Raw genomic sequence first — 56,241 nt, 5'->3', positions numbered from 1 at the left:
GACGCCGTGCGTGGCGACGTCGTGCTTTTGCGACGTGCACGCGGGACGACTGCTGGCGCGCCGCCGCCGTCGGGTGCTTGGCGTGTCCGGGATGAGCGCCCGTCCGAGCGATCCCGGTTGGCGGGGGACTCCAGCTTCTCCGGGCTACGTGAGCCCGGAATGGGCAGCTCGAGCGGGAGCTGTGGATCCGCCGGGGTAGACGCGGGGCGACGTCGCGCCGCAGGGCTTGAGTTGGTGCTGGTCTTGGACCGCGGCCGACCCTTGCCCGCAGCCTCCGGGAGGACAGCGGCGAGGGAGGCATCCGAGACCAGCTCAGGTGCCAGGTCCGCACCATCGGGACGGGCAGCGGTGGATCGTGCGCGGACCGGACGCGCGACCTTGGATCGCCCCACCGACCGCGCAGCCGCCGACCCGTGAGCCGCCGACTCCGTGGGACCTGATCCTGTGGATGCTGATGCGGACGTTGATCCAGCCACCACCGAGTTCGAGGCCGCTGATCCAGTCCTAGCCGATCTCCCAGCCACAGACCGCTGACGAGCGGATGTCGATGGGCCAGACGCCGAAGGATCTGGCTCCGCGCGGTCTGCGTGCTGCCTCGGCGGCTTCGACGACGAGCGAGGTGCCGACGTAGTCCGCTTCCGCACAGCTGGCGATACCGCCTTGTCGGGCGCCTTCGGGTCAGTGCGATCGCCGGCGTCGAGCGACGGCTTTCGCGTGGCGCGCCCACTACCACCGGCTTCCGACGGTGCGGTGTCCGGCTTCCGGCGACCACGCGCGCTACCGGACTCCGGCGAAGTCGCAGGGTTCAGCGAGCGAGCTGCCGGCTTAGGCCGACGGCTCGCGGCCTCAACGCCGGCCGAGGTCAAAACGTCAGGTGCGTTGCCCGAACGTGAGGCCTGCGGTGGCATGGCTTCAGTCCCACGCGAAGGCCGCGATCGAGGGGCGCCGTCAGCGGCAGACGCCGGCGCGTTCTGCGCCTTGGCGACACGCGATCGAGTCGAACGGCCCGCGGACGAGGACGGGCCCGCCTCGCCCCCACCGCTGGCCGACGTTCGTGAACCAGAAACGGCACCCCGTGCTCGAGGGGCGGCCGACGAGCGCCGCGCCGACGCAGGGGGTGGGTCGTCCGTAGACGGCGGGGAAGAGGTCTCGAACCCAGGTGCTGGTCCCCGCCGGCCCATCTAACCCCTCCGCGTTCTCCCGCGCCTCCCGCCGTCCTGAGCGGACCGGCGGCGACCCCGGTCCGCCGACCGGGGGTGTGCCGGCTCGACTACGCGCTCGCGGACGATTTCCACCACCGTCGTCGGCGGGTCGACCAGGCCGACCCCGCAGTGCCGGACGACCGGCGTGGAACCACCCAGTCGACCGATCGCGTCCTGGTGTTCCGCGATCTCGTCGGAGGCCGACGCGCCCTTGAGGGCGAGCAGCCGTCCGCCGGGTGCGGTGAGGGGGAGACACCAGCCGGCGAGCCGGTCGAGCGGCGCGACCGCCCGAGCGGTGACCACGTCGGCGGGGACAAGCGCGTCCCGCACCTCCTCGGCTCGGCCGCGGACGACTGTCACGGTCTCGTCCAGGCCGAGCGAAGCCACCACCTCCGCCAGGAAAGCGGTCCGTCGTGCCAGTGGCTCGACCAGGACCATGGACAGGTCCGGCCGCGCCACCGCAAGCACGATACCGGGCAAACCCGCCCCAGACCCCACGTCAACCACCGAAGCGCCGGACGGGATCAATTCGGTCATAGTGGCACAGTTGAGCAGGTGGCGGTCCCAGATGCGGGGGGCCTCGCGTGGGCCGATCAAGCCGCGCACCACGCCGTCCGTCGCCAGGAGTTCCGCGTAGCGCGCGGCCAGTGGGAGGCGCGCACCGAAGAGCGTCCGGGCCTGCTCATGAAACGGCCCGGGTGGCATACCACCCGGGCCGAAAGACTCATCCACCATCAGGGAGCCGGGCGTACGACGATCCGGCGGTGCGGCTCGACGCCCTCGGACTCGCTCTCCACACCGGCGAGAGCGTTGACGACATCGTGTACGCACTTGCGCTCGAACGCCGACATCGGCTCGAGGCGCACGGACTCGCCGTACTCCTTGACCTTCTCGACCGCGTTCTTGGCCACCGCGGCGAGCTCCTTGCGGCGGTTGGCGCGGTAGCCACCCACGTCGAGCAGCAGTCGGCTCGGCGAGCCCGTCTCGCGGAAGACCGCCAGGCGGGTCAGCTCCTGCAGCGCCTCCAGCGTGGCGCCGCGCTGGCCGACCAGCGGCTGGAGACGGCCGCCGACGACCTCGACCATCGGGCGGCCGCCGGACACGAGCTCGTCGATGTCGCCGTCGTAGTCGAGGATGTCGAGCAGGCCCTCGACGTAGTCCGCGGCGATCTCGCTCTGCCGGAACAGGTCGCTGTCGCTGGTCTCCTTGGTCTCGGCGACAACGGCGCCGGCCTCGTCGGCCTCATCGGCCTCGTCCGCGTCGTCCGCCTCCGCGGGCGGGTCGGTGAGCTCCGCCTCGTCGGTCACGTCAGCCTCTTCCACCCGCGCCGCGGCCTCGTCGTTCTCCTCGTCGAACGGCTTGTCGGTGCGGGGGATGCTGGTCTCGGTCACGGTGTCATCTCCGTATGTCTGTCGCCGGACCGTTGGGTCCGCTGGTCAGCCCGGGCGGGTGAGCGAGTCACCCACGGCCGGGCACGTCTGTGTTCGCGAGGCGCGGCCGGCGGAGGAGTCACCGGCCGCAGCGCTCACTTGCGTTTCGCCGGCCGGCGGCCGCCGGCCTTCTTCGGGTTGACCGGTTTAGCGCCCGGCTTGGGCGCCAGCGCCTTTCCGTCAGCCGCGGGCTTCGCATCGGAGGACGCCTGCGCCCCGTTGGACTTTGCGTTCTGCCGCGACGCCGGCTTCCCGTTGGCGGCGCCCTTGCCGACCGCCTTCGGCGCCGCGCCGGGCTGCGGGGCAGCGGCCGACTTGGCCGCGTCGGTGATGCGGCTGAGCAGGCCACCGGACTTCGGCTGCGCCTGGGCCTCGCGGGCCGCGGCGGCGGCGCGGGCCTTCTCGCCGGCTTCCGAGTAGCGGTTGACCGTGCTGGCCTTGCTGACCGGCGGCGGCGGGAACTTGCGCAGGACCCACTGCTGCTGAGCGAGCGTGAAGAGGTTGTTCGTGACCCAGTAGATGATCACGCCGATCGGGAAGATCGCACCGGAGATCAGCAGCGACGCCGGGATGCCGTACAGCATGATCCGCTGGAGCATCCGCTGCTGCGGGTCCTCGGCCCAGCCGGTCTTGAGGATCATCTGGCGGCTGGTCAGATAGGTCGTCGTGATCATGATCGCGACCAGGATGGCCGCGATGACCTTCACGGTGACGACGCTCGCGTCCAGGGCGGCGAGCTCCGTCGCGCTCGAGCCGAACCGGCCGGAGATGGGTGCGGTGAACAGGGTCGCGTGCGAGGCGCTGTCGAACTGCGCGGCCGTCCAGCCGTACAGCTCCTTGGCCTGGTTGTTCGGGTTGACCCGTTTCAGGACGTGGAAGAGGCCCAGGAAGACCGGGATCTGCAGGAACATCGGAAGGCAGCCCATGAGCGGGTTCGCCTTCTCGCTCCGGTACAGCTCCATGATCTCTTTCTGGAGCGTTTCCCGGTCACCCTTGTGTTTCTCCTGCAGCTCCTTGACCTTGGGCTGCAGGGCCTGCATAGCGCGTTGCGACTTGATCTGTTTGACGAAGATCGGGAAGAGGATCACGCGGACCGTGACGACCAGGAAGAAGATCGCCAGGATCCACGACCAGGTGGTGCCGAGCACCGCCTTGTCGGGCACGCCGATGGCATCCCACACCCCGTGCCAGCGCAGCAGGATCCACGAAATCGCGTAGTAGATCCAGTCAAGACTGATGTGCACCAAGGGCTCCCGTCACTCGGCCAGGGGGTCCGCCGCGTTGGCGGGGCGACGACGACGCGGTTCCGGCACCGGGTCGTAGCCACCGGGGTGGAAGGGGTGGCAGCGCAGCAGCCGCCAGATCGCCAGGCCGGTTCCACGAATGGCGCCGTGCCGCGACACCGCCTCGAGGGCGTAGGCGCTGCACGACGGGTAGAACCGACAGCGAGCCGGCAGTGCCGGGCTTATCCAACGACGGTACGCGATGATGCAAAAAGCCAGTACGCGGGCGGGGATGCTGTTGCGTTCGGGTGTCGAGTTGCTGATGGTTTCCTGAGAACTCACGACCGCTCCCGTCCGTTTCGGCGCGGTCGGCGCCCGTCGCCCTGTTCCGGATCGCGCGCCTGGGCGATCGCCCGGTCCAGATCGACACCCAGCCGCTGGTACGAGCGGTCGGCCGCCCGTGGCAACGCCCGGACCACCAGGGTCGTGCCTGCCGGCAGGGTGTCGAGGCGCTCCCGGGCGAGGTGCCGCAACCGGCGCTTGACCTGGTTGCGGACGACGGCGCCGCCAACTGCCTTGGACACGACAAAGCCGACGCGCGCCGGCGGTGTGGCGGTGGCCGCACCGGAGGCGGACGTCGGCTGGTCGAGATCGTGCTGGTGGGACTGCGGGTCCGGCTGGGACGGCAGCGTCAGGTGGACGACCACCGCTCCGCGACCGGCGCTGCGGCCGGTGCGGACTGCGGCGGAGAACTCGGCGCGGCGCCTGAGTCGCTGCGCGGCGGCCAGCATCGCTGCCCTACTTCCATCCCGGTGCCGGACTGAGGTCAGGCCGACAGCTCCTTGCGGCCCTTCGACCGGCGGGCGGAGAGGATCGCGCGGCCGGCACGGGTGCGCATGCGCAGCCGAAAGCCGTGGGTCTTGGCACGCCGGCGGTTGTTCGGCTGGAAGGTGCGCTTGCTCACGTCAGGCTCTCCGTCGTCGGGCGGCCCATGAGGAGGCGGGCCGGGTCGTGTGGTGGTCGATGCGCGTGGTCGACGCGTCGGCCGACTTGCTCGAGCTGCGCGAGGCGTCTAGCGCATCTACCGCAGCAAGCATCCGCCACCCTACCAGAGGGCGACGGAGCGGCCGCTCAAGCCTACGCACGGACGCAATGACCGTCAAACACCGGCAAACAGCGCGTCGTCGCAGGCCGCGGCGGGTACGACGCAGCGCGGACCTGCCCTCTTTTGTGCGCACCGGGGAGGCAGTTCTGTGGACAACGGTTGTAGGGGTGTGGACAACGCTGTTAGCGTGCCGGGTTGCTGGTCGGCGATCTGGGGGGCTCACGACTGCCATACGGGGCAAAACCGGGCGAGGTGGTCAATCGTTCGGCACGGTGTAGCCACACCGATGCCGGATCGGCTGAGTCCGAGTCGTCGGTTCGTATGACTAACGGCACCACGATCGGCCAGCACACAGGCTGTGGACAACTTGTGGACAGCGGTCAGGCCAGCCGCCCGTACGCGGGGGTTGTGCCAGGTCAGGGCAGGTCTGAGACGAAGGCTCGCCGTGGCCGAGCACATGGAGCGAGGGGGGTGGCAACGGGGTGTCCGAGACGATCGATCTCGCCGGCGTCTGGATGGCGGCGACGGACGAGCTCGCGGATGAGATCGTCTCCGCCCAGCAGCGTGCCTACCTCCGCCTGACCCGGCTCCGCGCCATCGTCGAGGACACCGCACTGCTCTCCGTGCCGGACGCGTTCACCCGCGACGTCATCGAGTCCCGCCTGCGCCCGGCGATCACCGAGGCGCTGTCGCGCCGGATGGGCCGCGCGATCCAGGTCGCGGTCACCGTGCGCCCGCCGGAGGACGGCCAGGGCCGCCCCGCCGGCACCGTCTATACGGGCGCACCGGAAACCCCCGGCGGATACGCCGCGCCGTCCTTCCCTCCGCAACAGCGCAGCACGGCTCCGGACGACACCTCGACCGACCGGCCCCACCTGGCGCCGGCCCCGCTGCCGAGCCAGCTCGACCTGCCGCAGCCGCAGAGCCCGGCCGCCCCGCCGGCACCCCGCCCGGCGCTCGCCGCCCAGCCGGCCTCACCGCCACCCACCACTGCGCAGCCGCCGGCGCAACGACCGAGCCCGACGCCGCGCGCCGGCGACTCGGACGCCCGGTCGACCAGCAACGCCAAGGACGAGCAGGTCACCGCGCTCAACGCGCCGACCGCCCTGCACAGCGTCATCCAGCCCAAGCCCAACCCGCCGCTGGACCCGGTCGACCCGGCGCCGACGAGCCCCGCCGCTCCGGCAACGGCCCCGAGCCGCCCGACCGGCACCGGCGCGGTCGGCACGGCCCGCCCGCCGGTCCCGTCGGCCAACCCGCAGCCGCGGGACGTCGACCGCGACCGGCAGGACGTGCTCTTCGCCACCCCGTACCCGCCGGTCCCGCCCTCGGCCACCCCCGGTTATCAGTCGGGCGGCACCACCTACGGCACGCCGTCGCCGTACTCGCCGCGCCAGCAGACGCCCCCCGCGGACAACCGCGACCGCCGGCCGGGCGGTGACAACCGCGGTGTCCTGCCCTTCGACGAGCCGCCGACCCAGCCGATGCGCCGGGAGAGCGGCTCCGACAGCGGCCCCGGCCGCCGCGACGACCGCCGGACCGGTGCCGACGGCGGTGGCAACAGGCTCAACCCGAAGTACATGTTCGAGACGTTCGTCATCGGCTCGTCCAACCGGTTCGCGCACGCCGCGTCGGTGGCGGTCGCCGAGTCGCCGGCGAAGGCCTACAACCCGCTGTTCATCTACGGCAGCTCGGGACTGGGCAAGACGCACCTGCTGCACGCGATCGGCCATTACGCCACGACGCTCGGCAACGCCCGCTCGGTGCGCTACGTCTCCACCGAAGAGTTCACCAACGACTTCATCAACTCGCTGCGGGACGACAAGACCAGTGCGTTCCAGCGCCGCTACCGCGACGTCGACATCCTGCTGATCGACGACATCCAGTTCCTGGAGAACCGCGAGCGTACGCAGGAAGAGTTCTTCCACACCTTCAATACCCTGCACAACGCGAACAAGCAGATCGTCATCACGTCCGACCGCTCACCGAAGCAGCTGGCCACATTGGAGGATCGGCTGCGGACCCGGTTCGAGTGGGGGCTGCTCGCCGACATCCAGCCGCCGGACCTGGAGACGCGGATCGCGATCCTCCAGAAGAAGGCCGCGCAGGAACGGTTGTACGCGCCGCCGGATGTGCTCGAGTTCATCGCGTCCCGGATCGCCAACTCGATCCGCGAGCTCGAGGGCGCGCTGATCCGGGTGACCGCGTTCGCGTCGCTGACTCGCTCCCCTGTGGAGCTCGCGATCGCCGAAGAGGTGCTCCGCGACTTCATCCCGGACGGCTCCGGCCCGGAGATCACCGCCGACCAGATCATGGTGTCGACGGCTGACTACTTCGGAGTCTCCCTCGAAGACCTCCGCGGCCACTCCCGCTCGCGCGTGCTCGTCAACGCCCGCCAGGTGGCCATGTACCTCTGTCGTGAGCTGACCGACCTGTCGTTGCCCCGGATCGGGCAGGCGTTCGGCGGCCGCGACCACACCACGGTGATGCACGCGGACCGGAAGATTCGCCAGCAGATGGCCGAACGGCGCTCGCTCTACAACCAGATCGCCGAGCTGACGAACCGGATCAAGCAGAGCTCCTGATAGCACCCGGGTATTCGCAACCCGGTCGCGCTCGATCCACGAACTAGCGCCTTATCCACAGGCCGTCGTCTATCCACAGACCGGCGCTGTTTTCCCCAGCTTGCCCACAGGCGTACCCCCAGCGGTGTCCACACGACGAAAAACCGTCGCTGCCCGCGTTTCCAGTATTGTCCGGATTAGGTTGTTTACTAGGATTAGTCTGGATCACTCTGCGTCCCCAGGTTTCTGCACATGTAAGGAGCGGTTATCCCCCGAACACACAGGTGACTCACGTCTATCCACAGTTCCCACACTGAATCCACAGCCGCTGTCCACCGTGGTGGACGGCGTCGTGGTCGTGCCCGTCGATATCCACACAGCCTGTGGATGAGGGCTGGGGACAGAGCTGTGGACGTGGGGCCGCGCATCCACAGCGACGGCAAGGATGTGCGGATCGTGTTGAAGGTTCTGGGGAAAGCCAGAAGATGATCTCCAAGGCCTGGGGAGAAACCCTTGGGAAACCCGGTGGACAACCGGTGGACAACTTCGCGTCGCTGTGTGCGAAGGAGAGCCTGTGGATCGGCGGCCGAGTTACACGCAGGTTCTTCCACATGTTCGACACCGGTGGATAACGTGTCCGAGCTGCGGAAACTCGGGTTCTCCACAGAACGCACAGGGCCGATGAAGACGACTACTTATCTCTTTAGAGAGAAGAAAACCAATCATCACGTCTGGGGATTTGTGCATGGCCGTAGAACCGGGCCACAAATCACCGGGGTCGGGCGCACGTCAGGCCGAGCCTCGCCTTAAGGTGCGGTGGGGCATCTTGTATCTGACCCGGCCCCGTCCTAGCCGACCCGGAGGCAACGCATGAAGTTCCGTGTGGAGCGCGACGCGCTCGCCGACGCTGTGGCGTGGACGGCGAAGAGCTTGCCCAGTCGCCCGTCCGTGCCCGTCCTCGCCGGTGTGATGCTGCGAGTGTCCGACGGCAGCCTCGAGGTCTCCGGCTTCGACTACGAGGTCTCCAGTCAGGTGACCGTCGACATCCAGGGTGACGCCGACGGCGCCGCGCTGGTCTCCGGCCGTCTGCTCGCTGAGATCACCAAGGCACTGCCCGGCAAGCCCGTCGACATCGCCGCCGTCGGCTCGCACCTCGAGCTCGTCTGCGGCAGTGCCCGGTTCACCCTGCCGACCATGCCTGTCGAGGACTACCCGAGCCTCCCGGCGATGCCGGCCAGCGCCGGCACGATCGACGCGGCCGCCTTCGCGGCGGCGGTGTCACAGGTGGCGATCGCCGCGGGCCGGGACGAGACGCTGCCGATGATGACCGGTGTGCGCCTCGAGCTCTCCGGCAACAACATCGCCCTGCTCGCCACCGACCGCTACCGGCTCGCAATGCGCGAGCTGGAGTGGCGCCCGGAGGACCCGGAGATCAGCCTCAACGCGCTCGTACCGGCCCGCACGCTCAACGACACCGCGAAGACCCTCGGACCGCTCGGTGGCGAGGTCACGATGTCGCTGGCACACGGCGGCGCCGGCGAAGGCATGATCGGGTTCTCCGCCGGCACGCGGCGCACCACCAGCCGCCTGCTCGACGGTGCCAACTACCCGCCGGTGCGCTCGCTCTTCCCGGCGAGCCACAACGCCGAGGCCCGCGTCTCCGTGCCGGCCCTCGTCGAGGTCGTCCGCCGTGTCGCCCTGGTCGCCGAGCGCACCACCCCGGTGCTGCTCAGCTTCGGCCCCGACGGCCTGGTCGTCGAGGCCGGCGGCAGCGAAGAGGCGCGGGCGAGCGAGGCGATGGAGGCCACCTTCAGCGGCGAGCCGCTGACCATCGGCTTCAACCCGCAGTACCTGATCGACGGGCTGCAGAACCTCTCGGCGCCGACGGCAGTCCTCTCCTTCGTCGACGCGTACAAGCCTGCCGTGATCTCGCCCGCCGGCGACGACGGCGAGATCGTCTCGGGATATCGGTACCTGATCATGCCGATCCGGGTAACCCGCTGATCCTGCGGGTACGGCACGAGCAAGGGCACGTCAACGGGAGGGGAACCCGCTATGCAGCTGGGGCTCATCGGCCTGGGCCGGATGGGCGGCAACATGCGCGAACGTCTGCGCGCCGCCGGTCACGAGGTCGTCGGATTCGACCATAAGCCTGAGATCTCCGATGCCACGTCCACAGCCGACCTGGCCGCGAAGCTGTCCGCTCCGCGGGCCGTCTGGGTGATGGTCCCGGCCGGCGTCACCGATGCCACCATCGACGAGCTGGCCACCCACCTCAGCCCCGGCGACATCATCATCGACGGCGGCAACTCCCGCTTCAGCAGCGACGGGCCGCGGGCGGAGCGGCTCGACGCCAAGGGCATCGGCTACGTCGACGTCGGTGTCTCGGGCGGCGTCTGGGGCAACCAGCTCGGCTACGCGCTGATGGCCGGCGGCTCCGAGGAGCACATCAGCCGGCTCATGCCGATCTTCGAGGCGCTCAAGCCCGCCGGTGACTTCGGTTTCGTGCACGCCGGCCCGGTCGGCGCGGGGCACTACGCGAAGATGGTCCACAACGGCATCGAGTACGGCATCATGCACGCGTACGCCGAGGGCTACGAGCTGCTGGGCGCGTCTGAGCACGTGACCAACGTGCCCGGCGTGATCAAGTCCTGGCGCGAGGGCACCGTCATCAAGTCGTGGCTGCTCGACCTGCTCGACCGCGCGCTCGACGAGGACCCGGGTCTCGACGCGATCAAGGGCTACGCCGACGACACAGGCGAGGGCCGCTGGACAGTCGAAGAGGCGATCCGGCTGGCCGTGCCGTTGCACGTCATCGCCGCATCGCTGTTCGCCCGCTTCGAGTCCCGCGAAGACGACTCGCCCGCGATGAAGGCGGTGGCCGCACTGCGCAACCAGTTCGGTGGGCACCCCGTTCACAAGAGCTGACGGTGTACGTCCAGCGGCTCGAGCTGGTCGACTTCCGCTCCTACGAGTCGGTCGCGATCGACCTGTCCGCTGGGACGAGTGTGCTGGTCGGCCCCAACGGGGTCGGCAAGACCAACCTGCTGGAAGCGCTCGGTTACGTGGCGACCCTGGACAGTCACCGGGTCGCCACGGACGCCCCACTGGTGCGCGCCGGCGCCGCCGCCGCGGTGATCCGGTGCCTGATAGTCCACGATGGACGCGAGCTGTTGGTCGAGCTGGAGATCGTTCCCGGCAAGGCCAACCGGGCGCGGCTGGGCCGGTCTCCGGTCCGTCGCGCCCGTGACGTGCTCGGCGCGTTGCGGATGGTGCTGTTCGCGCCGGAAGACCTGGAGCTGGTCCGCGGCGACCCGGCTTTCCGCCGGGGTTACCTCGACGATCTGTTGGTCGCCCGCCAGCCGCGGTACGCCGGGGTGCGCGCCGACTACGACCGCGTGGTCAAGCAACGCAACGCGTTGTTGCGCACCGCCTACCTGGCGCGCAAGACCGGCGGCACCCGCGGCGGCGACCTGTCCACACTGGATGTGTGGGATGCCCACCTGGCCCGGCACGGCGCGGAGTTGCTCGCGGGCCGGTTGGAGCTGGTCAACGCGCTGGGTCCGTTCGTGGCCAAGGCCTATGACGCCGTGGCGGCCGGCAAGGGCGCGGCGGGCATCGCCTACCGGTCCGGGGTCGAGGTCGGCGCCGGTGACCGGGCCACGCTGGAGCAGGCGTTGCTGGAGGCGCTGGCCACCGGCCGTTCGTCCGAAGTGGATCGCGGTGTGACGCTTACCGGCCCGCACCGCGACGACCTCACGCTGACGCTGGGCACGCTGCCGGCCAAGGGCTACGCCAGCCACGGCGAGTCCTGGTCCTACGCGCTGGCGTTGCGCCTGGCCGCCTACGACCTGCTGCGCGCCGACGGCATCGAGCCGGTGCTGGCCCTCGACGACGTGTTCGCCGAACTCGACGCGGGCCGCCGCGAACGCCTCGCGGAGCTGGTCGGCGGCGCCAGCCAGCTCCTGGTGACGTGCGCGGTGCCCGACGACGTCCCGGCGTCCCTGCACGGCGCCCGCTTCGAGGTATCCGAGGGGACGATCCGCCGTGCCGACTGACCAACCCGCCGGCGACCGCCCTCGCCGCACGAACCCGAACAGGGCGGCCCCGAAAGCCACCCCCGGCGCCGACCAAACGCCCACGGCAGGCCAGCAGCCACCGCCGGCCGGCGGTGCCGCGACGGCTGGACCGACCACGCGCAGCGGTGCGGCGAGGGGCGGTGCGACCGCGCCCGACGGCTCGGCGGCGCGCCGCGGTGCTGCGGCGGGCGGTGCGACGACCGGCACCGGGACGGCGGCCGGTGGTGCGGCGGCCGGCGATGCCGGCGCTGGCGGATCGGCCGACGGACGGTCCGGGCCGGAGCTTGCCCGGGCGGCTCTGGACGCCGCCCTGGCCAAGCGGGCCGCGGCCGCGCCTCGGCGCAAGTCCGCGATCAGCGGCGACGGTGGCGGTCGGGGTAAGCGACTACGCGGTTACTCCGGTCCTGGCCCGGACCCGCGCGACCCGCAACTCTTCGGCGTCGTCCTCGAACGCCTGGTCAAGGCCCGCGGTTGGCAGAAGCCGGCAGCGGAGGCCACGGTCTTCGGCGCCTGGGAGAAGGTCGTCGGTCCAGACATCGCCGCGCACTGTCGCCCGATCAAGCTCGCCGACGGCGAGCTCACGGTCGAGGCGGAATCTACGGCCTGGGCCACCCAGCTGCGCCTGCTCGCCGCGAACCTCCTCAAGCGGATCGCCGGCGAGGTCGGACACAACGTCGTCAAGAAGCTGCACATCCACGGCCCGGCCGCACCGTCCTGGAACCGCGGCCCGCGCCGCGTGCAGGGCCGCGGCCCCCGTGACACCTACGGCTGACCGATCCGCCACCCGTTCGGGTCGTGTGCCGCGGACCCGGCAGGGCAGGGCCCACGAAGTGGTGCCCTGCCCGTTGCGCGCGGGAGCGAACGGTCCGCACCACCACGGACGCGCGTAGATGGGTCAGCGTTTGAAGATCGTGAATTTGCGGCTGAGGTCGGCTCAGTAGTCGGCGTAGACGGCGAAGCCGCGGTCCGCGCAGCGGCGGTAGAACCGCGACAGGACCGCCAGCTCGCTGCGGGCGAAGCTCCACTGCGGCGCGTCGCCCGACTCGTCCAGCAGTGCGTCCATCCGCCCGTCGAGCCAGCGCAGCTGCTGATCGGCCAGGCGCCCGCCCGACAGCGCGGTGTGCAGCACGGCGCCGACCGTTTCGAACGTGACCGACTCGCCGTGCGGGCGATGGCCCTCGACGAAGCGCTCCAGGCCGCCGGCGATCCAGGCGCAGCCGTCCGGGTCGATCACCGGGTCCTCGTCTTCCGCCGCCGCCTCTGTGGCGTAGAGCACACCTTCGAGACCGAGGAGGAGATCGACGAGCTCCGTGTACGCCGTCGCGCGGACCGTGCCAGTCTTGGCGATGTGGCCGGCGAGGGCCGCGGTGGGCGCGGCGACGTCTGGGTCGTCCGCCAGGTCGGCGAAGTCGACGAACTCGGCCGGGGCGACCGGGTCGTAGAAGCGGCCGGTGCGCGGCCACTGCACGGCGACGTTGTCCAGACCCATCGGGTCACCCTTCTCCGTTCCGCAAGATCTCGAAACCGGCGCGCGGCGGGGGACTTGCCCCGATCGGATCGCGCCGCAGAAACTACGGCACGGCCGCCGGTTCGCGCGACCCCCGAAGGGTCACCTTTGGAGTGCGGATCATGGCCCGGATTTCCGATTTGCCCGGACCATTGCTCCCGGAGGCCACACCGGCCACCGAGCCGGCTCATGATCGAGAGTGAAAAGGGGCCGACGGCGGGCTGGCACTCGCGCAAGGGGCTTTCGTGTGGGGGGAGTCGCGGATACCGGGGTTCGCGCCGCTGTGGCGCTTCTAGCGCCGTTTTTGAGGTGCGCCGGATGGGTGTTCGCGCTTCCGGCCCGGTAACATTGGTGGCAGACGAAGGACGACGCGCGGACGACCGTATCGGGTCCTCCCCGGCCCGGGGCCGCCCGCGTGTCATGTCCAGCCGATCGTGACCGCGGGAAGGCGCGGCGAGCGGTGCGCCCAGACCCCGGTCGCGCCGGTCGTCGGTGGCCGTCCCGCCATACCCGCGCACCAGCGTCGGTCGACGACGCTGGGGCGGCGCGAGAAAGTGGCCAGAGTGGCAACGCAGAAAAAGCAGGAGTACGGCGCCGAATCGATCCAGGTGCTCGAGGGGCTCGAGGCCGTCCGCAAGCGCCCCGGCATGTACATCGGGTCGACCGGTGAACGCGGCCTGCATCACCTGGTCTGGGAGGTCGTCGACAACGCGGTCGACGAGGCCCTGGCCGGCTACTGCGACACGATCGACGTCGTGCTGCTGGCCGACGGCGGCGTGCGCGTCGTCGACAACGGCCGTGGTTTCCCCGTCGACCTCCACCCGAAGCTCAAGAAGCCGGGTGTCGAGGTCGCGCTGACCGTCCTGCACGCCGGCGGCAAGTTCGACGGCAAGGCGTACGCGGTCTCCGGCGGCCTGCACGGCGTCGGCGTGTCCGTGGTCAACGCGCTGTCCACCCGCATGGAGGTGGTCATCCACAAGTCCGGCAACGTGTACCGGCAGTCCTACGTCAACTCCAAGCCGTCGCCGCTGGAGAAGGGCGAGACCACCAACACCACGGGTTCCTCCGTGTCGTTCTGGCCCGACCCGAAGATCTTCGAGACGACCGAGTTCGCCTTCGAGACGATCTACCGGCGCCTCCAGGAGTACGCGTTCCTGAACCGCGGCCTGACCATCCACTTCCGTGACGAGCGCCCGCAGAGCGAGGAGGACGGCAAGGCCCGCGAGGTCACCTTCCTCTACAAGGGCGGCATCGCCGACTTCGTCCGGCACCTCAACAACACCAAGTCGCCGATCCACAAGTCGGTGATCGAGTTCGGTGGCGAGGAGGAGGGCATGGCGGTCGAGATCGCCATGCAGTGGAACGAGTCGTACGGCGAGTCGGTCTACACGTTCGCCAACACGATCAACACCCACGAGGGCGGCACCCACGAGGAAGGCTTCCGCTCGGCGCTGACCGGTGTGGTCAACAAGTACGGCGCCGAGAAGAAGATCCTCAAGGGCGACGAGAAGCTCACCGGTGAGGACATCCGGGAAGGCCTCGCGGCGATCGTGTCGGTCAAGCTGGCCAACCCGCAGTTCGAGGGTCAGACCAAGACCAAGCTGGGCAACACCCCGGTCAAGAGCTTCGTGCAGCGCGTCTGCAACGAGTGGCTCAACGACTGGCTCGAGCGCAACCCGAGCGAGGCCAAGACGATCATCACGAAGGCGACCCAGGCGTCCCGCGCCCGGATCGCCGCGCAGCAGGCCCGCAAGCTGGCCCGCCGCAAGTCGCTGCTGGAGTCCGGCTCGATGCCGGGCAAGCTGGCCGACTGCCAGTCGACGGACCCGCGCGAGTCCGAGGTGTTCATCGTCGAGGGCGACTCGGCCGGTGGCTCGGCCAAGCAGGGCCGCGACCCGCGCGTGCAGGCGATCCTGCCGATCCGCGGCAAGATCCTCAACGTCGAGAAGGCCCGGATCGACCGGGTGCTGAAGAACAACGAGGTCCAGGCGCTGATCACGGCGCTCGGCACCGGCATCCACGACGACTTCGACATCGAGAAGCTGCGCTACCACAAGATCGTGCTGATGGCCGACGCCGACGTCGACGGCCAGCACATCCAGACGCTGCTGCTCACCCTGCTGTTCCGCTTCATGCGGCCGCTGGTCGAGCTCGGCCACGTCTACCTGGCGTCGCCGCCGCTCTACAAGATCAAGTGGAACAAGAAGGGCGACGACGCGCAGTACGCGTACTCGGACCGCGAGCGCGACGGGCTGATCCGCCTCCGTCAGGAGACCAAGCCCAACGCCAAGCCCGACGACATCCAGCGGTTCAAGGGTCTGGGCGAGATGAACTACCCCGAGCTGTGGGAGACCACGATGAACCCGGCGACCCGCACCCTGCGCCAGGTGACGCTCGACGACGCGGCGACGGCCGACGAGCTCTTCAGCGTGCTGATGGGCGAGGACGTCGAAGCCCGGCGCTCGTTCATCCAGCGCAACGCGAAGGATGTGCGGTTCCTCGACATCTGACGCAACCGTCCGGGGGTCGGCTCGCGTGTATGAGTCGGCCCCGGGACCGCGAGCGCTGAAGTTATCCACAGACAGGTCGGTTTCCACAGCCGTTATCCACAGGACAAAAACGGCATTTAGGGCGAAAAAGGATTAATTGTGACGGATATCCCCGAGGCCAACGAGCCGGATCTTGAGGCGGCGGCGGCCGCGGTAGGCAGTCGCGACCGCGTCGAGCCGGTCGGGCTCGAGGTCGAGATGCAGCGTTCGTACCTCGACTACGCGATGAGCGTCATCGTCGGGCGTGCGCTGCCGGACGTCCGCGACGGTCTCAAGCCGGTTCACCGCAAGATCCTTTACGCGATGTACGACTCGGGCTACCGGCCCGACCGCGGCTACGTGAAGTGCTCCCGCGTCGTCGGTGACGTGATGGGTCAGTTCCACCCGCACGGCGACTCCGCGATCTACGACGCGCTGGTCCGGATGGCCCAGACCTGGTCGCTGCGCTACCCGCTGGTCGACGGCAACGGCAACTTCGGCTCGCCGGGCAACGACCCGGCCGCGGCCATGCGGTACACCGAGTGCAAGCTCGACCCGCTGGCGATGGAGATGCTCCGGGACATCGATGAGGACACCGTCGACTTCCAGGACAACTACGACGGCCGGGCCAAGGAGCCGGTGATCCTGCCGTCGCGGATCCCCAACCTGCTGGTCAACGGCGCTGAGGGCATCGCGGTCGGCATGGCCACCAAGATCCCGCCGCACAACCTGCGCGAGATCGCCGACGCGGTCAAGTGGTGCCTGGACAACCCGGAGGCCGACGAGCCGACCACGCTCGAGGCGCTGCTGGAGATCGTCAAGGGCCCGGACTTCCCGACCCACGGCCTGATCGTCGGCACCCAGGCGATCCAGGACGCGTACCGCACCGGCCGCGGCTCCATCCGCATGCGCGCGGTGGTCGAGGTCGAGGAGGACAAGAAGGGCCGCGCCTGCCTGGTCGTCAGCGAGCTTCCGTACCAGGTGAACCCTGACAACCTGGCCGAGCGGATCGCGGAGCTGATCCGCGAGGGCAAGATCGCCGGCATCGCGGACATCCGCGACGAGTCTTCGGGCCGCACCGGCATGCGCATCGTGATCGTGCTGCGGCGCGACGCGGTCGCCAAGGTCGTCCTCAACAACCTGTACAAGCACACGCAGCTCCAGGAGACCTTCGGCGCCAACATGCTGGCGCTGGTCGACGGCGTGCCGCGCACGCTCAACCTGGCGCAGTTCATCCGCTACTACGTCGAGCACCAGATCGACGTCATCCAGCGGCGCACCGCTTACCGCCTGCGCAAGGCCGAGGAGCGCGCGCACATCCTGCGCGGTCTGGTCAAGGCGCTGGACGCCCTCGACGAGGTGATCGCCCTGATCCGGCGCTCGCCCACCGTCGAAGACGCCCGTGGCGGCCTGCGGACCCTCCTGGACATCGACGACATCCAGGCGACCGCGATCCTCGACATGCAGCTCCGTCGCCTCGCGGCCCTGGAGCGGCAGAAGATCATCGACGAGTTGGCGAAGATCGAGATCGACATCGCCGACCTGAAGGACATCCTCGCCAAGCCGGAGCGGCAGCGGAAGATCATCGCCGACGAGCTCAGCGAGATCGTGGCCAAGTGGGGCGACGAGCGTCGCACCAAGATCGTCCCGTTCGACGGCGAGGTCTCCATGGAGGACCTCATCGCCCGCGAGGACGTGGTCGTCACGATCACCCGCACCGGGTACGCGAAGCGCACCAAGGTCGACCTCTACCGCTCGCAGCGGCGGGGCGGCAAGGGCGTCAGCGGCGCGGGGCTGCGGCAGGACGACATCGTCAGCCACTTCTTCGTCTGCTCCACGCACGACTGGATCCTGTTCTTCACGAACAAGGGCCGGGTCTACCGCGCCAAGGCGTACGAGCTGCCGGAGGCGAGCCGCACGGCCCGCGGCCAGCACGTCGCCAACCTGCTGGCCTTCCAGCCGGACGAGCACATCGCACAGGTGATCGAGATCGCCGACTACGGTGTGGCGCCCTACCTGGTGCTGGCGACCCGCAACGGCCTGGTCAAGAAGACCAAGCTCGAGGAGTTCGACTCCAACCGCTCGGGCGGCATCATCGCGATCAACCTGCGCGACGAGGACGAGCTCGTCGGCGCCGCGCTCGCCGGTGTCGGCGACGACCTGCTGCTGGTCTCGAAGATGGCGCAGGCGATCCGGTTCAACGCCACCGACGAGGCGCTGCGCCCGATGGGCCGGGCCACGTCCGGCGTCATCGGCATGCGGTTCACCGGCGACGACGAACTGCTGGCCATGGAGGTCGTCCGCGACGGCATGGAGCACCTGGACGTGCTCGTGGCCACCAACGGCGGCTACGCGAAGCGCACACCGATCTCGGAGTACCCGGTCCAGGGGCGCGGCGGGAAGGGCGTACTGACCGCTAAGCTCACCGAGCGTCGGGGCGGGCTCGTAGGGGCGGTGGTGATCAGTCCCGACGATGAGCTGTTTGCTATAACGAGCAATGGTGGTGTTATCCGGACTCCGGTGAAGCCTGTACGCCGAACGCGCGATCGGAACACAATGGGGGTCAAGCTCATGGACCTTCCGGACGGCGTAACCATCGTGGCCATCGCTCGCAATGCCGACGAGCCCGACGAACAGGACTAGTTGATGACGGAGACAACGGCGAAGTCGGGGACTGCGGGGGCCTCGACCACCCCGGCCGAGGACGAGACCGCTGACAGCGGTGCGTCCGCGACCGGCCGCGCGGCAGTAGGCCGGGCGGTAGTCCCCGCCGACGCACCGTCGCCCAAGTTCACCCGTGCGCCGGGCATGGCGCCGCCGCCGGACAAGCCCGGTGAGGGTGGCAACACGCCCGACGGGGGTTCCGATTCGTCGAGTGCCTCGGGTTCCGCCGGCGCGTCTGGCGTGGGTGGCGCGGGTAGCTCCGGTCCGAAGTCGCCGGTCTCCGTCGGCACGTCGGTCGGCGGTGGTCTGTCGGGCGGCGGGTCCGTGCCTCCGACCATCACGCGTCCGGGTGCGTCGCGTCCGGGTGAGCGCTCCGGTGACGGCGGCTCGGGTCTCGGCCTTGGCCTTGGCTCCGGCGCGGGTCAGACCGCTACGGCGACCGCGACCCGGCCCGGTGCGGCTGGCGCGGCGGGTGCCGCTGGTCCCGCGTCCGCGGTGGGCGCGGCGCGGGTGACCGAGGCGGTCCGCACGGCACGCTCGACGGTGGCCGGCGGGGCGGCACGTGGCCCGCGGCGGGCGCGGCTCAACGTCAAGCGGATCGACCCGTGGTCGGTGTTCAAGTTCTCGTTCGCCGTGTCCCTGGTGCTCTTCATCGTGGTCATCGTGGCGACCTCGGTGCTCTACCTGGCGCTGGACGCGATGGGCGTCTTCGAGAAGGTCAACACCAGCCTGGGTGACCTGATCAGCGCCAGCGGCGGCAGCGACGGCAGCACGTTCAAGATCACGGCCAAGGGCGTCATCGGCACGTCGGCCTTGATCGGCGTGGTCAACGTGGTGCTCTTCACCGCGCTGGCCACCTTGGGCGCCTTCATCTACAACGTCTGCGCCGACCTGGTCGGCGGCGTCGAGCTCACGCTGGCGGAGCGCGACTAAGCAGCGGTTTCTCTTCGAGGGGGCGTGACGCTTCGGCGTCGCGCCCCCTCGTCGGTCACCCCCCAGCGCCGCGCCGGGTATCCAAGTTGGGGGAAGGCAGGGCGGTACGGTAACCTTGCCCGGTCGCACGGGGCTATAGCTCAGTCGGTTAGAGCGCAGAGCTGATAACTCTGAGGTCGCTGGTTCGATTCCAGCTAGCCCCACTTCAGACGGTTGCGAGCGTGAGGGGATTCCCCCAATGTTGAAGAAGCTCCTGATCATCGTCGGAGTCGTGGGCGTCGCTGCCCTGGTAGCCAAGAAGGTCAAGGCGTCCAGCGACGAGCGCGCCCTGTGGCACGAGGCGACCACCGCACCCGACCTCCGATAGATTTCCGAACTGGCGGCTCCACCCGCCGTCGGGGCCGTAGCTCAACTGGCAGAGCACTGCCTTTGCAAGGCAGGGGTTAGGGGTTCAAGTCCCCTCGGCTCCACCGAATGCCTGCCTAGAGCATGTCCGCTAACGCGGCCACGATCTAGGCAGGCATTCGCCATCCTGGCTCCGGGAGCGACCCCCGGAAACCCCACGGTCTGGCGGGCGCGGTCCGCGATACGCGCGAGGCCAGCCTGAACCTCACTCGGCCGGCGCTGTGAAGATGGCGACGGCGCTGGTCCCGATCGCAGGAAGCCCGCGAGCGGCCGAGAGGTGGTCCGTTCTTGATCTTTAATGAACGCGCTTCGCCGTAGTGGGTCCCTGATTTGCCCGCGGACTGTCGTGGCTAGGCGAGTGGTTCGTCTCGCACGCCCTTCGGGCGGGCTGGTCGGGTTCGCTTTCATCCTGGATCACCGACGCGCGCTGCGCGGTTGCTATGCGGCGAGCCTATGGACTTACGGCAAGCGACGCCGCCGTGATGGCCAGGCGTGTGGTCCCTCTGGGACGCGCTTGAGCCCAGGTGGTCAGGTGCGGCCCTTGCCCTCGATCGCCAACGGGCGGCGCGGCCGTTGCTGTGCGGCCGGGTCCATGGGCCATTGGCGAGTGGCGTCGCCGTGTGCCTAGGCTGCGGCGGGTCCATGGGCACGATGAGCCAAGGCAGTGTCATAGGCAGGCGGCTGGTCACCCTGGCCGCCGCAAGGCGGGCCGGTCAGGTCTGGACGTGCCGCGAAGAGACGACCGCGGATCCGTCTAACGGCCAGCAACCCCACCTGTTCACGCTCGTCCATGCGTCGGCCGTCGCCGGTACGCTGCGCGCGTGAGCTATGACCTTCTGTTCCTGCGCCGGCAGCCGGAGCAGAGCTGGGACGAGGCGCTCGAAGCCGCTGAGGACTACCAGGATTTCGGTGCGGGGCCGGATGACCAGGTCTGGCACCGGGTGCTCACGCGGGCGAGGCTGTTGCTGGGCGAGGTCGAGGCCGGACTGACCGACGACGGCGGCGAGATCAGCCACGAGCGCACCGGCATTCAGCTCTTCCTTTACGCCGACTCCGCCGAGATGAGCGTCCCGTACGGCGACACCGGCGAAGGCGCCACCGCCGTGCTGCGGACGATGTTCCTGCTCGGCCAGGTGGTCGAGGAGGAGACGGGCCTGGAGGGCTACGACCCGCAGCTCGAACAGCCGATCCGCGCGGCCGCCGCGAACCTGGATCTCGGCGCCGCCTCGTTCGAGATGGTTGCCCGGATGCTCAGCAAGCCGGCCAGCTAGACCCCGATGTTCCAGCGCTTCAGGAGCTGACGGCGCCCTTCGTCGGTGATCCTCAGCGCGCGGTGGCCCGGCGCGCGGCGCACGAACCAGCCTTCCGCGAGCGTGTGGGCGCACAGTGCCGCACCCAGGGCGCCGGCCAGATGTGGGCGGCGCTCGGTGAAGTCGAGGCACGAGCGGGCGAACGCCCGCCGGCTGCTTCGCGCGCCCGCGATGTCCACGCCCGCATCGGTCAGCGCCTCGGCGCCCGCCGGCGTCAGGGTGAAGCCGTCACCGCCGGCCGCGAGTAGCTTGCCGGCTACGAACGCGTCGACCAGGGATACCGCCACGACGCCGGCCAGGTGGTCGTAGCAGGTGCGGGCCAGCGTCATCGCCTCGTCCGTGCGGGACTGGCGCAGCGAGCGGATCGGCCGCGGTGGGCTGATGGCGCCCAACGCCTCGAGGGCGTGGGCAACGTCGGGGGAGGCCAGGCGGAAGTAGCGGTGGCGGCCGCTGTGGGTGACCTCGACCAGCCCGCCCTCGACCAGTTGCGACAGGTGGCCGCTGGCCGTGGAGGCCCGGATCCCGCCGGCCCGGGCGAGCTCGCCGGCGGCCAGGGCCTGACCGGACAGAAGCGCGTCGAGCATGGCCGCCCGGGCCGGCTCGGCGATCAGCCGCGCGGCCGCGGCCAGGTCGACGTCTGTGGTCATCGCCCCACGGTAGGCCGCCAACGCTTCGGCGCCGACCGAACTGTTGGACGCTTACGTTCGGGCCATGATCATTGAACTCATCCCGACGGCGGTCGACGAGGTGCTGGCCCGCGCCGAAACCTGGCTCGGCTGGGACGGCCGTCCCGTCTACCGGGACGGCAACGCCTGGACGCCCCACAAGGCGATTCGCCGCGTCTCCGATCACCTGCTCGACCACCTCGCCGAGATCGACTGCGGGCTAGCCGGCCTGCCGACCATCCCCGACAAGTGGCACGGCCGGACGGTCACGACCGACGCCGACTTCGCGAGGTTCACCGAGGTGGACCTGGACGAGGCCCGCAGCCGTTTGACGCGCCTGGCCGCCTGCTACCGGGCGAGGCTCGGACGACTCGACGCGAAGGCCCTGGACCAGGAACCCGAGGACGGAGCCTGGTCGATCCGCAAGGTCGTAGAACACGTCGCGAACGTCACCTACTACGCCCGCATGCTCGACCCGAAAGCCATGCCCTAGGCGGAATGGGCTAGTTGCTCGGAGCCTCGGAGGGGTCCGGCGGGGCCAACGTCGGCGACGGCGTGCCCGACGGGCTGTCCGGTGGGGGTTCCGGAGTTGTCGTCGGTGAAGGCGCCGGTGTCGTCGGTCGAGGCGTCGACGAGCGGGTCGGCGACGTCGACGGCGTCGGGGTCGCGTGGGTCGCGCGTGGCGTTGGCGTCGTCGACGGCGATGGTTGGCGGGTTCGCTGCTCCGAGGTCGAGCGCGGCTGTTCGCCGCCCATCGCCTTCGTCGGGTCCGGGCGCAGCAGGAAGTAGCCGACGAAAGCGAGCAGGAAGACCAGCAGCAGGATGACAGTCGAGAGCCGGACCTTGCCCAGCCGTAGGCGGGTCATGAGGCGGCCATCGGTTCGGCGGTGTCGAGGGCCGTGGCCACCAGCACGCCCTCCTGCTGGAAGGCCAGGGCTACCCGCGAGCGGAGCTCGCGGCCCACGTCGAACTGTTTGCCCGGCAGGGTGCGGGCGACGATGCGCAGGTGCACCGAGTCGACCTCCAGGCTCTGGACGCCCAGCACCGTCGGGGCGTCGAGCAGGAGCTGGCCCAGGTTCGGGTCTTCCACCGCTGCCACGGTGACCTCCTGGAGGATTTCCCTGGCCCTTGTCAGGTCGACGCTGATCGGAACCGGCACGTCCACCACGGCCCGTGCCCAGTCGCGCGACATGTTGATCACCTGCGCGATCTGGCCGTTGGGGACGATCACCACTTCGCCCTGGAGCGTGCGTAGGCGGGTGATTCGGAGGGTGACCTCTTCGACCGTTCCTGTCACTCCGCTTTCCGAGCCCAGCGTGCCGAAGCGGATCACGTCGCCGAAGCCGTACTGGCGCTCGAAGATGATGAACGCGCCCGCGAGGATGTCCTGCACGATCCGCTGGGCGCCGAAGCCGAGCGCGACGCCGAGCACCGCGGCCGGTGCGACGAGGCCGGTCACCGGGACGTTGAGGCGCTGCAGGATCAGCACCGCGGTGATCGAGTAGATCACCACGATCACCAGCCAGGTCAGGCCCTGGGTGGCGACGTGCCGGTGCTTGGCACCCTCGTCGGCGATCTGGCCGGTGCTGCTCGGGTGGGCGTCGATCCGCTGGTAGAGGCGTCCGCTGAACCACCGCGTGAACCGGGACAGCAGGATCGCGCCGGTGACGAACACGACGATCAACAAGCCGCTGCCGCGTAGCCAGTCGGTCAGATCGTCTATCGGAGCCGTCGCCACCACCATGGCAACCCATCCTGACACGGCCTTTCAGCGACCGCACCAGCCGAGCGGACCGTCAGCCCTGTTGGACAGCGGTAAGAATCACCTCTCCGAGCTGAACCGGGCGGGTGAACTGCGGCCAGTGCCCCGTCGGCAGGTCGATGTAAGAGACATCACGAATGAGGGCGAGCTCCGCGGTGTAGGGCGAACCCTGCGCGATCAGTGACCGCAGCTCCACGCTGGGGAACTCGCAGGCGATCACCGTCGCCGGCACGTCGTAGCGGCGTGGGTCCGATAGTCGGATCGGCCCCGCGACGACCTGGGCCGGCGACGGTATGGCCCGCGCGCGGAACGCCGCCCGCAAGCCGTCGTCGAGGTCGACCAGGTCTTCGTCGTCGAACGCCGACCACTCGGGCAGCGGCACCTCGCCGTCGACCGCCGGCAGGCTGTCGTTGATGCAGTCGCCGGAGGAGGCCGGCACCGCGTCGACATAGACCACCCGGTCGACCAACGCGGGCCGGGCGTCGGCCGCTGCGTGGGCGATGGCCCCGCCGCCGGAATGGCCCACGAGCACGACCTCGGAGTCGGTGTCGAGGCTGTCGATCACCGCGACCACCGCATCGACGTGGTCACGGACGGTGATCGAGGCTCGTGGGGCGCCAAGAACCATGCCGGGCAGAGTCAACGCATGTGCCCGGTGCCCGGCCTTCTCGATCACCGGCACGACCTCGTCCCACGACGAACCGTCGAGCCACAAGCCAGGGATCAGCACGATGTCCATGCGGGGGAGGCTAGGACAGGCCTCCGACAATTTTGACGTGCGGCCGCCGGCGGAGTCGGACCCCGAACCCGACCGCGACCAACACCAGCAGGAGTCCGGCGGTGACCGCACCGTGCAACAACCCGCGGTCGAGGTAGCCCACCGACGTGTGGTCGATCGCGTACGTGCCGATCTCCCGGCTGAACCAGAACGGCAGCAACCGGGCCGCGTTGCCCGCCGGGTCGAGGATCATCTGCAGGCCGACCACGGTCATCAGCACCAGCATCCCCTCGAGGTCGCGGGGGAGCAGCGCGCTGAGGGCGAGCCCGAGCAACGGCGCCACCAGCACGCCGAGCAGCATGATGACCGCGATCGCGCCGTACCGGACGTCGTGCTGGTCGAAACGGATCAACAGGAAGTACGGCGTCGACAGGGCGAGTCCGAGCGTCCAGAGGGCCAGCAGCCGGCCGAGGAAGAGCTGGTGCGTGGCATAGCCGGACAGCCGCAGCCGAGGCTCGAGCGACCGTGCGGCCGAGCCCACGAACAATGCGGCCGCGCTGAGCACCCAGGCCAGCCCCAGGCACACGAACCGGATCGACTGACCCAGATGGTCGCCGCGCCGGCCGAGATAGAAGGCCAAGGGCAGGACCAGCAGGAGTACGAGTACGCCGCGCCGCCGTACCGTCTCGCGCAGCGTCATCTCGGCGATCGTCATGGTCCGGTTCATGCCGCCACCCCCGTGGATCCGGCCGACAGGTCGAGCACGACGTCGACCCGGTCGAGCTGGTTGAGCAGGTGGGTGACCACCACGACGGCCCGTCCCGCGTCGCGCCAGCGCCAGACCTCGTGCCAGAAGTCGAGGTACGTGCCCCGGTCGAAGCCCTGGTAGGGCTCGTCGAGCAGCAGCACGTCAGGGTCGCCGAGCCCGGCGAGCACCAGGTTGAGCTTCTGCCGGGTGCCGCCGGACAGGTGCCGGGCCTGCGCGTCGCCGGGCACCCAGTCGAGCGCCGCGGCCCGCCCGGCACCTTCCCGCTGGGCGGCGGCCCGCGGAAGACCACGACCGGCGCCGATCAGCGCGAAGTGCTCGTCGGCGAGCAGGAAGTCCGCCGTGCCGCCGGCTTGCGGGCAGTAGCCGACCGTGCCGTGCAGCTCGACGTGGCCACCGTCGGCACCGGCCAGCCCGGCGCAGATCCGCAGGAACGTCGACTTGCCCGAGCCGTTGGCGCCGACCACCGCCGCGACCTGGCCCGCGTGCAGGGTCAGCGAGACACCGGAGAGCACCGTGCGCCGCCCGTACCGCTTGCGGATGTCGACGGCCCGCAACCGCACCGGGCCGACAGCGGAGGAGACGGCGAGCGGGCCGACGCTGTCCGCGACGGCCGCGGCGTAGGCGGACGGTGGGCCGAACGCCCGCAGCGGCGCCTCACCGCTGTCGCGCAGATGCCCGGCCGCCTCGGCCACCACGTGCGCGGCCAGGTCAGGTCCGATGCCGTGCCGCCGGAGCTCGTCGGTGAGTGCGGCCAGCCAGATCTCGTGTCTCACCGGGCCGTCCTTTCCTGGAGTATCGCGCCGACCCCGCCGGCGAACGCCGCCCATTGGCTGGCGGCGTCCCGCACGACCGCGAGGCCCGCAGCGCTGATCGTGTAGTACTTCCGGGCCGGACCGCCGCCGCCCTCGCGCCAGTAGACGGTCACCAGGCCGGAGCGCTGCAACCGCAACAACACCGGATAGAGCGTGCCGCCCTGGATCGTGCCGAGGCCCGCGGACTGCAGCGACTGGGCCAGCTCGTAGCCGTAGGAGTCGCCGCGCGCGAGCAGCCCGAGCACGCACAGGTCGAGCACGCCCCGAAGCCACTGCGCGCGGCGATCCTGATCCACAGTCGAGCACGCTAGCACGGCTATCTAGATAGCGGAACTATCTAGTTAGGGTGCGGCCAGCGCGGCTGTCGGCGCGAGGCGGGCCGCCCGCACCGCCGGGTACAACCCGGCCACGGCGCCGATCAGCAGGGTCGCCCCCAGCGCGCCGACGGACGCCCAGGCCGGCACGACAGCGGGCCAACCCTGGGTCAGCGCGTATGCGGAGGTCACCCCGATGCCCAACAGCACGCCGCCGACCCCGCCCAGCCCGCACAGCAGCAACGACTCCGCGAGGAACTGAGCCCTGATCTGCCCCCGCGTCGCACCCAGCGACCGGCGGAGCCCGATCTCGCCTCGGCGCTCCAACACCGAGATGACCATCGTGTTGGCCACCCCGACGCCGCCGACCAGCAAGGCCACGGCACCGAGCCCGAGCAGCAGGCCCGTGAAGGCGTCGTCGGCGGCCCGACCGGCCTCCAGGGCGTCCGAGGGCCGCGACACCTCGACCTCCGACGGTGCCTCCGGGTTGGCGGTGTTGGCCAGCACCGCGGCCACCGCCTCCACCGAGGACTCGTCGGCCCGGGTGTAGATGGTGGTCGGATGCCCGTCGAACCCGAGATCCGCGGTCGCCGCGGGCCAGCCGACCAGCGCCGAGGTGTCGAGCTCCGGGGCCAGCGGCACCGGAGCGAGCACCCCGACGACGGTGAACCAGGTGTCGCCCAGCCACACCGGCTGGCCGGTCACCGCACCCAACCGGTCGGCCGCAACGCCGCCCAGCACCACCGCCGGATAGCGGGCGGTGGCCTCGTTGAGCCAGACGCCCCGCGCCATCACCGCGCCCACCGTGCCCGGCAGGTCGAGATAGCTCGCCACCACCGCGATGCTGCCGCTCTGCGCTTCCGGGATCCGGTCCGTCCGGTAGACCTTCGCGGAGACCCGGCCGGTCGCGCTGACCGAGGTCACCGGGCCGATCCGCCCGACCATCGCGGGCGCGTCCAGGGGCAGAGTCGCCGGCTCGTCCGCGAACAGCTTGCTCCCGGGGCCGACGGTGAGCAGGTTGGTGCCCAACCGTTCGAGCGTGCGATGCAGTTCCGCCCGGCTCGACGCGGAGATGCCGACGACCGCGGTCATCGCAGCGATGCCGATCGCGATCCCGAGCGCGGCCAGCACCGCGCGCAACGGCCGGGAGCGCAACCCGGCGGCACCGAGTCGGACCAGGTCGGAGAGGCTCATCGCGTACCCCCGAAGATCCGGCCGTCGCGGATCTCCACCCGCCGGGGCAGGCGGGCCGCGATCTCCCGGTCGTGGGTGATCACGATGATCGTGGTGCCGCCGGCGTGCAACCCGTGCAGTAGGTCGAGCACCGCCGCGCCGGACGCCGAGTCGAGGTTGCCCGTCGGCTCGTCGGCCAGCAGCAGCGCCGGCTCGCCGACCACCGCGCGGGCGATCGCGACCCGCTGCCGCTCACCGCCGGAGAGCTCGTGCGGCCGGTGCCGCAGGCGGTGCCCGAGCCCGACCCTGTGCAACGCCTCGCGCGCCCGATCGAGCCGAACCGACCTGCGGACACCGGCATAGAGCAGCCCGTCGGCGACCGCGTCCAGTGCCGGAACCCCCGGAGCCAGGTGGAACTGCTGGAAGACGAAGCCGATCCGGGTCGCTCGCAGCGCCGACAGGCGGCGGTCGGAAAGCGCGGCCACGTCCTGCCCGGCGAACGAGACGGTCCCGGACGTCGGCTGGTCGAGCGTGCCCACCAGGTGCAGGACCGTCGACTTGCCCGAGCCGGACGGCCCGACGACGGCGACCAGCTCACCCTCGTCGACCGACAGCGAGATGCCGTCGACCGCGACCACCCCGCCCGGGTACGACTTGCGGACGTCGCGGAGCGCCACCAGCGTCATGACGGCATCCCCACCGTCAGCCCCGGCGCCAGGCCGGCACCGCTGACCTCGACCCGCCCACCGGCGAAGAGTCCGGTCTCGACCGCCACGAAGCGGCTCGTGCCACCCTCGACGACCTGCACTCCGTAGCCGCCCTCGGCCAGCGCGACCAGGGCGGCGACCGGCACGGTCAGCACGTCGGCCCGGCTGCCGGCGGTCAGCGCCACGTCGACCGGCGTCTCCCCCAGGTCACCGAGCGCCCGCTGGTCGGCGACCGAGACGGTCACCTCGACCGTCGGTGCGGCCCCGTCCTGCCCCGCTGTCGCGACCGCGCCGACCGTGGCCACCGTGCCCTCGGCGGTCTCGCCGGACGGCAGCTCGATCCTCGCCGAAGCACCGGCCACCGCCAGGTCTCGGTCGCCGACCGGCAGGTCGATCGTGACCAGTCGAGTAGTGCCGGTGTAGGTGACCACGGGGCCGCCGGCCGGAGAACCCACCGGTGTGCCGTGCGCGGCGATCCGGATCGGACCCGGCGCGTACGCGACCGAGCCGGCCGTGACGGAGCCGGTCGAAGCGACGCCGAGGTCGTCCTGCCACTCCCGCACCGCGTCGGCGGTCGCGCCGGTGTAGTCCGAGTCGATGGTGAACCCGGTGTAGCCCAGCGCGGCCAGGTTCTTCTCGAACTGCTTCACGTCGGCGCCTTCGACTCCCGGCGTGAGGGCGCGATAGAGCGGCAACGCGCCGTAGAGCAGCACGACCGGCGCGTCGTCGACCCGGAACACCGGCTTGCCGCGGCTCACCGTCGCGCCTTCGGGCGCGAGCCACGTGACCATCCCGCCGGTGCCGCGCAGCGCGACGGGGTCCCCGTACCCCAGTCGGCCTTCGACCTCGTCCGTGTCGACCAGCGTCTCGCGGGTCACCGTCGCGGTCTTGCGTGGCAGGTCGCCGGCGTGTGCCGTACCCCCGTCAGCGCCGCCGAGACCCACCGCGGCGGCGACCGCCGCACCGGCCGCGACCACCGCGACGCCGGCCACCAGAGCGGTCCGCCTCACCGGCGCACACCACCGGGCGTGGGCACGGCGTCCTGGCATTTCTCCAGCGCGGCGAGCACGTCGTCGTCGTGCTTGTCGAGGATGTACTCGCGGACGGCCGCACCGCCGTCAGGATCCGGATCGGGGAAGTCGGGAACCCCGTTGGCCCGCATGCACTCCGCCAGCGCCCGCTGCCGTTCGAGCTGGTCGGGGTCGAGCTTGACGTCCTTGCCGCCGCCTGGCATCAGGTCCCGGCACGCGTCGACGGCTGCGAGCACCTTGCTCTTGTCGACCTTGTCCAGCGTGATGCCGACCTTGCTGCCCGGCTGCGGGTCCGGCATGTCCACGCCGTGCTCCCGCATGCAGGCGGCGAACGCGCGGCCCCGCTCCTCGTCGTCGGCGGGCGCGGCGCTGGCGCTCGCGCCCGGTGTGCCACCGCCGGCCGAAGCCACCCCGGGAGTCGCGCCCGCACTGTCACAGGCGGCCAGACCAAGGCCCAGAGCCAGCAGGGGTACGAGCAACGTACGTCTCATGACTGCTCCTTTCGATGTTCGTCGCGAAGCAGTCCAGCGCCGGGCGGATAAGGCCGGCGTCAAGGCGGTCCAGGCGCTTATGGCGGCCTTATCCGCTGGTGGGCGACCATGGCGGGGTGCGGGTGCTGGTGGTGGAGGACGAGCGGTTGTTGGCCGACGCGGTCGGCGAGGGACTGCGCCGGGAGGCGCTGGCCGTCGACGTCGTCTACGACGGTGACGCGGCGCTCGAGCGGCTGGGCGTCAACGACTACGACGTGCTGGTGCTCGACCGGGACCTGCCGATCGTGCACGGCGACGACGTGTGCCGGGCGGTGGTCGCGTCGGGCGCCGAGACCCGGGTGCTGATGCTGACCGCGGCCGTCGACGTCGCCGACCGGGTGGCCGGCCTCGGGTTGGGCGCGGACGACTACCTGCCGAAGCCGTTCGCGTTCGTGGAGCTCGTGGCCCGGGTGCGGGCGCTCGGCCGTCGGGCTCGTCCGGCCGCACCGCCGCTGCTCGACCGGTCCGGCCTGGAGCTCGACCCGGGCCGCCGCACGGTGACCCGGGACGGCCGGCCGCTGGCGCTGTCCCGCAAGGAGTTCGCCGTGCTGGAGGAACTGCTGCGGGCCGACGGCGCGGTGGTCAGCGCCGAGCAGTTGCTGGAGCGCGCCTGGGACGAGCACATCGACCCGTTCACCAACGTGCTGCGGGTGACCGTCATGACGCTGCGACGCAAGCTCGGCGAACCGCAGGTCGTGCTGACCGTGCCGGGAGTGGGGTACCAGATCCGATGAGGCGACTGACTGTGCGAGTGCGGCTGACCGCCGCGTACGGGCTGGTGTTCCTGATCGCCGGCGTCGCACTGCTGGGCGTCACGTACGTGCTGATGGACGCCACCCTGGACCGTCAGAAGATCAACGTGACGGCGATCCTCGACAAGGTGAACGGCGAGAAGCTGCCGGCTGGCACGAAGAGCCTGCTCGGCGGCGTCGCGATCGACAAGAAGGTGATCGCGGACGCGATCGAGGCGCGCAAGCTGTCACCGAACCAGCGCGACGCGATCCTGTCGAACCTCGAGCTGGCCGAACGGCTCCAGGACGACATCAACCAGCGCACGCTCAATTCCCTGATCACGCGCGGCGGCGTCGCCGTCGGGATCGTCACGGTGGTCGGGCTCTGGGTGGGGTGGCTGCTGGCCGGTCGCACGCTGAGACCGCTGACGCAGATCACCGCGACGGCGCGGCGGGTCGCCGACCGCAACCTGCACGAGCGGATCGGCCTGTCCGGTCCGCGCGACGAGCTTCGCGAGCTCGCGGACACGTTCGACGACATGCTGGCCCGGCTGGACGCGGCGTTCGACGGCCAGCGCAGGTTCGTGGCGAACGCGTCGCACGAGCTGCGTACGCCGCTGGCCGTGAACCGCACCGTGCTGGAGGTGGCGATGGGCCGGCCGGGCGCGCCGGCGGAGCTGGTCCGGCTGGGCGAGACGCTGCTGGAGGTGAACGCCCGCCACGAGCGGCTGATCGACGGGCTGCTGACGTTGGCGCGCTCGGAGCAGGCGGTGTCGGACCCGGTGCCGGTCGACCTGGCGGAGGTGGCGGCCCGGGTGCACGAACAGTTCGCCGGCGAGGCCCGGGCGACGCGGCTGTCGTTCGACCGGTCGGGAACGCCGGCACCGACCACGGGCGACCCGGTGCTGCTCGAACGGCTCGCACAGAACCTGGTGGAGAACGCGATCCGGCACAACGTCAGTGCGGGCCGGCTCACGGTGACCACCGGCTCGTCGGCCGACCGGGCGCTGCTGACGGTGACCAACACGGGACCGGTCATCCCGGCGTACGAGGTGGCCGGGCTCTTCGAACCGTTCCGGCGCTTGACCGACCGCGTGGGTTCGGCGCGCGGCACCGGGCTCGGCCTGTCGATCGTCCGCTCGGTCGCCCGCGCGCACGGCGGCGAGGTCTCGGCCCGCCCGAACCCGGACGGCGGCGGCCTGGTCGTCGACGTCACCCTGCCCCTCAGTCAGGGTTGACGCGGAACACCGGCCAACCGATCTCGGTGCGCCACCGCTCGGACGCATCGGTGTCGCGGGGGCCGACCAGGTAGGTCTCGTAGACAGGGCCGTCCACCGCGAGCGCGTGTTCGACCACCCAGGCGCCGAGCCGGCCGTAGGTGACGTCGATGTCGTCGTGCGGGCCGCGGTGCACGGCGACTGCGAGATCCACCGCGGGTAGCTCGACCGGCTCGACCCTGCCGACGGCGTGCGGCTCGCGGACCGGACGGAAGACCGTCATCGTGCCGGCGCCGTCGGTGAACAGCTCGTTGGCGTAGCGGCCGCCGGGTGGGCCGGTGCGCTCGGGCGGCGGGAAGACCGCGTCCAGTTCGGCCATCGCGGCGGCGTACCAGGGGAGGACGACTGCCTGGGCGACCTGGCCGGTGACCGCGGCGACGGTCCGGGCCGGGACCGAGCGCAGTTCGACGTCGAGCTCGGCCGGGTCGGGTCGCAGTAGTTGCCGCAACGAGACGACCGCTGACCGGGTGCGGTCGAGCTGTTCCTCCAGCCGTTGGAGGTGGGCCGTGATCAGCTCGGCGCGCCGCTGCGGATCCTGCGTGGCGAGGATCGACTTGACCTCGGCCAGCGGCACGTCGAGCTCTCGGAGGCGGTGGATGACCTGGGCGGGCGGGATCTGCTCGGCCGAGTAGTAGCGGTAGCCCGTGAACCGGTCCACCGCGGCGGGCTCCAGCAGCCCGGCCTCGTGATAGCGACGCAGCGTGCGCACGCTCAGGTGGGTGAGTGCGGCGAACTCGCCGATCGTCAATCCTGGGCGCATTGGCCCAGTTTGCTCCCTCTCCCAGGGGGAGGGTCCACGACTTGACCCTCTCGCCGCGGGAGGGGTCACGGTCGACTCATGAACCTGCCTGCCACGATCACCACTTACCTGAAAGCCCACGAGGCCCGCGACGTCGAGACGGCGCTCTCGGTCTTCACCGTCGACGCCGTGGTGCACGACGACGGCCACACCTACCGGGGTACGGACGAGATCCGGGACTGGCTCGGCGGAGCGGGCGTCGAGTACACCTTCACCACCGAGCTGACCGGGGCCACCGAGGTCGACGCCGAGCATGTCGACGTGCGGCAGCGGCTCGAAGGGGACTTCCCCGGCGGGGTGGTCGACCTGCACTACCGCTTCACGCTCCGCGGCGCCGCGGTGTCCGAGTTGGTGATCGAGCCATGAGGACCTGGTTCGTCACGGGCGGCACACCCGGCGGGTTCGGTCTGGCGTACGCCGAGGCCGCGCTCGAGGCCGGCGACCGGGTGGTGCTGACCGCCCGGCGCATCGACGAGCTGCGTGAGTGGGAGAGCGCGCACGGCGATCGCGCGCTCGTGGTGCCGCTGGACGTCACCGACGAGGCGGCGGTACAAGCGGCCGTGAAGGCGGCCGAGGACCGGTTCGGCGGCATCGACGTGCTGGTCAACAACGCCGGACGAGGCTGGTACGGGTCGGTCGAAGGCTCATCCGACGCGGCCGTCCGGCAGCAGCTCGAGCTCAACTTTCTTCGCGGTGCTCACCGTTCTGCGCGCGGTCCTCCCCGGGATGCGCGCGCGGCGCAGTGGCTGGGTGGTCAACATGTCGTCGGTGGCCGGGGTGCGGGGGGTAACGGGGTTCGGTTACTACAGCGCGGCCAAGCACGCGGTCGAGGCGATCACCGAAGTGCTCCGCGCCGAAGTCGCGCCGCTGGGCATCAAGGTGCTGGCGGTGGAGCCGGGCGCGTTCCGCACCAGGGCGTATTCCGAGTTCGCCGGCGAGCCGGTCGAGGAGGAGATCGCCGACTACCGGCCGATGCTGGAGGGCGTACGTGCAGCGATGGTCGGCCAGGACGGCAACCAGCCCGGTGACCCGCGGCGGGGGGTGCGAGCGGTGTTGGCGGCCATGGCCCAGGAGTCGCCGCCACATCGCCTGGTCTTGGGCAGCGCGGCCTTCGATGCGGTGACCGCGACCTTCGAGGAGGCGCTGGCCGACGTGCGAGCCTCCGAACAGGCAGCCCGGGGCGCCGACTTCCCAGCGGGCGGATAGACCCAAGGTGCTGGCGGTGGAGCCGGGTGTGTTCCGCACCAGGGCGGACGCCGGGTTCCGGGTCGAGGAAGAGATCGCCGATTACCGGGCCGATGCTGGCGGGTGTGCGTGCCGCGATGGTCGGCCAGGACGGCAACCAGCCCGCTGACCCGAGGCGGGGCGCAAGCGGGGTGCTGGCGGTCGAGCCGGGGGCGTTCCGCACCAGGGCCTACGCGCGGTTCGGCGGTGATCCGGTCGAGGAGGCGGGCCGCGATGGTCGACCAGGACGGTAATTACGTGACCCCGCGGCGGGGCGTCCAAGCGGTGCTGGCGGCCATGGCCCAGGACCCGCCGCCACACCGCCTGCTTCTCAGCAGCCGCCTTCGAGCTGTGACCGCGACCTTCGAGGAGGCGCTGGCCGACGTGCGAGCCTGCGAATGGGCAGCCCGGGGCGCCGGCTTCCCATCGGGCGGATGGACCCGCCAGGGGCACGTCGGGCTGGTGCCGACCGTGCGAGGATCGGCGCTGTGATGGGAACGCTCAAGACTGAGCCGGCGCTTGGCCGGACCGATCTGTTGGCGAAGCCGGTTGTCGAGGCGCTCGAGCGCTGGCCCGGTGACGCGTCCGTGCCGGTCGAGGACATCCTGGTCGCGCCGATCGACGCCGACCTCGCGGACACCGCGGCGTTCTGCGAGGCGTACGAGGTCGGGCTGGACGTCTCGGCCAACTGCGTGATCGTGGCCGGCAAGCGCGGCGGTGAGGTGCGCTACGCCGCCTGCCTGGTGCTCGCCACCACGCGCGCCGACGTCAACGGCATCGTGCGGAAGCTGCTCGACGCCCGCAAGGCCAGCTTTGCCCCGATGGACGAGGCCGTCACGCTCACCGGCATGGAGTACGGCGGCATCACGCCGATCGGGTTGCCGGACGTCTGGCCGATCTTCGTCGACGCCCGCGTCGCCGGCACGACGCGGGTGATCATCGGGTCGGGTGTGCGGCACAGCAAGATCGAGCTGCCGGGTGCCGCCCTGGCGTTGCTGCCGAACGCGCAGGTGGTCGACGATCTGGCTCGCTGATCGCTCATGTTCCACGTGGAACATGAAGATCAACTAGCTGAGGCCGCCTCGCGCTGCTCGACCTCGGCCAGCACCTGGAGCAGGGTGTCCGCCTCCTGCGCGCCGCTGACGCCGTACTTGCCCGCGAAGACGAACATCGGCACCGCGGTGATGCCGAGCTCGCGGGCCTCGGCCAGCGCGGCGCGCACCTCGGCCTCGCCTCCGCCCGACGCCAGGTGAGCGGCCGCGGCGTCCGAGTCCAGCCCGATCGAGCCGGCTAGCTTCGCGAGCTCCTGGTTCGACCCGACGTCGACGCCGTTGACGAAGTGCGCCTCGTAGAGGGCCTCCACCATCTCGCCCGACTTGCCGACCTGGTCGGCGAACTGGACCAGGCGGTGCGCGTCGAAGGTGTTGGCCGCCAGCGACCGGGAGAAGTCGATGTCCAGACCGTCGCGGGCCGCGGTCTGCGCCGTGTGCTCGGTGATCTGCCGAGCCCGCGCCGGGCCGCCGAACTTCTGCGCGAGGGCCTCGATGGTCGGGATAGGCGCCGGCACGGGGGACGGGTCGAGCTGGAACGGCCGGTATCGGATGGTCACTTCGCCGGGGTACGACTCGAGCGCCTTCTCCAGCCGCCGCTTGCCGATGTAGCACCAGGGGCACACGACATCGGCGTAGATTTCGATCTCCACGCCAGCCCCAACCCGCGACTCAGGCGATCTGTTCCCGCACCTGCCGCTTGAGTCGCGCCAGGATCGCGCCGCCACCGCGCACCCGAAGCGGGCTGATCGCCTGGGCCAGGCCCATCTGCTGGTAGAGGTCGTCGGGCACCGAGAGCACCTCGTCGGCGCTAGCGCCGGAGAGCCCCTCGGCCAGGATGCCGGCGAAGGCGCGCGTCGTCGGCGCCTCCGGAGGGCAGTCGAACCAGGTCGTCACCGTCTTGTCCGGGGCAACGACGGCCGACAAGAAGAACGGCGTCTGGCATTCGGGCACGGGCTCCATGCCGGCGTGGCCAGCCATCTCGGGCGGCAACGCCGGCACGGCGTCCGAGTACTCGAGCAGCATCTCCAGCACCACGTCGCGCGGTGCGGAGCGGAACTCGTCGACGATCTCGGCCAACTTCGGCGGCATACGTCTAACTTAGTTGGGCTGGGCGGTGGCTGCCGTCTCGTGGATGAGGGCCAGGTCACCCATGGCGATGATGCCCACGAGCTGGCGGTCGGCGTCGGCGACCAGGACGCGGCGGACGGATCGCTGCCGCATCAGGTCGGCCGCCTCCTTCAGCGTGGCCGACTGCTCGATGATCACGATCTCGCGCACCGCCACCTCGCCAAGAGTCACCGAAGACGGCTTGCGGTTGGTCGCGACGGACCGGGTGACGATGTCGCGGTCGGTGACCATGCCCGCCAGGCTGGCTCCGTCGGTGACCACCACGTCACCGATGTCGGTTTCGGCCATCGCGCGGGCGGCCTCGTCGAGCGGCGTCTCCACCGGTAGATAAACGATCCGCTTGGTCATGACGTCCGCAACTCGCACAGTGGCCACGGCCCCTCCCCGCTCCCCGTCGCGCCCGCTCCCAGCCTTCGCTCAGCTAAGCCGACGGTACGCCGGAATTCGCCGTGCGAGTCGCAATCGCGTCAGCGACCTCCTCGACGGATACGTCTGTCCGTTCACCGGTCGCCCGGTCACGCACCTCCACGTATCCCTCAGTGAAACGGCGGCCCACCACGACGGCCACCGGGACGCCGATCAGTTCCGCGTCGGTGAACTTGACGCCCGGCGAGACGTTGGGGCGGTCGTCGACCAGCACCCGCAGACCCAGCCGGTGCAGCCGCTCGCCGAGCGCGAGCGCACCCGCGATCTGGTCGCCCTTGCCCGCGGCGACCACGTGCACGTCGACCGGCGCCACCGCGGCCGGCCAGACCAGGCCGCGCTCGTCGTGGTGCTGCTCGGCGATCGCCGCGACCGCCCGGGAGATGCCGATGCCGTAGGAGCCCATCGTCGGCCGGACCGGCTTGCCGTCAGCACCCAGCGCGTCGACCTCGAACGCGTCGGTGAACCGGCGGCCGAGTTGGAAGACGTGGCCGATCTCGATGCCCCGGCGCATCATCAGGGTGCCCGAGCCGCAGGCCGGGCAGGGGTCACCGGCGCGCACCTCGGCGGCCTCGATCGTGCCGTCGGCGACGAAGTCGCGCCCGTGCGTCACGTCGATCGCGTGCCGCCCGGTCGAGTTGGCACCGGTCAGCCAGGCGGTGCCGACGGCGACCCGGGGGTCCACGAGGTAGCGGATGCCCAGCCCGGAGAGCACCTGCGGGCCGATGTAGCCGCGGACCAGCGAGGGATGGGCGGCCCAGTCGTCGAACATCGCGACCGTGGCGGGCTCGAGGGAGGCGGCGAGGCGCTTGAGGTCGACCTCCCGGTCACCGGGCACGCCGATCACCAGCGGGGCGCCTTTCCCACCCGGCGGGGTAACCGTGACCACCACGTTCTTGAGGGTGTCGGCTGCGGTCCAGTCGGTGCGGCCGCCGAGCGCGCGGGCGTTGGCCAGCGCGACCAGCGACTCGATGGTCGGCGTCTCCGGGGTGTCGTGCGTGGTCGCCGCGGGACGAGCCGCGGGGTCGGTCGCCTCCGCGGGCGGCGTCACCACGGCCTCGGTGTTCGCGGCGTACGCGCAGGCTTCGCAACCCACGTAGGTGTCCTCGCCGGAAGGCGCCGTGGCTAGGAACTCCTCGGACGCCGAACCGCCCATCAGCCCCGAAGACGCCTTGACGACCGTGTACGTCATCCCGAGCCGATCGAAGATCCGCTGGTACGCCGCGCGCATGGTCGCGTAGGAAATGGCGAGGCCGGCGTCGTCCAGGTCGAACGAGTAGGCGTCCTTCATCAGGAACTCGCGGCCGCGCAGCAGCCCAGCCCGCGGCCGCGCCTCGTCGCGGAACTTGGTCTGCACCTGGTAGAGCGTCACCGGAAAGTCCCGGTAGGAGCTGAACAGGTCACCTACCAGGAGCGCGAACATCTCCTCGTGGGTGGGCGCCAGCAGGTACTCGGCGCCGCGCCGGTCGGCCAGGGTGAAGATGCCGTCGCCGTACTCGAGCCAGCGTCCGCTCGTCTCGTAGGGCTCGCGCGGCAACAGCGCCGGGAACTGCACCTCCTGTGCACCGGCTTCGGCCATCTCGGACCGGACCACCTCGGTGACCCGGTCGAGCACCAGCTTGCCGAGCGGCAGCATGGTGAACCCACCCGGCGCGGCCCGCCGGATGTATCCGGCCCGCAGGAGCAGGCGGTGGCTGGCGACCTCGGCGTCGGCCGGGTCCTCGCGCAGCGTGCGGAGGAACAACGTGGCCATACGGAGCAGCATTCGCGCAGCTTAGGTCTGGCGCCGAAAGACAGTCGACCGAGTTTGACGCGGTGATGTTCCTGACCCGGATGGGTGTCGTTCCCCGCAGTCAGTGCCAGAATGCGCCATGTGCATTGGGGTAGTTACGTAGCGGTCGGCGACAGCTTCACCGAGGGAATGGACGATCCCTACCCGGACGGCACCTATCGCGGCTGGGCCGACCTGGTCGCGGCGCGGTTGGCGGCCGACCGGCCGGACTTCCGCTACGCGAACCTGGCGATCCGTGGGCGGCTGTTCCCGAACGTGGTCGCCGAGCAGGTGCCGGTCGCGGTGGAGATGAAGCCGGATCTGATCAGCTTCGCGGCCGGTGGCAACGACGTGTTGCGCCGTTCGTTCGACCCGGAGACCTTGATGGGCCGGTTCGACTCGGTGATCCGCGAACTGCGGGCGACCGGCGCCGACGTCCTCGTGTTCCGGTTCGCCGACGTCACCTCGCGGCTGCCCGGCCAGCGGATCATCGGTCCGCGGGCGGCCATCCTCAACCGCGCCGTCGGCGAGACCGCGGAACGCTACGGCGCCCACCTGATCGACCTCTTCGCCGACGACGAGTTCCGCAACCCCGTGATGTGGGGCCAGGACCGGCTGCACCTGTCGGCCGCCGGCCACCGCCGGGTCGCCGGGCACGTGCTGACCACGTTGGGCGTACAGGCGGATCCGGACTGGCTGGTCCCGCAGGCGTGGCTGCCGTCGGCGCGCTGGCTAAAGGCCCGCGCGGCCGACGCGATGTGGGCCGGCCGACATCTCGCGCCATGGGTCAAGCGCCGGCTGACCGGACGCTCCTCGGGCGACCTGGTCACGGCCAAACGCCCGGAGTTGTCACCGTTCGGCGAGATCGGTTGACCCAGGTGTGACCTCGACGGTGTTCACTGTCCCGCATGGCACAGCTGAGCCGCCGAGGTCTGCTGGGCGCCACCGCCGTGGGTCTCCTGGGCGTCGCCGCCTGCGAAGGTGAGCCAGCGGCCCAGCCGAATTTCGACCCGCATGACTGGGCGAGCGTCCGAGCCCAGTTCGCTCTCGACCCGGCCGTGGCGCACCTGTCCACGTTCGTCTTCGCACCGCATCCGGCCGGTGTGCGCGCCGCGATCGAGCAGCACCGGGCCGGGTTCGACCGCGATCCGATCGGCTATCTGCACGCACACGAGGCGCGGGCCGAGGGCAGGGTGGCCGGCGCGGCCATGAAATACCTGGGCAGCGGGAGCGATCGGGTGGCGTTCACCGACTCCACGACACTCGGGCTCGGTCTGCTCTACGGCGGGCTGCGGCTCGGCGCCGGCGACGAGGTGCTCACCACCGAGCACGACTTCTACGCGACCCACGACGCGTTGCGGCTGCGCACCGAGCGCGACGGGGTCCCGGTCCGGCAGATCGAGCTCTACTCCGACCCGGCCACGGCGTCCGTCGACGAGATCGTCGGCAAGCTGACCGCCGCGGTCGGGCCGCGTACCCGGGTGGTCGCGGTGACGTGGGTGCACTCCAGCACCGGGGTGCGGCTGCCGATCCGCGCGATGGCCGACGCCCTGGCCGGCCGCGACGTGCTGCTCTGCGTCGACGGGGTGCACGGGTTCGGCGCCGTCGACGCGACGCCCGAGAGCCTGGGCTGCGACTTCCTGGTGTCCGGCTGTCACAAGTGGCTGCACGGCCCCCGCGGCACGGGGCTGGTCTGGGGTTCCGACCGCGGCTGGGAAAGGTTCGCGCCTAGCGTGCCGTCGTTCGACGGGCGCAGCCTGGCCGCCTGGCTCACTGCCGGCAAGGCGCTGACGCCCCCCGGCCCGGCCGCGACCCCCGGTGGCTACCACAGCTTCGAGCACCGCTGGGCCCTGGCCGAGGCGTTCGACCTGCACGACAGCATCGGGCGGGGCCGGGTCGCCGGCCGGGTCCGCGAGCTGGCGACCCGGCTCAAGGACGGGCTGGCCGGCATCGGCGGGGTCGAGCTCGTGACGCCGCGCGACCCCGAGCTGTCCGCCGGCGTCGTCTGCTGCCGGATCGGTCGCATCCAGGTCGACGAGGCGGTGGGCCGGCTCGCGGCGGCCAAGGTGGTGGCCAGCGCGACGCCCTACCGCACCACGTACGTGCGGTTCGGTCCGAGCATCGCCAACAGCGAGGAGCACGTCGACGCCGCGGTGCGCGCCGTTCGTGGCCTGGTGTGAGAGTTACGGGTATAGCGTTGGTGTTATGCCCGTTTCGAACGACCCGGACCCCCGGCTGCAGGCGTACGCCCACCCGCAGTCCCTGGTCACCACGGAGTGGCTGGCGGAGAACCTCGGCCGTGACGGCTTGGTGGTCGTCGAGTCCGACGAGGACGTGCTGCTCTACGAGTCCGGCCACATCCCCGGCGCCGTCAAGGTCGACTGGCACACCGACCTCAACGACGAGGTCAGCCGCGACTACGTCGACCCGGAGGGCTTCGCCTCGCTGTGCGCCGCCAAGGGGATCAGCCGCGACGACACCGTGGTCTTCTACGGCGACAATTTCAACTGGTGGGCGGCGTACGCCCTCTGGGTGTTCTCGCTTTTCGGCCATCGCGACGTGCGCCTGCTCGACGGCGGCCGGCAGAAATGGGTCGCCGAGGGGCGGGAGCTGACCCGCGACCGCACCCAGCGCCCGCCGACGCCATATCCGGTGCCGCGCCGCGACGACGCCCGGATCAGGGCCTTCCGCGAGCAGGTGCTGACCCACGTGCAGGCCGGCCGGCCGCTGGTCGACGTGCGCTCGCCGGACGAATACACGGGCAAGCTGCTGGCCATGGAGGCGTACCCACAAGAGGGCGCGTTGCGCGGCGGGCACATCCCGGGTGCGCTCAGCAAGCCGTGGAAGTCGGCGGCCAACGACGACGGCACCTTCAAGTCGGCCGACGAGCTGCGCGTCATCTACGAGGACCAGCTCGGGCTGTCCGAAGGGGACGACGTCATCGCCTACTGCCGGATCGGTGAGCGCTCCAGCCACACCTGGTTCGTGTTGCAGCACCTGCTCGGGTTCACCCACGTGCGCAACTACGACGGCTCGTGGACCGAGTGGGGCAACCTGGTGCGGTCGCCGATCGCCCGCGGCGAGCAGCCGGGGTCCCTCAAACGCGGAACGTGACGTCCAGCACGCCCAACGGCCGGACAAAGCCCCCCATAACCCCCCCAATTACTAGGCCAAGTTCAAGATCGCGACATCTTGTTGGTCTTGACAGCTGGCTAGGCTGGCCACGTGACGCTGGAACAACAAGCGGACCCCGCCCCGAGCGACCGGAAGGCGTCGCGAGGCGGCAGCCTCGCGGCGGCGCAGGACCCCCGGCATCCAGCCGCGTCCACACCGCCCAAGCGCCGGTCGCGGCGTGAGGAGATCCTCGAGATCGCGGTCGGCCTGTTCGCCGCCCGCGGCTATCACGGCGTCTCCATGGACGACATCGGGTCGGCGGCCGGGGTCACCGGCCCCGCGCTCTACCACCACTTCGCCGGCAAGGAAGCCATGCTGGTGGCCGCGCTGATCCCGGTCAGCGAGGGGCTGCTGGTCGGCGGCCGCGAGCGGGTCGCACGGCACCCGGGCGAGACGGCCCTCGCGTCACTGGTCGAGTTCCACGTCGACTTCGCCCTGGCCAACCCCGCCGTGATCGCCCTGCACCTGCACGAGCTCGACCGGCTGCCGGAAGACCCGCGCCGCCAGATCCGCCGACTCCAGCGGCTCTATGTCGAAGAGTGGGTGAACGTGTTGCTGCGGATCCGTCCCGACCTCGCCGCACCCGAGGCGCGGGCTCTGGCGCATGCCGCCTTCGGCCTGATGAACTCCACCCCGTTCCTGGGTGGAGAGGTCGATCGCGACCGGCTCGCCGAGCTGCTCCGGGCCGCGACGATGGCCGCCTTGCGGCCGACATCCTGACCCGCCCACGCACTGAACGACCCCTCAGGTAAACATGGTTGGCGGGCATCGTCGCCCGCGCCGAGAGGGGAGTCCTGATGATCGAGTCTCTGCTGGTCGCCAACCGGGGTGAGATCGCCCGCCGGGTGATCCGCACCGCGCGCCGGCTCGGCGTGCGCACGATCGCCGTCTACTCCGAAGCCGACGCGGACCTCCCGTTCGTGAAGGAAGCCGACGAGGCGGTGCTGATCGGGCCGGCCAACGTGGCCCAGAGCTACCGCAACGTCGAGGCTCTCCTCGCCGCCGCGAAGACCACCGGCGCGCAGGCGGTGCACCCCGGCTACGGCTTCCTCTCGGAGAACGCCGAGTTCGCCCGCGCGGTCCAGGCGGCCGGGCTGGTCTGGGTCGGTCCCAGCCCTGAGGCGATCAGCGCGATGGGCGACAAGATCAACGCGCGCAACCTGATGGCGGCCGCCGGCGTGCCGGTGGCACCCGGCACCACCGACCCGGCCGCCTCGGTGGACGCCGCGGTCGAGGAGGCCGCCGCGATCGGCTACCCGGTGATGGTGAAGGCCGCAGCGGGTGGCGGCGGCATGGGCATGGGTGTCGCCGCCGACGAGACCGCACTGCGCAACGAGTACGACAAGGTCCGCACGTTCGCCGAGCGGATGTTCGGCGACGGGTCCGTGCTGATCGAGCGTTACTTCCCCCGCGTACGCCATGTCGAAGTGCAGATCCTGGGCCTGGCCGACGGCACCGTCGTCGCGCTCGGCGAGCGGGAGTGCTCGGTGCAGCGCCGCAACCAGAAGCTGGCCGAGGAGTCGCCTTCGCCCGCGGTCTCCCCGGAGCTGCGCACCCGGCTGCTGGCGGCCGCCGTGCGGGCCGGCGAGGCGGTCGGCTACCGCAACGCCGGCACCGTCGAGTGCCTGCTGGAGCCCGCGACGGGGGAGTTCTTCTTCTTGGAGATGAACACCCGGCTGCAGGTCGAGCATCCCGTGACCGAGCTCGTCTACGGCGTCGACCTCGTCGAGGAGCAGCTGCGGGTGGCTTCCGGCCTGCCACCGGCGTTCGACGCGGCGGGCCTGGAGGCCCGCGGGCACGCGATCGAGCTGCGGATCAATGCCGAGGACCCGAAGCGGTTCCTGCCCGGCCCGGGCGCGGTCACGACGTGGGTGGAGCCGACCGGCGAGGGTGTCCGGGTCGACTCGGGGTACGCCGCAGGGACGATGGTGACTCCGTTCTACGACTCATTGATGGCCAAGCTCGTTGTGTATGGCGACGACCGGGCACAGGCGCTCGAACGGGCCAGGGCCGCGGTCGCCGCGTTCGAGATCGAGGGTCCTAAGCAGAACCTGCCGTTCTTCGCGGAGCTCCTGGACAACGCCGAGTTCCGTTCCGGCGACTACGACACGGGCATCGTGGCACGCATGCGATAAGTAGCTAGATGACCATTTTTTCCCATTCACCTGCGTGACCCCGTTCAGGCCAGTTCGTTACCTAAGGCAGTGGCGGTCATAACCGGTCAAATCAGGCCGGACCGCCACCGCTAACGAACGGCGAGCGGGAAGGCGGGACCATGATTCGGTCGGGAGTCGAGCGCGTAAAGCGCCAGGCTTCGCGCCGGGTCCTGGCTCGCACGCTCGTCGTCGGCGGTCTCGCGGGGGCGGCCTGGCTGCTCTCCGCATCGGCGGCTTCGGCCGCCGCCGCGGAGCCGCCCGCCGACCGCGGCACGGGGTCCGTCCTCGAGCCGCTGGGCGGCGTGCTGGAAGCCGCGAAGCCGGTGTTGAGCACGGCAACAGGCCTGCTCGGGGGAGCGTTGGCCCCGGCGCACGGATCCATGGCGTCAGCGACGACGCCCGGCTCTGTCGCACCGGTGATCGCACACGCGCCCATCGAGCAGCCGGTGCCGACCGGCCGGGCCGCCGTGCGGCGGGTGAGTTCCGATCCCGCCGTCGCCGTTGTCGCACCCAGTACGACGGCGAAGCGCTCCATCATCGCGGACGCGTCCCCGGCTCTCGCGCCGGATCAGGCCGCCGTCCGTACGGCCGACCGCGCCGGCGTCCCTGACGGGTCGCCGAACCGTTCGGCGGACCGGCCGGAACCCCGCGTCAGCGGGTTGGCCGGCATCGGACTGGTCGCTCCGCTCGGGGTCACCCGTGCGCTGACCGTCCCGGGCGCCCTGCTTACCCCGGTGGCTCAGGTCGCCCTGCCGGCGCTCGCGCCGGTCACCGCGTTCCTCCGTCCGATGACCTCGATGCTGCGGTTCGCCGTGGTGCCGTTGTTCGGCACGGTCGGTGTGGTGGCCAGGACGGTGACCGGCACCTTGCCCGGCCCCCGTGGCCGGCCAACCTCGGTTGTCACGCCCAACGGTTTCGTCGGCGTGCACGCAGGCGTGTCATCCGGCACGACCGGCACGACCGGCACGACCGCTCCGGGTCCGGCCACACCGGCCGCACTCCGGGCCGCTCACACCGAGACGAGCACCGTCCGGCAGCATGCCGGCCGGCCGGAACGCACGGTCGAGGCCGTGTCGTCCCGGACCAAGGGCGATGCGCCCAGCCTGCCGTATCCCGTGCCCACACGGGGCGAGGGCAGCGCTTCGGGGACCCCGGCCAGCCTGGCGGGTTCACCGATGGGCGGTGGTGCGTTCGCCACCGTTCCCTCGTCGGTCGCGGACAGCATGCTGGCCTACCAGCTGCTGCCGAAATCGGCCGACACAGTGGTACCGCGGCGTGACGCCGAGGAACCGACCGTCTCACCTGACTAGTGATGAAGGACCTGCACCGGCGACGGGCAGGAGCCGACCAGCCCCACCGGGCCACCCGGCCCGCGTAGCGCGGCAGACCAGGGATTCCGATGACCGCTCGCACTAGCGGCGAACCCCTGGCCGGACATCACGAACCACAACCTGGGCGCATGTCGACAGGCGGAGTCAGGGCACCTCACGGCACCGTCGCGCCCGGACAGCGACACCACGGCAACACCCTCTTACTGACATTATTGAAAGGTCACTTCACCCAATGAAGACTTGGGTTCGCAAGTCCATCAGCGTTGGCGTCATGGCGGCTGGTGGTCTGCTCATCACTCAGACGGCGGCTTCGGCCGACGTCATCAGCAACGGCAACTTCGGCATCGGCAACGGCACCCAGGTGTTCGCGCCGATCCAGGCCCCGATCAGCATCTGCGGCAACGGCGTGGCCGGCGCGGGTGGCGTCGCGTTCGCGGCGTGTGACGGCGGCGCGGCCGCGGTCAACGGCGGCGGCGGCAACCTCATCTCGTCGAACAACTTCGGCATCGGCAACGGCACCCAGGTGTTCGCGCCGATCCAGGCCCCCATCGACGTCTGCGGCAACGGCATCGCGGCCGCGGCGGGCGTGGCATTCGCCGCGTGTGACGGTGGCGCCCTGGCCGTCAGCGGCAATGGCGAGAGCGACGACAACGACGGTGGCTACCGCAAGAGCCACCACGACGCCGCCGACGAGGCCGTCGCGATGGCCGAGGGCAAGGGCAAGCACAAGAAGAACCGGGGTGCTTTCGACGACGCGGCGACCAACGTCATCTCGTCGGGCAACTACGGGATCCTGAACGGCACCCAGGTCTACGCGCCGATCCAGCTGCCGATCAGCATCTGCGGCAACTCGATCCCGCTGGTCGGTGGCGTCGGCTTCGCGGCGTGCGACGGCGGCGCGGCCGCGGTCCAGGAGAGCGCCCGCGTCGAGGGCGGCGACTACGACGGCCGGGGCAACCGCGGCGACGAAGGCACCCTGGTCTACACGGGCAACAACTTCGGCATCGGCAACGGCACCCAGGTGTACGCGCCGATCCAGGCGCCGATCAGCATCTGCGGCAACGGCATCGCCGCCGCCGCCGGTGTCGCGTTCGCGGCTTGCGACGGTGGCGCGATCGCCCTCGGCGAGAGCGCCCGCGAGGAAGCCGACGTCATCACGGCCGGCAACTACGGCATCGGCAACGGCACCCAGGTGTACGCGCCGATCCAGGCCCCGATCGACATCTGCGGCAACTCGATCGCGGGCATCGCCGCGGTCGCGTTCGCGGAGTGCGACGGTGGCGCGATCGCCCTCGGCGAGAGCGCTCGTGCCGAGGGTGTCCGCGACGAGGCGCTGCCGGTCATCGGCTCGCTCCCCGTTGTGGCCGGCCTGCCGGTCGTCGGGCAGCTGGGGCAGAGTGCCGCTCCGGCCGCCGCTGCCCCGAAGATGGCCGACGCGCCGGGCGCCCGCTCGGCCGGCACCGAGGGTGACGACTACGACGACGATGACGACCGCGGCCACGGCAAGCACGGCAAGCACGGCAAGCACGACCAGCACGGCAAGCACGACCAGCACGGTTCGCGTGGTGGCTCCGTTGCCTCCAACGGTGGGACCAACGTGATCACCACCGGGAACTTCGGCATCGCCAACGGCACCCAGGCGTACGCGCCGATCCAGGCGCCGATCGACATCAGCGGCAACGCCATCTCGGCCGCCGGTGGCGTCGCCTTCGCGCAGAGCGTGGGCGGGGCGCTCGCCCTCAGCTGATCCACCGCACCACCGCATTACCGCACGAAAAAGGGCCCCCGCGACCTGCGGGGGCCCTTTCGTATTCGGATGTAGTACCTTAACGATAGTTCAGTCGCGTTGGCGAAGGGGTCGGTGTGGCACTCGACGACGAAGAGCTCGAGCAGCTCGGCAAGCGGGTCCGGGCCGGTGGCGCGGAGCGCTACCACGCGGCCAACGCCGCCAAGGGCAAGATGTTCGCCCGCGAGCGCGTGGCCCACCTGGTCGACGAGGGCTCGTTCGTCGAGGACGGGCTCTACGCCAACGCCCTCGCCGAGGGCCTGCCGGCCGACGGCGTGATCACCGGCCAGGCGACCATCGACGGCCGCCGCGTCTGCCTGATGGCCAACGACTCGACGGTGAAGGCGGGCTCCTGGGGCGCGCGCACCGTCGAGAAGATCATCCGGATCATCGAGCGCGCCTACCAGTCCGGTCTGCCGATGGTCTACCTCGTCGACTCGGCCGGCGCGCGGATCACCGACCAGGTCGACCTCTTCCCCGGTCGGCGCGGCGCCGGGCACATCTTCTGGAACCAGGTCCGGGCATCCGGCTCGATCCCGCAGGTCTGCGCGCTGTTCGGGCCGTCAGCGGCCGGTGGCGCCTACATCCCCGCGTTCTGTGACGTGGTCGCGATGGTCGACGGCAACGCCAGCATGTACCTCGGTTCCGACCGCATGGTCGAGATGGTCACCGGCGAGAAGACCACGCTGGAGGCGATGGGCGGCGCCGCGGTGCACACCCGCGAGTCCGGGGTCGGCCACTTCCTGTGCAAGACCGAGGACGAGGCGCTCGACACGGTCCGCCGCTATCTCTCCTACCTGCCGGCCAACTACACCGAGCAGCCGCCGGCTCTCGCGCCGGTGGCCGCGCCCGCGACCGACCTCGCCTCGATGGTGCCGCCCAACGAGCGGCAGGCGTTCGACATGCGCAAGTTCGCCAAGGGTCTGCTCGACGAGGGCACGTTCTTCGAGATCCAGGCGCTCTGGGCCAAGGAGCTCACGATCGGGTTCGGCCGCCTCGACGGCCAGGTGGTCGGCGTCGTGGCCAACAACTCGATGTTCAAGGGCGGGGTGCTGTTCGTCGACTCCGCCGACAAGGCCACCAGGTTCGTCCAGCTTTGCGACGCCTTCAACGTGCCGCTGCTCTTCCTCTCCGACGTGCCCGGCTTCATGGTCGGCACCGCCGTGGAGAAGCAGGGGATCATCCGGCACGGCGCCAAGATGATCACCGCGATATCCGAGGCCACCGTGCCGAAGATCTGCGTGGTCGTGCGCAAGGCGTACGGCGCCGGCCTCTACGCGATGGCCGGCCCCGGCTTCATGCCCGACGCGACGATCGCCCTGCCAACCGCGAAGATCGCTGTGATGGGCGCCGAGGCCGCCGTCAACGCGGTCTACGCCAACAAGATCGCCGCCATCGAGGACCCGGAGGCGCGGGCCGCCTTCGTCAGCGAGCGGCGCGAGGCGTACGAGCGCGACATCGACATCGTCCACCTCGCGAGCGAGCTCGTGATCGACGCGATCGTGCCGCCCGAGCTGCTGCGGGCCGAGCTCGTCGCCCGCTATGCCGCCGCCCGCGGCAAGGACCGCCACTTCTCCCGCCGTCGCCACGGCGTGACACCCGTCTAACCACAAGGAGCCCCGCCATGCTCAACGAAGAGCACGAGGCGCTGCGGGAAAGCGTCCGCGAGTTCGCCAACGACGTCGTCGCGCCCGTCATCGCGAAGCACTACGACAACCACACGTTCCCGTACGACGTCGTCGCGGCGATGGGCAAGATGGGCCTGTTCGGCCTGCCGTTCGCGGAGGAACACGGCGGCATGGGCGGCGACTACTTCGCCCTCTGCCTGGCCCTCGAAGAGCTGGCCCGGGTCGACTCGAGCGTGGCCATCACGCTGGAGGCCGCGGTCTCGCTCGGCGCGATGCCGATCTACCGGTTCGGCACCGAGGAGCAGAAGCGCCGCTGGCTCCCGCCGCTGCTGCGTGGCGAGGCGCTGGCCGGTTTCGGCCTGACCGAGCCGGGCTTCGGCAGCGACGCCGGCGGCACCGCCACCCGCGCCGTCCTCGACGGCGACGAGTGGGTGATCAACGGGGCGAAGGCCTTCATCACCAACTCGGGCACCGACATCACGTCGTTCGTCACTGTGACGGCGGTGACCGGCACGCGCCCGGATGGCAGCAAGGAACTGTCGGCCATCATCGTGCCGTCTGGCACGCCGGGCTTCACGGTGGCGCCGGGCTATTCGAAGGTCGGCTGGTGCGCCTCCGACACCCATGAGCTCACGTTCGAAGACGTACGCGTGCCGGCCTCGAACCTGCTCGGCGAGCGGGGCCGGGGCTTCGCCCAGTTCCTGCGCATCCTCGACGAGGGCCGCATCGCGATCGCGGCGCTGGCTGTCGGCCTGGCGCAGGGCTGCGTCGACGAGTCGGTTCGCTACGCCAAGGAACGCCACGCCTTCGGCCAGCCGATCGCGGGCTTCCAGGCGATCCAATTCAAGATCGCGGACATGGAGAAGCGCGCCCACCTGGGCCGCCTGGCCTATCACGACGCTGCGGCCGAAATGCTGGCTGGCCGCGACTTCAAACGGCAGGCAGCGATCGCGAAGCTCTACGCGAGCGAGAGCGCGGTGGACAACGCCCGAGACGCCACCCAGATCCACGGCGGCTACGGCTTCATGAACGAGTTCCCCGTAGCCCGCTTCTGGCGCGACTCCAAGATCCTGGAGATCGGCGAGGGCACCTCCGAGATCCAGCGGATGGTCATCGCCCGAGACCTCGGGTTGTAGGCGCGGATATCCGACCTAGAACCCGGCCGAACGCCTGGTAGCGCCCGGGAATTCGAGGTGTTTGCATTCCTCGGTACTCATCCGGGGAGGTCCAACCATGTTCGGTGCGCTCGGGCGGGCGATGGCGCGGTGGCGGTGGGCGGTGCTGGCCGGGTGGCTGGTGCTGGTCGTCGCCGGTGCGGCTCTGGGCGGGCAGGTCTTTGACCGGTTGGCCAGCACCGACAACCTGCGACCGGATGCCGAGTCGCACCAGGCCGATCGGCGCGTGCAGGAGCTCAAGCCCGAAGGCGACAAGGTTGTCGCCGTCATCCGGGATCGCGACATCTACGACCCGCCGCTCGTCGAGAACGTGCAGAAGATCGCCACCGAGATCCGGGGCATCGACGGCGTCGAGAAGGTCGACGACCTCTACAGCGCACCCGGTGGGCGGATCGGCGCCGACAACCGAAGCTCCCTTGTGGAGGTCGAGCTGCGCGCCGGCCTCGCCGACGCGCAGCGTGAGCAGACCGAGGACCTGGTGGTCGCCGCGCTGCATCGGATCGACGCTCCCCAGGTGCTGGTCGGTGGCGAGAAGCTCGCCGAGCGGCGGTTCGAGGAGCAGGCGATCCGCGACGCGGCGGTCGGTGAGAGCGTCGCGCTCGCCGTACTCCTCATCGTCCTCGTCCTGATCCTCGGCGGGTTCGTCGCCGGACTTGTTCCGCTCGCCGCGGCGCTCGCCTCCGTCGCCGCGACGCTGCTCGGGCTGCTGCTGTTGACGGCGCTCGGTGACGTCGGCGAGTTCACCGTCAACGTGGTGACGCTGCTCGGCATCGGGCTCGCGGTCGACTACGCGTTGCTGATGATCGCGCGGTTCCGTGAGGAGCGGGCGAACGACCCCGGTGCCGCGCCCGCCGACCTGCTGGCCCGCACCACCGCGACCGCCGGTCGTACCGTGCTGATCTCCGGGTTGGCCGTCGCGGCCGCGATGCTCGGACTCTTCGCCTTCGCGGAACCCCTGCTGGCCAGCATGGCCCTCGGCGGTGCGGTGGTCGTCGTGCTCGCAACCGCCGCCGGGCTGACCGCGGTGCCGGCGCTGGTGGCCGTCGCGCACCGGCAGATTCCGGCCGAAGGCACCCGCCATCGGATCCTCGACCGGCTGCCACGACCACGCAAAGCCCTGCTGCCCCGGCTCGCCGTGGTCGCCCAGGCCCGACCCGGGCCGGTCGCGCTGGCCGTTTCCGTCGGGCTGGTCGTGCTCTCGCTCCCGTTCGTGCTCGGCGCCAACCTGGCCAACTCCGACGCCCGGGCGTTGCCCGCGAACGCCGAGGCTCGCCAGCTCTACGAGGTCGTGCAGCGCGACTTCAACGTCGGCCGCGCCGAGCCGGTGGTCGTCGTGGTCGACGCCGACCCCGCCACCGCCGCTGTCCGCGACCTGCTCAACCAGCTCAACGGGATGCCCGGCGTGGTGCTGATGCAGCCGCGGCCCGACGTGCCGGGGCGCGCCGCGATCATCGACGTGACCCCCGAGGGCGCGACCGGCGACGAGACCTCGCGCGACCTGGTGCGCCAGATCCGCGCGCTGAACACCCCGGTGCCGCTCCTGGTGGGTGGGCCGGCGGCCGAGCTGGTCGACTACCAGGAGTCGGTCGCGGGCCGGCTGCCGATCGCCGTGCTGGTGCTGTTCCTGGTCACCGCGATCCTGCTGTTCGTGCTCACCGGTTCGCTGGTCGTTCCGGTCAAAGCCCTGCTGATGAACGCGCTCACGCTGCTCGGCACGCTCGGTGTCCTGGTCTTCGTCTTCCAGTGGGGCGTCGGCGACGTGCTGCTCGGCTTCGACTCGTGGGGCGCGATCGACGTGACCACGCCGGTGCTGCTCTTCGTCTTCGTCTTCGGGCTCTCGATGGACTACGAGGTCTTCCTGCTGGCCCGGATCAAGGAGGAATGGGACCGGCGGGTACGCCGTCGGCGGGCCGGTGACGACGCCGCAGCCAGCGATCGGGCCGTGCTCGCCGGCATCTCGAAGACCGGCCCGGTGGTCACCACCGCCGCGCTGTCCATCTCGGTGGTGTTCCTCGGCTTCCTGCTCGGCGGGCTGACCGCGGTCAAGGAGATCGGCTTCGGCATGGTGGTCGCGGTCGTACTCGACGTGACCGTCGTCCGTGGCCTTCTGCTGCCGGCTCTGATGAGCCTGCTCGGCGAGTGGAACTGGTGGGCTCCGGCGCCGCTGCGCCGGATGCACGAGCGCTGGTTCGCGAGTGGCGCGCTGGTCCGCGCGACGGCCTCCGTGCCCGCGCCGAAGGCCGATTCTGCACCGAAGACAACGATTTCCACCTGACAATCAGTCTTCCTCTGTCGGGAATCGGGCGTTAACCGGTCAGTGACGCGACGTTGCGCTCCCCGTTTTGGCCCGCGCTGCGTAACCTTCCTGGCCATGACCGCGGATCACGGCGCTGACCAGGGTTTCGACGCCCTGCTCAAAGCCCGCCGCCAGGAGGCCGGTCTGACCCAGAACGAGCTCGCGTCCCGGGCCGGCATCGGCGTCCGGACGGTGCGCGACCTCGAGCGCGGTCGGGCGTCCCGGCCCCAGCGCACCACCGTCGACCTGTTGGCCACCGCGCTCAACCTGGCCGGTGCCGCCCGCGCCGAGTTCCAGGCGGCCGCGCGCGGGACGCCGACCAGCCCCGTCGCGGAAGAGCCGCCGCCGCTGACCTCGCTCGCCGCGGCGTCGATCTCGGCCGCCCGCGGTCGCGGGTTGCCGCCGCCCGGTCAACTCGTCGGTCGCGACCTCGACGTCGCGGAGGTGGCGTTGACCCTGCTGCGTGGCGACGGGCTGGTCACCCTGGTCGGCCTCGCCGGCGTCGGCAAGACCAGCGTGGCGCTGGCCGTGATCGAGCGCGTCAAGGAGCGTCACCCGGGCGGCGTCGCCGGCATCCTGATCACCGAGGGCTCGACCGAGAGCGACGTGCTGACGGCCGCGGCCACCGTGCTGGGCGTGGCCCGGGCCGACGAGCTGGCGGGGCGGCTGGCCGGCGCGCCGAGCCTGCTGCTGGTCGACGCGGTCGAGCGGGCACCGGGTGCGGTCGCCGAGGCGCTGCACCGGCTGGCCAGCGTCGCGCCGTCACTGCGCATCCTCGCCACCGGCCGGCACCCGATCGGCCTGCCCGGCGAGCGCGTCTGGCCCGTGGTCCCCTTGGAAGTGCCGCCGACCGACGACCTGGACCTGTCGACCGTGTCCCGGTTCCCCGCGGTCGCGCTGTTCCTCGAGCGCCTGCGCCGGGTGCGCCGCGACCCGCTCGAGCCGGGCGAGGTCGGTGCGCTGGTCCGGCTGGTCCGCCGGCTGGGCGGCCTGCCCCTGGCCATCGAGCTCGCCGCCGCCCGCGGCCGCGTGCTCGACATGAACCAGATCCTCGACCGCTACGGCCACCGGCTGCTCGACCTGGCCGGGCCCGAGAGCGGTGCTTACCAGGCGGTCGCCGTGAGCCTGCGAGACGCCGTGGCGGCCAGCTACCGGTTGCTCGAACCCGAGGAGCAGGTGGCCGTACGCCGGCTGTCGCCGTTCCGCAACCGCTGGTCGGTCGAGCTCGGCGAGGCCATGCTGGCCGACCCCGACGCCCCCGGCGGGCCGCTCGACGGTGACCCGGTGCCGCTGCTCGACCGGCTCGTCGCGCTCGGCCTGCTCGGCATGCGTGGCGCCGGCTCGATGCGGTTCCGCCTGCTCGACGTGGTCCGCGACTATGCCGAGGAGCAGGCCGCGGCCGAGGGTGAGCTGGCCGCGATCCGGCGCCGGCACGCGCTGGTGATGGCCCGGTTCGCGGCGCGCGTGGCGCCCGAGCTCGCCGGTGGCAGCCTGCCCGGCGCGGTGGCCCGGCTCGACGAGCTGACCAGCGACCTGTGGGGTGCGCTGGCCCATTCGGCGATCGACGACCCGCACACCGCCCTGCTGTTGGCCGCGAACCTGCCGCGCTGGTGGCGGTTCCGGGGGCGTGACGCGGCCGGACGCCAGTGGCTACGCCGGCTGCTCGACGACCCGCGCACCGCCAACGCCGACTCCGTCCTGCGGGCGTGGGCGCAGCTCGGCGTGGCCCAGCTCGCCGCCGAGCACAGCGCCGGCCCGACCGAGCTGCCGGCCGCGGAGGCCGCGCTCGCGACGTTCCGCGAGCAGGGCGACGTGTCCGGCGAGCTGGCAGCGCGCAACCAGCTCTCGGGATTGTGGATGTCGACCGGCGGCTACGACGAGGCCCGCCGGCACGGTGCGGCGGCGTTGGCGCTGGCCACCCGCACCGGGCGCACCCGCGACATGGCCGTGGCGCAGAGCAACCTGGCGTGGCACGAGATCCGGGCCGGCGAGCTGGCCGCGGCCCGGCGGCGGATGGCCGCGGTGGACCGGCTGGCCGCCCAGTGCGGCGACGACCGGCTGCGTGCGCTGGCGCTGGCCAACGTGGCCGAGGTCAACCGGCTCGACGGCCGCTACGAGGACGCCGTGAAGATGGGCCGGCGGGCGATCGTGGCGCTGGAGCGGCTCGGCGATCCCGGCCACCGCGCCCGGGTGCTGGGCACCATCGGGCTCTCGCTCGCCCTGGCCGACCGGCCTGACGACGCGTTCGCGGTGCTGGAGCAGTTGCGGGCGGCCGCGTCCGGTGCGGATCCGGGCATCGGTGACGCGCCGATCAGCGACGTGCAGGGTCCGAGCGCGATGATCGAGGCGACGCTGGCGGCCAAGCGGGGCGACCGGGTGCTCGCGGCGGAGTGGTTCGGCGTCGCCGTGCAGTCCTTCGCCGGTGGGCGGGACCTGCGGGACGTGGCCGAGGCGTTGGTGGGGCTGGCCTCGGTCACGGACGACACGGCCAGCCGCGCGGCGGTGGTGACCCGGCTCGAGGCGGTCTGCAAAGAAGGCGGCATCACCTTGCTGCCGGCGGAGCGGGCGCAGGCCGAACATGAAGACAGCCGGCGCTGACCGCCCTCCCAATCGGTCAGCACCGGCTGCCTTCCACCCCCGCTCGACGCGGATCGGCCCGCCCCCCGACGGACCTTCGGAACATCCGCGCCGCGCCCCCGTAGCGCCTAACGCTTCGCCCCCGTGGATCGCTGTTCGTGAGTACCGTATCGGGGCTCAAGCGCTCGGCGTACCAAATGTGGCTTTTGGCGATGGAGGCGAACGGTTCTGCCGGTCTTTCTGCCGGTGACCCGTGGGTACCTCAGGCGGTGGCCGAATCCGACTCCGGCACACGGTCGGCACCGGCCGTCGCGCAAGGGTTGACCGCATCGCGGATGCGCCGCACGTAGTCGAGGAACTGGTCGAGCTCCTCGGCCGACAGCTGGCTGGTGAACCACTGCTCGATGAGCTCGAGGTGGCCCGGCAGCGTCTCGGTGAGCCGTGTCATACCGGCGCTGGTCACACCGGCGTAGGAGCTGCGGCGGTCGGTAGGGCAGGCTCTACGGCGGAGCAGGCCTTCGCGCTCCATCCGGTCGACGACGCGGGTGACCCCGCTGGTGGAGAGCGAGGTCTGGGCGGCGAGATCGGACATTCGCAACTCGTGCCCCGACGAGCGCGCGAGGCGCATCAGCACCTCGAACTCGACCCCGGACAGCTTGTGCCCGGCCAGTTGCGCGTCGAAGCGGGCCGAGAGCCCACTGAAGGCCTCGGCGAGCAGCCCGATCGCGGTGATCCGGGGGTCGTCGTACAGCTCGCTCACGAGACCCAGCATAGCAGTCCTTGACACGCGGAATATTGCTGGCGATATAGTTGCTTCATCAACTGATCAGGCAAACCCCGCTGACTCTTGAAGGAGCCCCTTCCGATGAGCGACACCGCTACCAACAACACCCGCGTCTGGAACGGCGTGACCATCCCGGCCCCTGGCACGTACGAACTCGACCCCGCGCACAAGTTGGTCGGTTTCGTCGCTCGCCACATGATGGTGGCCAAGGTTCGAGGTCACTTCGACGAGGCCGCCGCGACCATCACGGTCGCCGAGGACCCCACGGAGTCCAGCGTCTCCGCCAGCATCAAGACCGCCAGCATCACCACTGGTGTCGCTGACCGTGACGCCCACCTCCGCAGCCCCGACTTCCTCAAGACCGAGGAGTTCCCGACCATCGAGTTCCAGAGCCTCGGTGGCGTGACGCAGGTCAACGGCACGGAGTTCGTGCTCCCCGGCGAGCTGACCATCCGCGGCGTTACCCGCAAGGTCGACCTGAAGGTGGAGTTCGAGGGTGCCGGCCGCAACCCGTACGGCATGGACATCTTCGGCTTCTCGGCCCACACCGAGATCGACCGCGAGGAGTTCGGCCTGACCTGGAACGTCAACCTGGAGACCGGTGGCGTCCTGGTGGGCAAGAAGGTCCGCATCGAGATCGAGGGCGAAGCCGTTCGCCAGGCGTGACGACCGCCTCTTTTCAAGGCCCCGGCAGCGATCACTAGCTGCCGGGGCCTTGGCGTATGGTGGACTGAACGCTTTGATCCGCTTACAAAGGGTGATAAGTATCTGGTTTGACTCTGGCCGAGCGGCCTCGGCCCTCCTACCGTGAAGGGTCCACTCGCCACTCATACGGGGCCGTGCGCCGGGGAGGGCACACATGGGCAAGGATGTGTCGCCGGTTTTTTTCTCCCGTGAGGACCGCGTCCGCTATCGGCAGAAAGTCCGGCGATGTCTCGATGTCTTCGCGCTCATGCTCGACGACTTCGAGTTCGACGCCGAGCGGCCGACGACGGGTCTGGAGATCGAGCTCAACCTGGTCGACAAAGACGCCGAGCCAGCAATGCGCAACGCGGAAATCCTGGCCAACCTCGCGGATCCGACGTTCCAGACCGAGCTCGGGCTCTTCAACCTCGAGCTCAACGCGCGACCTCGACTCATCGAGGGCGACGGTTTCGCCGATTACCAGCACGACATCCAGGCCAGTCTGGGACGTGCGGAAGACCGTGCCAACAAGGCCGACGCGACGATTGTGCTGATCGGCATCCTGCCCACCCTTACCCCGCGCCACCTCGTGCTCGCGAACCTCTCCAGCAACGATCGCTACTGGGCTCTCAACGAGCAGATCGTCGCCGCGCGTGGTGAGGACATCGGGCTCGACATCCGTGGTGTGGAACGGTTGCAGACGTTCACCGACTCGATCGCGCCCGAGTCGGCGTGCACCAGCGTGCAGTTCCACCTGCAGGTCTCGCCGGACACCTTCGCCGACTACTGGAACGCGGCCCAGTCGATCGCGGGC

The 56,241-nt window shown here is 70.7% G+C and carries 54 protein-coding genes, 2 tRNA genes and 2 pseudogenes (1 of these 58 only partly in view); 34 read left to right on the top strand and 24 right to left on the bottom strand.

The features are described 5' to 3' along the window. Window positions 1-1,181: 1,181 nt before the first annotated feature. The 6 genes from rsmG to rpmH form a co-directional block, all read right to left on the bottom strand. On the bottom strand, window positions 1,182-1,907 hold the full coding sequence (rsmG, locus tag AB0J88_RS27835; RefSeq protein WP_364350676.1) for a 16S rRNA (guanine(527)-N(7))-methyltransferase RsmG: 726 nt from the start codon (window positions 1,905-1,907) through the stop codon (window positions 1,182-1,184). A gap of 29 nt (window positions 1,908-1,936) precedes the next feature. Continuing rightward, entirely contained in the window at window positions 1,937-2,593 is a 657-nt protein-coding gene (locus AB0J88_RS27830) for a R3H domain-containing nucleic acid-binding protein (protein WP_364350679.1), read from the bottom strand. A gap of 134 nt (window positions 2,594-2,727) precedes the next feature. Then, window positions 2,728-3,870, bottom strand: a complete 1,143-nt coding sequence (yidC, locus tag AB0J88_RS27825) for a membrane protein insertase YidC (protein WP_364351039.1) — start codon at window positions 3,868-3,870, stop codon at window positions 2,728-2,730. A gap of 18 nt (window positions 3,871-3,888) precedes the next feature. After that, entirely contained in the window at window positions 3,889-4,179 is a 291-nt protein-coding gene (gene yidD, locus AB0J88_RS27820; protein ID WP_364351042.1) for a membrane protein insertion efficiency factor YidD, read from the bottom strand. Window positions 4,180-4,193: 14 nt separating this feature from the next. Beyond that, a complete protein-coding gene (gene rnpA, locus AB0J88_RS27815) occupies window positions 4,194-4,646 on the bottom strand; it encodes a ribonuclease P protein component (protein ID WP_364350682.1) in 453 nt (150 codons plus the stop codon). A gap of 35 nt (window positions 4,647-4,681) precedes the next feature. Next, window positions 4,682-4,819: a 50S ribosomal protein L34 gene (gene rpmH / locus AB0J88_RS27810; protein ID WP_089255422.1), complete on the bottom strand. Its 138-nt coding sequence runs from the start codon at window positions 4,817-4,819 to the stop codon at window positions 4,682-4,684. A gap of 656 nt (window positions 4,820-5,475) precedes the next feature. On the opposite strand from rpmH, the gene dnaA reads away from it, so the two are divergent. The 5 genes and pseudogenes from dnaA to AB0J88_RS27785 all read left to right on the top strand — a co-directional run. Then, window positions 5,476-7,545: a chromosomal replication initiator protein DnaA gene (dnaA, locus tag AB0J88_RS27805; protein ID WP_364351045.1), complete on the top strand. Its 2,070-nt coding sequence runs from the start codon at window positions 5,476-5,478 to the stop codon at window positions 7,543-7,545. Between the two features lie 849 nt (window positions 7,546-8,394). Then, window positions 8,395-9,528 (top strand): DNA polymerase III subunit beta, encoded by a 1,134-nt coding sequence (gene dnaN / locus AB0J88_RS27800; RefSeq protein ID WP_364350686.1) that lies wholly within the window; start codon window positions 8,395-8,397, stop codon window positions 9,526-9,528. 51 nt (window positions 9,529-9,579) lie between these two features. After that, window positions 9,580-10,452 carry a phosphogluconate dehydrogenase (NAD(+)-dependent, decarboxylating) gene (gnd, locus tag AB0J88_RS27795; protein WP_364350689.1) on the top strand — a complete coding sequence of 291 codons (873 nt, stop codon included), beginning with the start codon at window positions 9,580-9,582 and terminating at the stop codon, window positions 10,450-10,452. Window positions 10,453-10,454: 2 nt separating this feature from the next. Continuing rightward, window positions 10,455-11,582: a DNA replication/repair protein RecF gene (recF, locus tag AB0J88_RS27790; RefSeq protein ID WP_364350692.1), complete on the top strand. Its 1,128-nt coding sequence runs from the start codon at window positions 10,455-10,457 to the stop codon at window positions 11,580-11,582. A 286-nt stretch (window positions 11,583-11,868) separates the two neighbouring features. Continuing rightward, a pseudogene (locus tag AB0J88_RS27785) lies at window positions 11,869-12,375 on the top strand (DciA family protein); the annotation flags it as partial. 162 nt (window positions 12,376-12,537) lie between these two features. Here AB0J88_RS27785 and AB0J88_RS27780 read toward each other — a convergent pair. Further along, on the bottom strand, window positions 12,538-13,092 hold the full coding sequence (locus tag AB0J88_RS27780) for a hypothetical protein (RefSeq protein WP_364350695.1): 555 nt from the start codon (window positions 13,090-13,092) through the stop codon (window positions 12,538-12,540). A gap of 581 nt (window positions 13,093-13,673) precedes the next feature. Between AB0J88_RS27780 and gyrB the strand changes: the two genes are divergently transcribed. The 7 genes from gyrB to AB0J88_RS27745 all read left to right on the top strand — a co-directional run bounded on the left by gyrB (window position 13,674) and on the right by AB0J88_RS27745 (window position 20,911). Then, a complete protein-coding gene (gyrB, locus tag AB0J88_RS27775) occupies window positions 13,674-15,620 on the top strand; it encodes a DNA topoisomerase (ATP-hydrolyzing) subunit B (RefSeq protein ID WP_364350698.1) in 1,947 nt (648 codons plus the stop codon). Window positions 15,621-15,758: 138 nt separating this feature from the next. Then, window positions 15,759-18,281, top strand: a complete 2,523-nt coding sequence (gene gyrA / locus AB0J88_RS27770) for a DNA gyrase subunit A (RefSeq protein ID WP_364350700.1) — start codon at window positions 15,759-15,761, stop codon at window positions 18,279-18,281. A gap of 3 nt (window positions 18,282-18,284) precedes the next feature. Further along, window positions 18,285-19,235: a DUF3566 domain-containing protein gene (locus AB0J88_RS27765; RefSeq protein WP_364350702.1), complete on the top strand. Its 951-nt coding sequence runs from the start codon at window positions 18,285-18,287 to the stop codon at window positions 19,233-19,235. A gap of 129 nt (window positions 19,236-19,364) precedes the next feature. Then, window positions 19,365-19,438: transfer RNA gene (locus AB0J88_RS27760), tRNA-Ile, on the top strand. Between the two features lie 35 nt (window positions 19,439-19,473). After that, a complete protein-coding gene (locus AB0J88_RS27755; protein ID WP_364350704.1) occupies window positions 19,474-19,602 on the top strand; it encodes a DLW-39 family protein in 129 nt (42 codons plus the stop codon). Between the two features lie 30 nt (window positions 19,603-19,632). Then, window positions 19,633-19,705, top strand: a tRNA-Ala gene (locus AB0J88_RS27750). Window positions 19,706-20,461: 756 nt separating this feature from the next. Then, the gene (locus tag AB0J88_RS27745; protein WP_364350706.1) at window positions 20,462-20,911 is read left to right on the top strand and encodes a hypothetical protein; all 450 of its coding nucleotides are present in this window, start codon (window positions 20,462-20,464) and stop codon (window positions 20,909-20,911) included. Here AB0J88_RS27745 and AB0J88_RS27740 read toward each other — a convergent pair. Further along, on the bottom strand, window positions 20,908-21,597 hold the full coding sequence (locus AB0J88_RS27740; RefSeq protein WP_364350709.1) for a helix-turn-helix transcriptional regulator: 690 nt from the start codon (window positions 21,595-21,597) through the stop codon (window positions 20,908-20,910). The two genes, AB0J88_RS27745 and AB0J88_RS27740, sit on opposite strands and share 4 nt — an antisense overlap. Window positions 21,598-21,661: 64 nt before the next feature. Between AB0J88_RS27740 and AB0J88_RS27735 the strand changes: the two genes are divergently transcribed. Continuing rightward, on the top strand, window positions 21,662-22,108 hold the full coding sequence (locus AB0J88_RS27735) for a hypothetical protein (protein ID WP_364350712.1): 447 nt from the start codon (window positions 21,662-21,664) through the stop codon (window positions 22,106-22,108). Window positions 22,109-22,118: 10 nt separating this feature from the next. Here AB0J88_RS27735 and AB0J88_RS27730 read toward each other — a convergent pair whose 3' ends face one another. Genes AB0J88_RS27730 through AB0J88_RS27685 form a run of 10 tightly spaced genes read right to left on the bottom strand, consistent with a single transcriptional unit; the run spans window position 22,119 to window position 29,392 of the window. After that, window positions 22,119-22,481 carry a hypothetical protein gene (locus tag AB0J88_RS27730; RefSeq protein ID WP_364350715.1) on the bottom strand — a complete coding sequence of 121 codons (363 nt, stop codon included), beginning with the start codon at window positions 22,479-22,481 and terminating at the stop codon, window positions 22,119-22,121. After that, on the bottom strand, window positions 22,478-23,359 hold the full coding sequence (locus AB0J88_RS27725) for a mechanosensitive ion channel family protein (RefSeq protein ID WP_364350718.1): 882 nt from the start codon (window positions 23,357-23,359) through the stop codon (window positions 22,478-22,480). Before AB0J88_RS27725 ends, AB0J88_RS27730 begins: the two co-directional genes overlap by 4 nt. A gap of 52 nt (window positions 23,360-23,411) precedes the next feature. Beyond that, on the bottom strand, window positions 23,412-24,116 hold the full coding sequence (locus AB0J88_RS27720) for an alpha/beta hydrolase (RefSeq protein WP_364350721.1): 705 nt from the start codon (window positions 24,114-24,116) through the stop codon (window positions 23,412-23,414). A gap of 10 nt (window positions 24,117-24,126) precedes the next feature. Next, entirely contained in the window at window positions 24,127-24,822 is a 696-nt protein-coding gene (locus AB0J88_RS27715) for a hypothetical protein (RefSeq protein ID WP_364350724.1), read from the bottom strand. Then, complete coding sequence (locus AB0J88_RS27710; protein WP_364350727.1) at window positions 24,819-25,637, bottom strand: ATP-binding cassette domain-containing protein; 819 nt, start codon at window positions 25,635-25,637, stop codon at window positions 24,819-24,821. Before AB0J88_RS27710 ends, AB0J88_RS27715 begins: the two co-directional genes overlap by 4 nt. Beyond that, window positions 25,634-25,972, bottom strand: coding sequence for a PadR family transcriptional regulator (locus tag AB0J88_RS27705; protein WP_364350729.1), 339 nt, complete (start codon window positions 25,970-25,972; stop codon window positions 25,634-25,636). Before AB0J88_RS27705 ends, AB0J88_RS27710 begins: the two co-directional genes overlap by 4 nt. A gap of 45 nt (window positions 25,973-26,017) precedes the next feature. Continuing rightward, window positions 26,018-27,184, bottom strand: a complete 1,167-nt coding sequence (locus AB0J88_RS27700) for an FtsX-like permease family protein (RefSeq protein ID WP_364350732.1) — start codon at window positions 27,182-27,184, stop codon at window positions 26,018-26,020. Further along, window positions 27,181-27,849, bottom strand: coding sequence for an ABC transporter ATP-binding protein (locus AB0J88_RS27695; protein ID WP_364350735.1), 669 nt, complete (start codon window positions 27,847-27,849; stop codon window positions 27,181-27,183). Before AB0J88_RS27695 ends, AB0J88_RS27700 begins: the two co-directional genes overlap by 4 nt. Continuing rightward, window positions 27,846-28,880: a peptidoglycan-binding protein gene (locus AB0J88_RS27690; protein ID WP_364350738.1), complete on the bottom strand. Its 1,035-nt coding sequence runs from the start codon at window positions 28,878-28,880 to the stop codon at window positions 27,846-27,848. The genes AB0J88_RS27695 and AB0J88_RS27690 overlap by 4 nt, the downstream gene beginning before the upstream one ends. Continuing rightward, window positions 28,877-29,392 carry a hypothetical protein gene (locus AB0J88_RS27685; RefSeq protein ID WP_364350741.1) on the bottom strand — a complete coding sequence of 172 codons (516 nt, stop codon included), beginning with the start codon at window positions 29,390-29,392 and terminating at the stop codon, window positions 28,877-28,879. Before AB0J88_RS27685 ends, AB0J88_RS27690 begins: the two co-directional genes overlap by 4 nt. A 116-nt stretch (window positions 29,393-29,508) precedes the next feature. On the opposite strand from AB0J88_RS27685, the gene AB0J88_RS27680 reads away from it, so the two are divergent. Together AB0J88_RS27680 and AB0J88_RS27675 are read left to right on the top strand one after the other, a co-directional pair. Further along, window positions 29,509-30,165, top strand: a complete 657-nt coding sequence (locus AB0J88_RS27680) for a response regulator transcription factor (protein ID WP_364350743.1) — start codon at window positions 29,509-29,511, stop codon at window positions 30,163-30,165. Beyond that, window positions 30,162-31,400 (top strand): HAMP domain-containing sensor histidine kinase, encoded by a 1,239-nt coding sequence (locus AB0J88_RS27675; protein ID WP_364350746.1) that lies wholly within the window; start codon window positions 30,162-30,164, stop codon window positions 31,398-31,400. Before AB0J88_RS27680 ends, AB0J88_RS27675 begins: the two co-directional genes overlap by 4 nt. On the opposite strand, the gene AB0J88_RS27670 is transcribed toward AB0J88_RS27675, so the two are convergent. Next, on the bottom strand, window positions 31,387-32,199 hold the full coding sequence (locus tag AB0J88_RS27670; protein ID WP_364350749.1) for a MerR family transcriptional regulator: 813 nt from the start codon (window positions 32,197-32,199) through the stop codon (window positions 31,387-31,389). The genes AB0J88_RS27675 and AB0J88_RS27670 overlap by 14 nt on opposite strands. A gap of 78 nt (window positions 32,200-32,277) precedes the next feature. On the opposite strand from AB0J88_RS27670, the gene AB0J88_RS27665 reads away from it, so the two are divergent. The 6 genes and pseudogenes from AB0J88_RS27665 to AB0J88_RS27640 all read left to right on the top strand — a co-directional run bounded on the left by AB0J88_RS27665 (window position 32,278) and on the right by AB0J88_RS27640 (window position 34,496). Continuing rightward, the gene (locus AB0J88_RS27665) at window positions 32,278-32,604 is read left to right on the top strand and encodes a nuclear transport factor 2 family protein (RefSeq protein ID WP_364350752.1); all 327 of its coding nucleotides are present in this window, start codon (window positions 32,278-32,280) and stop codon (window positions 32,602-32,604) included. Next, window positions 32,601-32,864, top strand: a pseudogene (locus AB0J88_RS27660) (SDR family NAD(P)-dependent oxidoreductase); the annotation flags it as partial. The gene AB0J88_RS27665 and the pseudogene AB0J88_RS27660, both read left to right, overlap by 4 nt. Window positions 32,865-32,931: 67 nt before the next feature. Beyond that, window positions 32,932-33,444: an SDR family NAD(P)-dependent oxidoreductase gene (locus tag AB0J88_RS27655; RefSeq protein ID WP_364350755.1), complete on the top strand. Its 513-nt coding sequence runs from the start codon at window positions 32,932-32,934 to the stop codon at window positions 33,442-33,444. Between the two features lie 104 nt (window positions 33,445-33,548). Further along, a complete protein-coding gene (locus AB0J88_RS27650) occupies window positions 33,549-33,716 on the top strand; it encodes a hypothetical protein (protein WP_364350758.1) in 168 nt (55 codons plus the stop codon). Between the two features lie 4 nt (window positions 33,717-33,720). Continuing rightward, window positions 33,721-33,954, top strand: a complete 234-nt coding sequence (locus AB0J88_RS27645; protein WP_364350761.1) for a hypothetical protein — start codon at window positions 33,721-33,723, stop codon at window positions 33,952-33,954. Then, complete coding sequence (locus AB0J88_RS27640) at window positions 33,954-34,496, top strand: YbaK/EbsC family protein (RefSeq protein WP_364350764.1); 543 nt, start codon at window positions 33,954-33,956, stop codon at window positions 34,494-34,496. Before AB0J88_RS27645 ends, AB0J88_RS27640 begins: the two co-directional genes overlap by 1 nt. 29 nt (window positions 34,497-34,525) lie before the next feature. On the opposite strand, the gene AB0J88_RS27635 is transcribed toward AB0J88_RS27640, so the two are convergent. Genes AB0J88_RS27635 through AB0J88_RS27620 form a run of 4 tightly spaced genes read right to left on the bottom strand, consistent with a single transcriptional unit; the run spans window position 34,526 to window position 37,830 of the window. After that, on the bottom strand, window positions 34,526-35,164 hold the full coding sequence (locus AB0J88_RS27635; protein ID WP_364350766.1) for a DsbA family oxidoreductase: 639 nt from the start codon (window positions 35,162-35,164) through the stop codon (window positions 34,526-34,528). A 19-nt stretch (window positions 35,165-35,183) separates the two neighbouring features. Next, the gene (locus AB0J88_RS27630; RefSeq protein ID WP_364350769.1) at window positions 35,184-35,603 is read right to left on the bottom strand and encodes a SufE family protein; all 420 of its coding nucleotides are present in this window, start codon (window positions 35,601-35,603) and stop codon (window positions 35,184-35,186) included. Window positions 35,604-35,612: 9 nt separating this feature from the next. Beyond that, entirely contained in the window at window positions 35,613-36,017 is a 405-nt protein-coding gene (locus tag AB0J88_RS27625; RefSeq protein WP_364350772.1) for a CBS domain-containing protein, read from the bottom strand. A gap of 46 nt (window positions 36,018-36,063) precedes the next feature. After that, the gene (locus tag AB0J88_RS27620) at window positions 36,064-37,830 is read right to left on the bottom strand and encodes a proline--tRNA ligase (RefSeq protein ID WP_364350775.1); all 1,767 of its coding nucleotides are present in this window, start codon (window positions 37,828-37,830) and stop codon (window positions 36,064-36,066) included. A gap of 108 nt (window positions 37,831-37,938) precedes the next feature. On the opposite strand from AB0J88_RS27620, the gene AB0J88_RS27615 reads away from it, so the two are divergent. The 11 genes from AB0J88_RS27615 (at window position 37,939) to AB0J88_RS27565 (ending at window position 53,980) form a co-directional block, all read left to right on the top strand. After that, the gene (locus tag AB0J88_RS27615; RefSeq protein WP_364350778.1) at window positions 37,939-38,709 is read left to right on the top strand and encodes an SGNH/GDSL hydrolase family protein; all 771 of its coding nucleotides are present in this window, start codon (window positions 37,939-37,941) and stop codon (window positions 38,707-38,709) included. 35 nt (window positions 38,710-38,744) lie between these two features. Further along, complete coding sequence (locus AB0J88_RS27610) at window positions 38,745-40,016, top strand: aminotransferase class V-fold PLP-dependent enzyme (RefSeq protein WP_364350781.1); 1,272 nt, start codon at window positions 38,745-38,747, stop codon at window positions 40,014-40,016. A 25-nt stretch (window positions 40,017-40,041) separates the two neighbouring features. Further along, window positions 40,042-40,950, top strand: coding sequence for a sulfurtransferase (locus tag AB0J88_RS27605; RefSeq protein ID WP_364350784.1), 909 nt, complete (start codon window positions 40,042-40,044; stop codon window positions 40,948-40,950). 246 nt (window positions 40,951-41,196) lie between these two features. Next, window positions 41,197-41,730, top strand: a complete 534-nt coding sequence (locus tag AB0J88_RS27600; RefSeq protein WP_364351048.1) for a helix-turn-helix domain-containing protein — start codon at window positions 41,197-41,199, stop codon at window positions 41,728-41,730. Window positions 41,731-41,807: 77 nt separating this feature from the next. Further along, the gene (locus AB0J88_RS27595; RefSeq protein WP_364350786.1) at window positions 41,808-43,145 is read left to right on the top strand and encodes a biotin carboxylase N-terminal domain-containing protein; all 1,338 of its coding nucleotides are present in this window, start codon (window positions 41,808-41,810) and stop codon (window positions 43,143-43,145) included. A 140-nt stretch (window positions 43,146-43,285) separates the two neighbouring features. Next, on the top strand, window positions 43,286-44,476 hold the full coding sequence (locus AB0J88_RS27590; protein WP_364350789.1) for a hypothetical protein: 1,191 nt from the start codon (window positions 43,286-43,288) through the stop codon (window positions 44,474-44,476). Between the two features lie 292 nt (window positions 44,477-44,768). Beyond that, window positions 44,769-46,244 (top strand): chaplin family protein, encoded by a 1,476-nt coding sequence (locus AB0J88_RS27585; RefSeq protein WP_364350792.1) that lies wholly within the window; start codon window positions 44,769-44,771, stop codon window positions 46,242-46,244. Between the two features lie 116 nt (window positions 46,245-46,360). After that, window positions 46,361-47,890, top strand: a complete 1,530-nt coding sequence (locus AB0J88_RS27580) for an acyl-CoA carboxylase subunit beta (protein WP_364350795.1) — start codon at window positions 46,361-46,363, stop codon at window positions 47,888-47,890. 17 nt (window positions 47,891-47,907) lie between these two features. Beyond that, entirely contained in the window at window positions 47,908-49,047 is a 1,140-nt protein-coding gene (locus AB0J88_RS27575) for an acyl-CoA dehydrogenase family protein (protein ID WP_364350798.1), read from the top strand. A gap of 97 nt (window positions 49,048-49,144) precedes the next feature. Next, window positions 49,145-51,361, top strand: coding sequence for an MMPL family transporter (locus tag AB0J88_RS27570; protein ID WP_364350801.1), 2,217 nt, complete (start codon window positions 49,145-49,147; stop codon window positions 51,359-51,361). Window positions 51,362-51,457: 96 nt separating this feature from the next. Beyond that, window positions 51,458-53,980, top strand: coding sequence for a helix-turn-helix domain-containing protein (locus AB0J88_RS27565; RefSeq protein WP_364350804.1), 2,523 nt, complete (start codon window positions 51,458-51,460; stop codon window positions 53,978-53,980). Window positions 53,981-54,221: 241 nt separating this feature from the next. On the opposite strand, the gene AB0J88_RS27560 is transcribed toward AB0J88_RS27565, so the two are convergent. Continuing rightward, window positions 54,222-54,731 carry a MarR family transcriptional regulator gene (locus AB0J88_RS27560; RefSeq protein ID WP_364350806.1) on the bottom strand — a complete coding sequence of 170 codons (510 nt, stop codon included), beginning with the start codon at window positions 54,729-54,731 and terminating at the stop codon, window positions 54,222-54,224. Between the two features lie 93 nt (window positions 54,732-54,824). On the opposite strand from AB0J88_RS27560, the gene AB0J88_RS27555 reads away from it, so the two are divergent. Beyond that, window positions 54,825-55,409, top strand: coding sequence for a YceI family protein (locus tag AB0J88_RS27555; protein WP_364350809.1), 585 nt, complete (start codon window positions 54,825-54,827; stop codon window positions 55,407-55,409). 193 nt (window positions 55,410-55,602) lie between these two features. Then, window positions 55,603-56,241, top strand: the beginning of a protein-coding gene (locus AB0J88_RS27550) for a glutamate--cysteine ligase (RefSeq protein ID WP_364350811.1). Its footprint extends 840 nt past the window's final position; 639 of the gene's 1,479 nt are visible here — the first part of the coding sequence; the start codon lies at window positions 55,603-55,605; its stop codon lies beyond the right edge, outside the window.

The sequence above is a fragment of the Asanoa sp. NPDC049475 genome (assembly GCF_040676915.1).
GTDB lineage: Bacteria > Actinomycetota > Actinomycetes > Mycobacteriales > Micromonosporaceae > Asanoa.
Note: the sequence above shows the minus strand (reverse complement) of the source record. Positions and strands in the feature narration are given on the sequence as shown.

Excerpts from the sequence above, each read along its gene's own strand:
- rsmG (WP_364350676.1), bottom strand. The coding sequence starts at position 1,907 with ATGCCACCCGGGCCGTTTCATGAGCAGGCCCGGACGCTCTTCGGTGCG.
- rnpA (WP_364350682.1), bottom strand. The coding sequence starts at position 4,646 with ATGCTGGCCGCCGCGCAGCGACTCAGGCGCCGCGCCGAGTTCTCCGCC.
- dnaA (WP_364351045.1), top strand. The coding sequence starts at position 5,476 with ATGGCGGCGACGGACGAGCTCGCGGATGAGATCGTCTCCGCCCAGCAG.
- dnaN (WP_364350686.1), top strand. The coding sequence starts at position 8,395 with ATGAAGTTCCGTGTGGAGCGCGACGCGCTCGCCGACGCTGTGGCGTGG.
- gnd (WP_364350689.1), top strand. The coding sequence starts at position 9,580 with ATGCAGCTGGGGCTCATCGGCCTGGGCCGGATGGGCGGCAACATGCGC.
- AB0J88_RS27780 (WP_364350695.1), bottom strand. The coding sequence starts at position 13,092 with ATGGGTCTGGACAACGTCGCCGTGCAGTGGCCGCGCACCGGCCGCTTC.
- AB0J88_RS27765 (WP_364350702.1), top strand. The coding sequence starts at position 18,285 with ATGACGGAGACAACGGCGAAGTCGGGGACTGCGGGGGCCTCGACCACC.
- AB0J88_RS27755 (WP_364350704.1), top strand. The coding sequence starts at position 19,474 with ATGTTGAAGAAGCTCCTGATCATCGTCGGAGTCGTGGGCGTCGCTGCC.
- AB0J88_RS27740 (WP_364350709.1), bottom strand. The coding sequence starts at position 21,597 with ATGACCACAGACGTCGACCTGGCCGCGGCCGCGCGGCTGATCGCCGAG.
- AB0J88_RS27735 (WP_364350712.1), top strand. The coding sequence starts at position 21,662 with ATGATCATTGAACTCATCCCGACGGCGGTCGACGAGGTGCTGGCCCGC.
- AB0J88_RS27730 (WP_364350715.1), bottom strand. The coding sequence starts at position 22,481 with ATGACCCGCCTACGGCTGGGCAAGGTCCGGCTCTCGACTGTCATCCTG.
- AB0J88_RS27725 (WP_364350718.1), bottom strand. The coding sequence starts at position 23,359 with ATGGTGGTGGCGACGGCTCCGATAGACGATCTGACCGACTGGCTACGC.
- AB0J88_RS27720 (WP_364350721.1), bottom strand. The coding sequence starts at position 24,116 with ATGGACATCGTGCTGATCCCTGGCTTGTGGCTCGACGGTTCGTCGTGG.
- AB0J88_RS27715 (WP_364350724.1), bottom strand. The coding sequence starts at position 24,822 with ATGAACCGGACCATGACGATCGCCGAGATGACGCTGCGCGAGACGGTA.
- AB0J88_RS27700 (WP_364350732.1), bottom strand. The coding sequence starts at position 27,184 with ATGAGCCTCTCCGACCTGGTCCGACTCGGTGCCGCCGGGTTGCGCTCC.
- AB0J88_RS27695 (WP_364350735.1), bottom strand. The coding sequence starts at position 27,849 with ATGACGCTGGTGGCGCTCCGCGACGTCCGCAAGTCGTACCCGGGCGGG.
- AB0J88_RS27685 (WP_364350741.1), bottom strand. The coding sequence starts at position 29,392 with ATGAGACGTACGTTGCTCGTACCCCTGCTGGCTCTGGGCCTTGGTCTG.
- AB0J88_RS27675 (WP_364350746.1), top strand. The coding sequence starts at position 30,162 with ATGAGGCGACTGACTGTGCGAGTGCGGCTGACCGCCGCGTACGGGCTG.
- AB0J88_RS27670 (WP_364350749.1), bottom strand. The coding sequence starts at position 32,199 with ATGCGCCCAGGATTGACGATCGGCGAGTTCGCCGCACTCACCCACCTG.
- AB0J88_RS27665 (WP_364350752.1), top strand. The coding sequence starts at position 32,278 with ATGAACCTGCCTGCCACGATCACCACTTACCTGAAAGCCCACGAGGCC.
- AB0J88_RS27640 (WP_364350764.1), top strand. The coding sequence starts at position 33,954 with ATGGGAACGCTCAAGACTGAGCCGGCGCTTGGCCGGACCGATCTGTTG.
- AB0J88_RS27630 (WP_364350769.1), bottom strand. The coding sequence starts at position 35,603 with ATGCCGCCGAAGTTGGCCGAGATCGTCGACGAGTTCCGCTCCGCACCG.
- AB0J88_RS27620 (WP_364350775.1), bottom strand. The coding sequence starts at position 37,830 with ATGCTGCTCCGTATGGCCACGTTGTTCCTCCGCACGCTGCGCGAGGAC.
- AB0J88_RS27610 (WP_364350781.1), top strand. The coding sequence starts at position 38,745 with ATGGCACAGCTGAGCCGCCGAGGTCTGCTGGGCGCCACCGCCGTGGGT.
- AB0J88_RS27605 (WP_364350784.1), top strand. The coding sequence starts at position 40,042 with ATGCCCGTTTCGAACGACCCGGACCCCCGGCTGCAGGCGTACGCCCAC.
- AB0J88_RS27595 (WP_364350786.1), top strand. The coding sequence starts at position 41,808 with ATGATCGAGTCTCTGCTGGTCGCCAACCGGGGTGAGATCGCCCGCCGG.
- AB0J88_RS27590 (WP_364350789.1), top strand. The coding sequence starts at position 43,286 with ATGATTCGGTCGGGAGTCGAGCGCGTAAAGCGCCAGGCTTCGCGCCGG.
- AB0J88_RS27585 (WP_364350792.1), top strand. The coding sequence starts at position 44,769 with ATGGCGGCTGGTGGTCTGCTCATCACTCAGACGGCGGCTTCGGCCGAC.
- AB0J88_RS27575 (WP_364350798.1), top strand. The coding sequence starts at position 47,908 with ATGCTCAACGAAGAGCACGAGGCGCTGCGGGAAAGCGTCCGCGAGTTC.
- AB0J88_RS27570 (WP_364350801.1), top strand. The coding sequence starts at position 49,145 with ATGTTCGGTGCGCTCGGGCGGGCGATGGCGCGGTGGCGGTGGGCGGTG.
- AB0J88_RS27565 (WP_364350804.1), top strand. The coding sequence starts at position 51,458 with ATGACCGCGGATCACGGCGCTGACCAGGGTTTCGACGCCCTGCTCAAA.
- AB0J88_RS27560 (WP_364350806.1), bottom strand. The coding sequence starts at position 54,731 with ATGCTGGGTCTCGTGAGCGAGCTGTACGACGACCCCCGGATCACCGCG.
- AB0J88_RS27555 (WP_364350809.1), top strand. The coding sequence starts at position 54,825 with ATGAGCGACACCGCTACCAACAACACCCGCGTCTGGAACGGCGTGACC.